Here is a 57,671-nt window from a genome sequence, read left to right on the forward strand (position 1 = left end):
ACAAGCTTTACTCAAAGAGTCTAGTAACGATGGCGAAGAGGTCACACCCGTTCCCATACCGAACACGGAAGTTAAGCTCTTCAGCGCCGATGGTAGTTGGGGGTTTCCCCCTGTGAGAGTAGGACGTTGCTAGGCCCGAAGCCATTCCTTATGGGGAGTGGCTTTTTTGTGTTTTATAATATACTAATGTGTAACGAAATGTAGGGGATTTATACATAAACTTTCAATCTCCGGACTGTAAAGTCAGCAAACTGCTCATGTGTATTCTTATTCGCTCTATTAATCTAGACAAGCGCTATTATGTATCCCGCGTTCCGCTCAATGAACCCTGTCGAGCGCTCTATGTATCCCGCTCACCGCTCAATGAACTCAGTTAAGTGCTCTATGTAATCCCTCTTTCGTTCTATAAACCCAGATAAGCGCTCTAAACTTCCAACCATCCGCTCTATAAACCCAATCAATAACTCTATCCATCTCGAAATCTTCACAATCTTTCGCCGCAATCTACTATTTAAAAGACTTTCCTTGAGTTTTTAACTAAGGCGCGATACGATTATCCTACTTGTTTAAAGGAGTGGTGCAATGGTAATGATATTAATTATTTTCGCAATCAATATTGTCTATGTAACGTTTATGACAATACGAATAATCCTCACACTGAAAGGTTATCGTTATATTGCTGCAGCAGTGAGTATGATAGAAACAGTAGTATACGTCATAGGGCTTGGTTTGGTACTTGATAATTTAGATCAAATCCAAAACTTAATAGCTTATGCGCTTGGGTATGGTATAGGTGTTATTATCGGTTCAAAAATTGAAGAGCGCTTAGCACTTGGTTATATAACGGTTAACGTGATCACGGCAGATGTCGATAAGGAAATGCCCGCCGTATTACGACGACTTGGATATGGTGTTACTGACTCATCAGCAAATGGGTTAAGTGGTAATCGTTCAACTATGCAGATTCTGACGCCTCGTAAGTATGAAATGCAACTGTATAAAACGATAACGGAACTCGATCCGAAAGCATTTATTATATCGTATGAGCCTAAGTCGATACACGGTGGCTTCTGGGTGAAAAGTGTGAAAAGAGGCAAGTTATTTAAATGAGTAAACAAAAGGTCTGGTTTGATAGAGAAGAAGATGAAACACTCGATGAATGTTTGGCGAGAATTCAAAGTTTAGGATATACCGTTGTTGCCAGAAGAGAGAAACCACTATTTAAACAGGTTGGGGAAGAGTATATTCCGATTAGACAACAAACACAATTTCAAGCTATCAAAAATAGCTAATAACTGTCGACATAAAGAGAACTGATGTTTAATCCTTCATATGTCAACTTAAAGGCGAATGATTGTAAAAGACTTATAATGTAATGTTCGTCTTTTAGTTGACGGATTATGTATTAATTGATAATATAATAAGAGTAAATGAGTTCCCCGTATATGCTACAGAATTGGCTGTGGCGTTTCTACCAAGACACCGTAAATGTCTACACTATGTGGGAAAGCAATTTTTCTTGGATAATCATGGGGAATGGCTAAGTTACGATAGCTATGTAACCATTTTGGTAAGGGTCCTTGAAAGTTCTGCTTTTTGTGCATGTGAAAAGTGGAGTTTTCAAGGACCTTTTTATTGTTTTATATTAAATCATGTTGTGCATGAAGGAGCGGATTAGATTTGGAACCGAAGATTGGTGTCATAATGGGCAGTAAGAGCGACTGGGAAACAATGAAGCATGCATGCGACATATTGGATGAACTAGGAGTTCCTTATGAAAAGAAAGTAGTATCAGCCCACCGTACGCCGGATTTCATGTTTGACTATGCAGAACAAGCAGAGAAAAAAGGATTGCACGCTATTATCGCAGGAGCAGGCGGAGCTGCCCATCTACCAGGGATGGTTGCAGCAAAAACGCTAGTTCCTGTTATTGGTGTGCCTGTGCAATCTAAAGCATTGAATGGTATGGACTCACTTTTATCCATCGTTCAAATGCCAGGAGGTGTACCTGTCGCGACTGTGTCAATCGGTAAAGCGGGTGCTACAAACGCAGGTCTCCTAGCGGCTCAAATGCTCTGTGTACAAGATGAAGAATTACGTAAAAAACTGCAGCAAAGACGCGATGAAATGAAGAAAATCTCGCTGGAAAGCAGTGGTGAACTGAATTGAAAATGATTAAACCAGGACAAACGATCGGTATCATCGGTGGTGGTCAATTGGGGCGGATGATGGGACTTGCAGCAAAAGAGGCTGGTTTCAAGATTGCGGTACTGGATCCAACAAAAAATTCCCCTTGCGGACAGTTAGCTGATATCGAAATTGTTGCACCGTATAATGATGAAGAAGCGCTGAATGAATTAAGCCAAGTAAGTGATGTCATTACATTCGAATTTGAAAACATCGATTATGAGGGATTGAAACGGCTGACAAAGAAAGCTTATGTACCTCAAGGTGCTGAACTAGTCCGTATCACGCAAAATCGTATTAATGAAAAAGCTGAGATTCAAGCAGCTGGAGTACCGGTTGCGCCTTACATAACTGCTGAGACATATGAAGAGTTAGTACAGAAAATTGATGATCTTGGGTTCCCTTGTATCGTGAAAACAGCTTTTGGTGGCTATGACGGTAAAGGTCAAGTAAAGCTTGAAGCCAAAGAGCAAATTGAAAGTGCCAAAGATCTGTTTACACACTCTTCTTGTATAGCAGAAGCTTTCGTTCCATTTGATAAAGAGATTTCCGTTATCATTCAAAGAAATCCAGCAGGACAAACCTATTGCCTGCCAATTGCAGAGAACATTCATAAGCACCATATCTTGCACGAATCGATTGTACCGGCAAGAGTGGATCAAGCGGTTTTGGAGCAAGCCGAAGATGCGGCAAAGAAAATTGCGGGCCATTTAGAGTTAGTAGGGACACTAGCAGTTGAAATGTTCGTACTGCACGACGGGACAATCATTATTAATGAATTAGCTCCACGCCCACATAACTCTGGTCACTACTCGATTGAGGCATGTAACATCTCACAATTTCATCAGCATGTCCGTGCGGTCTGTGGTTGGCCGTTACGCGAGCCGAAGTTATGGGCACCATCCATTATGGTGAATGTACTTGGAGAACATGTAGCACCGCTTCAAGAGCGCATCGCGGATTATCCAGATTGGTCAATCCATTTATACGGCAAAGCAGAAGTGAAAGAAAAACGTAAAATGGGTCATGTCACGATTATGACGGAAAATCTTGAAGAAACTCTGCAAGAAATTGAGCAGTCTGGTATTTGGCAAGATAATAACTAATAAAAAACTATTATTTCCACTTTGGGAGGAACCGACAATGACGAATGTAACTATTTATGTAACACTACGTGAAAGTGTTGTAGATCCACAAGGCATCGCGACGACTGAAGCACTTCAAAAGATGGGCTATGAAGAAGTGAAAAGTGTACGAGTTGGGAAATTAATCGAATTACAGCTTGATGGATCAGAAGAGACTATCGAAGCACGTGTGAATGAAATGTGTAACGATCTATTGATTAATAAAGTCATTGAAGATTATCGCTTTGAAATCGGGGAGGTTGCCAGCAAATGAAGTTCGCCGTTCTAGTATTCCCAGGTCTTACTTGTGATCTTGATATGTACCATGCAATTGAGGAAACAGTAAAGCAAGATGTTGAATACGTTTGGCATACTGAAGCTGATCAACTCGATCAATTCGATGCGGTTCTATTACCGACAGGCACTTCATACGGCAACTACTTACGGCCGGGTGCATTGGCGAAAAGTTCACCTGCATGCAAACAGTTACAAGCATTTGCTGAATCCGGTAAATTGGTTCTGGGTGTAGGTAATGGTTTTCATATCTTAGTAGAAACAGGTATCCTTCCAGGTGGATTCTTACGTAATCAGAGTTTGAAATTCCGTTCAGCTCGTGAAACGGTACGAGTGGAAAATAATAATACAGCTTTCACAAAAGACTATACACAAGGTCAAGTGCTCACATTGCCAGTAGCTAACGAATTTGGTAACTACTACGCTGACGAGCAGACAGTAGAAGAGCTGAAAAATAATAATCAAATCGTTTTCACATACGCGAATGAAAATACTGATGGCAGTACAGAAGCAATCGCGGGAATCATGAATAAAAGAGGTAATGTACTCGGTATGATGCCACTACCTGAACGTGCAGTAGAAGAAATCATCGGTGGAACAGATGGAACAGCTTTATTCCAATCAATCATGAACAATCGGGGTGAACAGCATGTCAATTAATCACGAACCTACAGCGGAGCAAATCAAAGAAAATCGACTATATCTCCAAATGGGCATGACAGATGCAGAGTATGAGCGTGCAGTAGAAAAACTTGGACGTACTCCGAATTACGTAGAAACAGGTCTGTTTTCTGCTATGTGGTCAGAGCATTGTTCGTATAAAAGCTCAAAGTCTGTATTACGCAGATTTCCTACTGAAGGTGCACGTGTACTACAAGGACCAGGTGAAGGTGCTGGGATTGTAGACATCGGTGATAATCAAGCTGCCGTGTTTAAAATGGAATCTCATAACTCACCATCAGCAATCGAACCTTTCATTGGTGCAGCAACAGGTGCAGGTGGAATCATTCGTGACGTATTTTCTATGGGTGCGCGTCCGGTAGCATTAGTCAATTCACTTCGTTTTGGAGATTTAACAGATCCTCGAGATAAATTCTTGTTTGAGGAAGCAGTTGCTGGAATCGCGAGTTACGGTAACGCAATGGGAATCCCGACAGTAGCTGGTGAAGTTCAGTTTGATCAGTGCTATTCGAAGCGTCCGTTGGTCAACGCGATGGCAGTCGGTTTGTTGAATCATGAAGATATTCAAAAAGGTGTCGCAGCTGGTATTGGCAACACAGTGATATACGCAGGGGCTACAACAGGTCGTGATGGAATTCACGGAGCTACAATGTCTTCTTCCGAACTATCTATTGAAGAAGAGCAAGAACTGCCGGTAATGCAAGCAGGAGATCCATTCATTGAAAAGCTATTGATGGAAGCTTGCTTAGAGCTAGTTCAATCAGATGCGTTGATTGGTATTCAAGATATGGGTGCAGCAGGTCTTACTTCTTCAGCAGCAGAGATGGCTTCAAAAGCTGGCTATGGTGTGGAATTGAACTTGGATCTTGTACCACAGCGTGAAGAGAATATGACAGCGTATGAAATGATGTTGTCCGAATCTCAGGAACGTATGTTGATCGTTGTGAAAAAGGGTCGCGAAGAAGAAGTTATTGCATTATTCACGAAGTACGGAATTACTGCAGCGACAATCGGTCATGTAACAGATGATAAAATGCTCCGTTTGCTTCATAAAGGCGAAGTCGCAGCAGAAGTTTCAGCAGATCTACTAGCTGAAGATGCACCTAGCTATCAGAAAGAATCAAAAGAACCTGCATCGTTTGCGGAAAACCAGGCGATTGAAAATACAGAACCACAAGTTGCGAACTTGAAAGAAACACTACTCGATTTATTGCAACGTCCAACGATTGCTTCAAAAGAGTGGGTCTACAATCAATTCGATACAGGTGCAAGAACGAATACAGTACTAGCGCCAGGAGCATCTGCAGGTGTAATCCGTGTTAGAGGAACAAACAAAGGTATTGCGATGACAGCAGATTGTAACTCTCGATTCATCTATTTGGATCCGGAAGTTGGCGGTAAGATTGCAGTTGCTGAAGCTGCACGTAACCTTGTATGTTCAGGCGCAGAGCCAATCGCACTGACTGACTGCTTGAACTTTGGTAGCCCAGACAAGCCAGAAGTATTCTGGCAGTTGGAAAAGTCAGCTGACGGAATTTCTGAAGCTTGTCGTAAACTGAATGCACCAGTCATTGGCGGTAACGTATCTCTTTCCAATGAAGTAAACGGTGTGCCAATCTATCCAACGCCAACAATCGGTTTGGTAGGAATCGTTCATGATTTAAGCCAAGTGACAACACCTGGCTTCAAACAAGCTGGAGATGCCATTTACTTGATTGGTCAAACAGAAACGGAATTCGGCGGCAGTGAATTGCAACAAATGATCGAAGGAAAGATCTTCGGTCAATCACCGGCAATCGATTTGGACATAGAAGCAACTCGTCAACAACAACTTCTCGAAGCAATCCAAGCTGGAATGATTCAATCGGCTGATGATTTGTCAGAAGGCGGATTTGCAGTAGCGCTTTGTGAAGGTACATTTGGCTCACAAGGTTTGGGTGCTGATGTAACAGTGGAAGGTTCAGCAATCACTGCATTGTTCAGTGAAACACAGTCACGTTTCTTGGTTACGGTACAAGCTGATCAAGTAGCTGCGTTTGAAGAGAAAGTTCAAGATGCAGTGAAAATCGGAACAGTGACAGATGGCGAAGAAATCGTCATCAAAGATGCAGAAGGAACTGTCCTAGTAGAAGGGACGGTAGAAGAATTCCAAACTGCTTGGAAAGGGGCAATTGCATGCTTGCTGAACTCAGAGGACTAAACGAAGAGTGCGGCGTATTTGGTATTTGGGGACATGACGATGCTGCACAGCTCAGCTATTACGCATTGCATGCTCTTCAGCATCGTGGACAGGAAGGAGCCGGTATCGTCGTAAAAGGCGAGAACGGTCTCCATGCAGTCAAAGGGGAAGGTCTAGTCAATGAAGTGTTCTCAGGCGAAAAACTGAATTCACTTGAAGGACGTGGCGCAATTGGTCAAGTTCGCTATACGACAAAAGACGGACGTGGTATAGAAAATGTTCAGCCACTTGTTTTCCGTTCAACAACGGGTAGCTTGGCAATCGCACATAACGGTAACCTAATCAACGCAACAGATTTGAAAGAACATTTGGAGCGTCAAGGTAGTATCTTCCAAAGTACATCTGATACTGAAGTACTCGCTCATTTGATTAAACGTAGCAGTGGTTCACGTAATCACCGAGACCGAGTAAAAAAGGCACTTAGTATTTTAAAAGGTGCATTTGCATTCGTGTTAATGACAGATGAAGGGTTGATGGTTGCACAAGATCCAAACGGTATGCGCCCATTATCTTTAGGGAAAATTGGTGATGCGTGGGTCGTTGCATCAGAAACTTGCGCATTTGAAATTATCGGTGCTGAACATGTTCGTTCAGTAGAACCGGGTGAATTGCTGATTATCAATGATGACGGATTAACGTCCGAGCGTTTTGCAGAACCGGCAGATAATGCGATGTGTTCTATGGAATATGTCTACTTCTCTCGTCCAGATTCAAATATCGATGGCATTAATATTCATGCTGCACGTAAACGTTGCGGTAAACAATTGGCTCGTGAAGTACAGATTAGTGCAGACGTAGTCACAGGGGTTCCAGATTCCAGCATTTCTGCTGCCATTGGATTCTCTGAACAAAGTGGCATTCCATATGAGTTGGGATTAATCAAAAACCGCTATGTCGGACGAACATTTATACAACCATCTCAAGCGTTGCGTGAACAAGGCGTGAAGATGAAACTATCACCAGTACACCAAGTCGTGGACGGTAAGCGGGTCGTAATGGTCGATGATTCAATTGTACGTGGTACAACATCTAAACGAATCGTCACTATGCTTCGCGATGCGGGCGCTAAAGAAATACATGTCGTCATTGCTTCACCACCTTTAATTGCTCCATGTTATTACGGTGTGGATATTAGTTCTGATTCAGAATTACTAGCCACAGGTCGTACAATAGATGAAATGCGTGATGAGATTGGCGCAGATTCACTATCATTCCTTTCAATTGATGGAATGTTGGAATCGAATGGCCGGTCATCAGAAATGAAAAACTGCGGACAATGTTTGGCTTGTTTCACAGGTGAGTATCCGACAGAGATATATTCGGATACGGCAATGCCGCACGAAAAAGAAATCGTACGATAGGAGGCCTTTCCATGTCGAAGGCATATGAAAAAGCGGGAGTTAATATTGAAGCTGGCTATGAGTCAGTTGAACGCATGAAGTCTCACGTAGCACGAACATCTCGTAAAGGGGTGGCAGGTGCATTTGGTGGGTTCGGCGGAATGTTCGATCTATCTGCGCTGGAATATAAAGAACCAGTCCTCATTTCTGGTACAGACGGTGTTGGTACGAAGTTGAAATTGGCTTTCATGGCGGATCGTCATGACACAATCGGGATTGACTGTGTCGCAATGTGTGTGAATGATATCGTAGCACAAGGTGCAGAGCCTTTGTATTTCCTTGACTATGTAGCACTAGGTAAAGCAGTACCTGAAAAAGTGGAAGCAATCGTCAAAGGAGTAGCGGATGGTTGTGTACAATCGGGTGCGGCATTGATAGGTGGAGAAACGGCTGAAATGCCAGGTCTTTACGAAGAAGATGAATATGATTTGGCTGGCTTTGCAGTAGGAGCTTGTGAAAAGAGCAAGCTGGTTACAGGCGAGCGTGTGCAAGAAGGTGACGTGCTAGTTGGAATCGCATCGAGCGGTATTCACTCGAACGGCTACTCTTTAGTACGCCATATCGTATTTGAACAATTGGGCGCGGATATTAACGGCACAATTGAAGGCTTTGAAGATCTTGGCACAGTAGCGGATGCGTTATTAAAGCCGACTAAGATCTATGCCAAGCCGGTACTTGAAATGCACCAACAGCTTGATGTGCACTCTATGGGTCATATTACAGGCGGCGGATTCTTCGAAAACCTTCCACGTATGTTCTCAGAAGGATTTGGAGTAGAAGTAGATTTAGGTGCTTGGCCTGTACTTCCCGTATTCCACATGTTAAAAGAAAAAGGCGAATTAACGGATCGCGATTTATATAGCGTATTCAACATGGGTGTTGGATTTGTCGTAGCCTTACCGGAAGCAGAAGCTGAAAAAGCAATCGAAATCGCTAAAGCACATGGTGAAGAAGCATATGTAATCGGACGTGTTACGAGGCAAGAAGGCGTAACATTTAACGGTGAACATGACGGGACATTGTCATAATGAATAAAGTAAAGATCGCAGTATTTGCTTCAGGCAGCGGCAGTAACTTTGCCGCTTTGGCAGAAGCATGTAAAGCGGAGCGCATTCCAGCTGAAATTGTTTTGATGGTGACAGATAAACCGGATGCTTTCGTCAATGAACGAGCGAACGAAATAGGGATTCCAATTGCAGCCATTCGTCCTCGTGACTTCGAAACGAAGGATGCATATGAACAAGCTATACTCAAAGCATTACAAGAAGCACAAGTAGAATGGTTAATATTAGCTGGCTACATGCGATTGATCGGTCCTGTATTATTGGCAGCGTATCCTGAACGGATCATCAATATCCATCCGTCTCTATTGCCTTCCTTCCCAGGTAAGGATGCGATCGGACAAGCAGTAGCTGCCGGCGTTAAAATAACGGGTGTCACAGTTCATCTTGTAGATGAAGGAATGGATACGGGTCCAATTTTAGCACAGCGCGCAGTAGACGTTGTCGATGGAGATGTTGAACAGACTTCGTTAGCTATCCATGCCGTAGAACATGAATTATATACAGCAACATTGCAAAACTTATTTAAAAAATGATGAGCCTGTTGAGATGACAGGCTTTTTTTATAAACTGGAGGGAATTCCTTTGAAAAAACGCGCATTGTTAAGCGTATCAGATAAAAGTGGAGTATTAGAATTTGCGAAAGAACTCGAACAGCTTGGGTATGAATTATTGTCTACTGGTGGTACGATGAAGCATTTGAAAGACAATGGTGTTGCCGTAACAGCTGTAGATGAAGTAACGGGATTCCCTGAAATCATGGAAGGCCGCGTGAAAACGTTGAACCCGATGATTCACGGTGGACTACTTGCAAAACAAGATGACCCTGGACATCAGGCACAAATGGAAGAGCACGGCATCCAGCCAATCGATGTAGTCTGTGTAAACTTGTATCCTTTCAAAGAAACGATTTCTAAACCAGATGTATCAGCAGAAGATGCAATCGAAAATATTGATATTGGTGGACCAGCAATGCTTCGCGCGTCTGCAAAGAACCACGCATACGTGACAGTCATTGTGGATGCAGCTGACTACAGTGCAGTACTCGACGAACTGAAAGCAGATGGCAAGACGACTCTTGAAACACGCCGACGTTTAGCAGCTAAGGTGTTCCGTCATACGGCAGCTTATGATTCATTAATTTCAGGCTACTTGACAGACCTTGCAGGCGAACAATTCCCAGAACAAGTTACGTATACATACGAGTTGAAGCAACCATTGCGTTATGGAGAAAATCCTCATCAGCAGGCAGCCTTCTATAGCCGACCGCTTGGATCTGATTTCTCGATTGCCTATGCGGAACAGCTTCATGGAAAAGAATTGTCTTATAATAATATTCAAGATGCCAATGCAGCGATTCAAATTGTAAAGGAATTCACTGAGCCTGCAGCTGTAGCGGTTAAGCACATGAATCCATGTGGTGTAGGTACAGGCGGGACTATCGCTGAAGCTTTCGAAAAAGCTTACAAAGCAGATTCTACATCTATTTTCGGTGGAATCATTGCATTGAATAAAGAAGTAGATCAGCAAACAGCTGTGCAACTTGCTGATATATTTCTTGAAATCGTCATTGCTCCTTCATTTACAGAAGAAGCACTTGAGACGTTGACGAAGAAGAAAAACATTCGTCTTCTGACGATTTCATTTAAACAGCAGAAAAAAGATCAGTGGAACACGGTATCTGTTGAAGGTGGATTATTAATGCAACAGCCTGATGCTCACGGTTTTGAAGAAGCAGATATCAAAGTGGCAACAGATCGAGAGCCGACTGAAGCTGAATGGAATGCGATGAAACTCGGTTGGGCAGTTGTGAAACACGTGAAGTCTAATGCAATCGTCGTAACAGACGAGCATATGACAATCGGTGTAGGCGCAGGTCAGATGAACCGTGTAGGTGCTGCTAAAATCGCTCTGACACAAGCAGGCGAACGTGCAAAAGGGGCAGCTCTTGCTTCTGACGCATTCTTCCCTATGGATGATACAGTTGAAGCAGCGGCAAAAGCAGGTATTACGGCAATCATTCAACCAGGTGGTTCTGTAAAAGATGCGGATTCCATTAAAAAAGCCAATGAATACGGCATTACGATGGTATTCACAGGCGTACGTCATTTCAAACATTAAGAGTGCAGGGAGTAGATGATCATGAAAGTTCTTGTAATTGGAAGTGGCGGTCGTGAACATGCGATAGCTAAACAGTTCAACCAATCGCCTTCTGTATCAGAAGTATTTGTGGCGCCTGGCAACGACGGTATGCAGCAAGATGCAACATGTGTGCACATTGCAGCTACAGACTTTGAGGCTTTGGCAGATTTTGCAATCGAACAGCGTGTTACCTTGACGTTCGTTGGACCGGAACAGCCGCTAGCGGAAGGAATTGTTGATTACTTCCTAGATAAAGGATTAACAGTATTTGGACCGACTCAGGCAGCTGCTCGCATTGAAGGCAGTAAGTCATTCGCCAAGGAAATCATGGACAAGTATGATATTCCAACAGCAGGTTATGGAACATTCACGGATGCTGAAGAAGCAAAGTCATTCATCCGCGAACAAGGTGCCCCAATCGTAGTGAAGGCTGACGGATTGGCAGCTGGAAAAGGCGTAATTGTTGCGATGGAATTACAGGAAGCATTAGATGCGGTTGATGACATGATCGGCAATCAAAAGTTCGGTGAATCATCATCACGTGTTGTGGTAGAAGAATTTCTCGACGGCGAAGAGTTCTCTTATATGTCGTTCGTCCATGACGGACAAATCTACCCAATGGTGATCGCACAAGATCATAAACGTGCGTATGACGGAGATCGCGGTCCGAATACAGGCGGAATGGGGGCTTATTCCCCAGTTCCACAAATTTCGGATGCAATTGTGCAGGAAGCATACGATCGCGTAGTCGTACCAACAGTCGATGCTATGACGGAAGAAGGAATTCCCTTCACAGGCATCCTCTATGCAGGATTAATACTTACGGAGCAAGGTCCAAAAGTTATTGAATTCAATGCTCGATTTGGCGATCCGGAAACACAAGTTGTCTTACCGCGTATGAAATCAGATTTTGGTAAGTTCATGGAAGCTCTACTGGCTGGAGAATCGTTCGATCTTGAGTGGCATGAAGAAGCGATGTTAGGCGTTGTCATTGCATCGGAAGGGTATCCTTCTGATGTAGTGAATGGTCACGCACTTCCAAACCTTGATGTACTAACTAATCAAGAACTTGACGTCTTCCATGCAGGAACGAAGCTAGAGGATGATCACTTTGTTGGAAACGGTGGACGTGTACTTCTTGTTGCGGCGAAAGCAGCTACATTAAAGGAAGCACAAGAGAAAGTTTACACTGGCCTTGCCGATCAAAAATGGGATGGATTCTTCCACCGTACGGATATTGGATGGCGTACATTTGAATAAAGGATGAAACAGGACTGTGCTAGAAGTGTGATATTACTTCTAGCACAGTCTTTTTTGATGCTAAAAAATGTCGACTACAAACCGAGACCTGTTCTATGATGTTACATACTATTTAGTTCGCTCGGAATCTAGGTTACCCACAGCATTTTTGATAATCTGTGGTTTATTAGTGGAGAAAATGTGAGTAAGTTGTTAGTAATGTGTATAAGCGTCTGTTATCTTGTGGATTAATGAAAAACCGCTTGTGCATAACCTTTGCATGACAGAGCTATTCCAGATTGGATTGCTATGTTACTATAAAGCAATAGTTAACAAACAGGAAAACTACTTTTAGGGGACGGTGATCGGCATGTGGAGTGCAAAAGAAATACAGTCACAACTTGCGATTATTAATGGACAGAAAGCGCCTGATATCGTAATTGAAAATGCTACCTACTTACATTCTATATTCAAGAAATGGATGCAAGGAAACATTTGGATTCAAGGTGACCGGATCGTTTATGTAGGGAAGCGCATGCCGACTATGCTTGAAGGAACAGAATGTGTTGACGCTTCCGCAAAGAAAATAGTTCCGGGATACATCGAGCCGCATGTCCATCCATTCCAATTATATAATCCAGAAACATTTGCAGACTATGCATCCCGTCGAGGAACAACAACTTTCATATCAGACAATCTCATCTTGTTCTCGATGTTGGATCAGCAAACAGCATTTACATTCATTGATCAACTGAATGAACTACCATTCTCATTTTATTGGTGGGCACGTGTAGATTCGCAAACCGTACTACAAAATGAAAAAGAACTTTTCAATCCTGCTGATATTGCCAAATGGATGGAGCGCCCTGATGTATTAATGACAGGTGAGCTAACAGGTTGGCCAAGATTAATACGAGGCGATCAAAAAATGATGGAGTCTTTACGGGAATCGAAACGACTCGGTAAAAAGATCGAAGGACATTTTCCAGGTGCATCGGAACGTACATTAGCCCGAATGAAATTGCTTGGAGCGGACGGTGATCATGAGGCGATGACTGTAGACGAAGTGGAAAGACGTTTGCAACAAGGGTATGCTGCTACATTACGGTATTCTTCAATTCGTCCCGACCTGCCAGTTATATTGAAAGGTATTGTAGAGAAGGGGTGGAATGTTTTTGATCATTTGATGATGACGACTGATGGTTCCACTCCTTCGTTCTACCGAGACGGTGTAATGGACCAATGCATCCAAATAGCCCTTGACGCGGGAGTACCACCGATCGATGCATATCAAATGGCGTCATATAACGTGGCGAGGTACTACGATATTACGGACTTGCATAGTGTAATTGCGACAGGCCGCTTTGCGACGTTGAACTTTTTAGAAGATGAACATAATCCTGTGCCGACTGATGTATTATCAAAGGGGAAGTGGGTACTTCGAGATAGTACATCGTCTACTGCATTCAAAGCGGTAGATTGGAAAGCGATGCCGGCATTCGACTTGCCTTATGAACTGACAGATGAAGACTTCACATTCCTATCTTCAACGGGGATTCAGATGGTAAATGATGTGATTACGAAAGTATACGAAAGTGAGCTGGATCTCAGTAGTCCAACTATTGCTTCTGGCGATGAATGCTATTTGATATTACTAGATAAGAACGGGAAATGGCGAGTCAATACTATGTTGAAAGGCTTCGGGAATGATCTGCAAGGTTTTGCATCTTCCTATTCAAATACTGGAGATGTATTATTGATAGGACAGAATTGGCAAGAGATGAAAAGAGCATTTGATGAAATCAAGAATATAGGCGGAGGCATGGCACTCGCTGAAAATGGTAAGATTATTGAAACATTACAACTAGCGGTCGCAGGCGGATTGTCTGTTCAACCGATGGAAGTAATCATCGAAGAAGAGCTAGCAATGAAAAAGGCGTTAGGAGAACGTGGCTATGCACATGGAGATGCTGTATATACATTATTATTCCTTCAATCTGTTCACTTGCCGTATGTCCGAATCACGCCGGTTGGTGTCTTACAAGTAATGAAAAATGAACTATTAATTCCTCATATAGAAAGGTAGGAACGTATATTGATATGGAATGGACGCAAGTTACTCTTGGTAGCCGCAGCTAGCTTATTATGTCTAGGAGGTTGTTCTTCGAAAGAGCAATCTGAACCAGAAGAACAAGAAAAACCGAATGATGTGTCATGGTTTACAGGTGAGATGATTACAGATTCCATGGACAACCGTCCTATTTTAGCGACAATTAGTAATATCCCTGCTGCTCGGCCACAGTCCGGACTTTCGGATGCGGATCAGATATACGAATTCTTAGCAGAAGGTCAAGTAACGCGATACGCTGCACTATTTCAAAGTAAAGTGCCTAATCAGATAGGTCCTGTTCGAAGTGCTCGCGATTATTTTGTACACTTAGCAGAAGGTATGGATGCATTTTATATCGCTCATGGTTATAGTCCAGATGCAAAGAAATTACTTGATGATCGGGTAGTCGATTATATCAACGGCATACATCATGACGGGACTTTATTCGAACGTTCAGCAGACCGCAGGGCACCACATAACTCGTATATTTCAAAGGAACATATTGCAGAAGCATTTAGTCTCGTGAACGCTTCCAAAAAGATCACTGCACAGCCGTCCTTTTCTTTCCTAAATCCCGATGAAAGTGATAAAATAGGGGATATCGCATCAACGGTACAAGTATCGTACAGTTCAGATCCGAATTTTATTAGTACGTATCAATATAATCAAGAAGCAAATCGTTATTATCGATCTGTTAACGGTATTGATACAGTGGATAAGTTAAACGAACAACGTATAGAACTGGCGAATATTATCGTGATGGAAATGGATCATCAAACAGTTGATCAACAAGGCAGGCTCGCAATTGACCTAGAATCTGGCGGCCAAGCTATGCTGTTTCATGAAGGGATCGCTAAACCGATTGAATGGCAAAATAAAGATGGATTTTTAACTCCAGTGGAACAAGGCGTGCCTGTTAAATTAACGGTTGGAAAAACCTGGATCCACATTGTTCCATCATTATCGGGTCCTTCTACTTCCGTCACTTATACTCCGTAAGATCGACTTAGAGAGAGGGCGAGAACATGCAAATAGATAAAATTCGCGGAGAACAAATAGATCAGTTGTTTCAAGCAATTCTAGAACTACAGGATATAGAAGAATGCTATAAGTTTTTTGATGACCTCTGCACTATGAGCGAAGTCCAATCACTAGCACAAAGACTGGACGTAGCCCACAAACTTAAACTGAAAAAAACCTATGACAGCATCCAACAAGAAACAGGCGCAAGCACAGCTACGATCTCCCGCATACGTCGTTGCGTAGACTACGGGTCTGGCGGGTACAACCTCATGTTGGATCGACTTTATCCTGAACTTCAAAACAACCAAACAAAAAACAACTAACACAACCGGCCAGGGATAAAACCCCACCGGTTTTTTAAAAGTTATACAAATCCACTATGACAAGTGAAGGGGGAAATAAGAAATGGACTATAAAACATGGCGGCATGCATTTAAAATCGATCCAGCGAAAAGTATCTCAGATGAACACGTAGAAATGATAGCCGAATCTGGAACAGATGGAGTCATCATTGGTGGATCTGATGGAGTCACATTGGAAAACGTACTTGATTTACTTGCACGTTTCCGTCGTTTTTCGGTGCCACTTGCGTTGGAAGTATCTACTGTTGAATCGGTTACACCCGGATTCGATTATTACTTTATTCCAACCGTCTTAAATACAACGGATTCAAAGTGGTTGAACGGCTTGCATCACGAAGCTCTTCGTGAATATGGTCATATGATGAATTTTGATGAACTAGTTACAGAAGGTTACTGCATTTTAAATCTAGATTGTACAGCTGCGAAGGTGACAGGGGTCGACCGTGTTCCGGATGAAGAAGACGTACAAGCATATGCACGTATGGCTGAACATTTATTTTCGTTGCCGATATTTTATTTAGAGTACAGTGGACAATACGGTGATCCACAAATTGTTAGGTCGGCGAAAGAATTACTTACTAATACCCGTCTCTTTTATGGCGGTGGAATACGCTCAACAGAACAAGCAAAAGAAATGGCAGCCATTGCAGATACTGTAGTGGTAGGAAATGTTGTATATGATGATTTACAAGTGGCTCTAAAAACAGTCGATGCTGTGAAATCTGTTCCTTTACCTGTGTGAGTAGTATATAATAAGAACAAATGTTCCTAAAAGGCGGTACTAATATGAATAAACTATCGGATGATTTACTAAAAGGCATGAATCCTGAGCAAGCGCGTGCAGTCAAAACGACTGAAGGACCGTTGCTTATTATGGCGGGTGCCGGTTCAGGAAAGACTCGTGTATTAACACACCGAATTGCGTATTTGGTTGTAGAAAAACAAGTGTATCCGTCCAATATTTTAGCCATTACATTTACAAATAAGGCGGCACGTGAAATGCGTGACCGAATTGATGGATTACTGGGTCCAGGCTCTGGAGAACGTATGTGGGTTTCAACTTTCCACTCGATGTGCGTTCGAATTCTTCGCAGGTTCGTAGATCGAATCGGCCTATCTAAAAACTTCACTATCCTTGACAGTGCTGATCAAATGACAGCAATGAAACGTGTATTGAAAGAACTGAACCTCGACCCGAAACAGAATGATCCCCGGGCAATGCTCGGAATTATTGGCAATGCGAAAAACGAATGTATTGATGCAATTGAATTCCGTAAAAATTCAAATCCTCAAAATCCTCATGAACGTACAGTAGCAGATATTTACGATCGTTATACTAAAAAACTGCGTCAGAATCAATCAATGGATTTTGATGACTTAATTATGATGACAACAGTCTTGTTTGAACGAGTTCCTGAAGTGCTCGAGTATTATCAAAATAAATTTCAGTATATTCATGTGGATGAGTACCAAGATACAAACAATGCGCAGTATCGTCTCGTCAAAATGCTGGCTTCAAAATTCCGTAATGTCTGCGTAGTAGGTGACTCCGATCAGTCAATCTATCGCTGGCGTGGTGCGGATATAGGCAACATACTATCTTTTGAAAAAGATTATAAAGAAGCGAATGTCATTCTTTTAGAGCAAAACTACCGTTCCACCAAGAGGATTTTGCAAGCAGCAAATGAAGTGATCGACAATAATAAAAGTCGCTATGATAAGAAATTACGTACAGATAACCCCGAAGGCGAATTAATCTCGATCTATAAAGCGCGCGATGAAAAAGACGAATCACAATTTGTTGTCCAACAAATTATCGAGTTGAAAGAAAAACTCGGTTTAACATTGGATCAATTTGCCATCCTATACCGAACTAACGCACAGTCCCGTCTAATTGAGGAATACTTATTGAAGTCAAATCTTGATTACACAATTGTAGGCGGTACGAAGTTCTATGATCGAAAAGAGATTAAAGATTTACTTGCCTATTTACGTCTGATTGCGAATAACGACGATGACCTAGCGTTAGCAAGAATCATTAATGAACCGAAACGAAGCATCGGTGCTACTTCATTCGAACGTATGGCTACGTTTGCATTACAAAATGACCGCTCCATGTTTGATTCATTGCAGGAAGTGGATTTCATGGGCTTACCGAAAAGAGCATTAACGGAAGCGGTGAAATTCCATGAACTAATCAATGGATTTACTCAAATGCAAGAGTTTTTATCAATCACCGAACTAGTGAAAGAAGTCATTGATAAATCGGGTTATCGTGAGATGTTGGAAAAAGAAAAATCAATCGAGGCAGAAAGCCGTCTTGAAAACATTGAAGAGTTTTTATCGGTCACAGAAGCGTTTGAGAAACGTGCAGCAGAAGAAGAGGAAGAACCTTCACTTGTTGCATTCTTGACTGACCTCGCTTTAGTAGCGGATATTGATACATTGGATAAAGAAGAGAACACTTCCACTGAAAAAATCGTCCTAATGACGATGCACGCTGCAAAAGGCTTGGAATTTCCTGTGGTCTTCGTGCTTGGCATGGAAGAAAACATATTCCCGCACATTCGTGCACTTGCAGATCCGGAAGAAATGGAAGAAGAACGAAGACTTGCGTATGTGGCAATCACACGGGCGGAACAACGCCTTTACCTGACGAGTGCAGGTCACAGGATGTTGTTCGGTAAGTCAAACTTTAATCAACCATCTCGTTTCCTCAATGAAATCTCGGAAGAACTGACAGAGCTGTTGGCAGATGGGAATGGCATGAGTGTACCTTTCGCTCAAGCACCCAAAGCAAAAGCCAAACGACCTGCAGTTAAACGTCCAGTTTATAATGAAAGTGGCGGAGAGAAAATGCAGTGGAAGCCAGGAGACAAGGCGTCCCATAAAATATGGGGAATTGGAACGGTAGTGAGTGTTAAAGGTAAAGCAGATGATATGGAGCTGGACATTGCATTCCCTAATCCAGTAGGAATCAAGCGATTATTAGCCAAATTTGCACCGATTGAAAAAGAATAAAGCGTCCCTAAGGAGCGTGGAAAATAGATGGATGATGTTCTAAAACTAGAGAAGCGGGTAGAGGAGCTAAATAACCTTCTACATAAGTATGGCCATGCTTATTACGATTTGGATGCGCCTATCGTTCCGGATTCAGAATACGATGAAAAAATGCAAGAATTGATTGCAATTGAAAAAGAGCATCCTGACTTGATTTTTCCAGACTCACCAACACAGCGAGTGGATGGAGAGGCACTTGAGGAATTCAAGAAAGTTACTCATAGGCATCCGATGCTAAGTTTGGCAAATGCATTTAATGAAGAAGAGATAAGGGATTTTGATAGACGAGTGAAAGAAGCAACTGGTAATACTGTTTATGTATGTGAGCTGAAAATTGATGGTCTTGCTGTTTCATTGCAATACGAAGAAGGTCGTCTTGTACAAGGTGCTACTCGTGGAGACGGTGCAGTTGGAGAAGACATTACAGCCAACTTAAAAACAATTGACTCAATTCCACATGAATTGAATGAGTCCTTAACGATTGAAGTGCGTGGCGAAGCGTATATGCCGAAGAATTCGTTTGTTAAATTAAATGAAGAACGTGATAATGCAGGGGAAATGCCTTTTGCTAATCCACGAAATGCAGCTGCGGGATCACTTCGTCAACTGGATTCAAAAGTAGCGGAGAGCAGAAATTTAGCTACATTCATTTATGCGGTAGGCGGTGATGCGGAAGTATATGGCTTGGATAGTCAATTGGATGCGCTCAATAAAGTGGATGAGCTAGGATTGACGACGAATAAGGAACGTAAGCGTTGTACGACGATTGAAGAAGTATTGGAATACGTTGCCTACTGGACGGAAAATAGACTAAACCTCGATTATGAAATTGATGGTATTGTAATAAAAGTTGATAACTTCGAATCGCAGGAACAACTAGGCTATACAGCAAAGAGTCCTAAATGGGCTATTGCCTATAAGTTCCCTGCCGAGGAAGTGCATACACAACTGTTAGATATTGAGTTAAGTGTAGGCCGGACAGGTGTAGTGACACCAACAGGAATTCTTGAACCGGTTCTTGTAGCAGGTACGACAGTAGGACGAGCATCTTTGCATAACGAAGACTTGATCCGTGAGAAAGATATTCGTATAGGTGATCACGTCGTGTTGCGAAAGGCTGGCGATATCATTCCTGAAATCGTCATGTCATTGAAAGAACAGCGGACGGGTGAAGAAGAACCTTTCCATATGCCTGATAACTGTCCTGTATGCGATTCAGAACTTGTGAGGATTGAAGGAGAAGTGGCGCTGCGTTGTGTGAATCCTAAATGCCCTGCGCAGATGAAAGAAGCGTTAATCCATTTCGTTTCAAGAAGAGCAATGAATATCGAGGGTGTTGGAGAAAAGCTGGTTGAACAATTGTATACAGCTGATTTGGTACAAGATGTATCCGATTTATATACGTTAACGAAAGAGTCGCTATTGAGCTTGGAACGGATTGGAGAGAAGTCCGCAACGAATATTTTGACGGCTATTGAACAGTCCAAAGAGAATTCATTAGAAAAATTGCTATTTGGGTTGGGCGTTCGCCATGTCGGTGAAAAAGTCGCAAGAATCTTAGCGGAAGAGTACCGTACCCTCGATGCATTAGAACAAGCAACAGAAGAAGAACTTGTAAATATTTTTGAAATCGGTGCGATTGTTGCTGATTCTGTGACAACGTACTTTAGTACAGAAGAAGTTCAGGAAGTAATGAACAAGTTACGTTCTTATGGCGTGAATACGGTTTATAAAGGTGCCACACGTGAAGAGTTGCCAACTACTGGACCTTTTGCTGGAAAAACGATCGTATTGACAGGAAAGCTCACAGAATTGACCCGTGGAGAAGCTAAAGAACAGATTGAATCGCTTGGCGGGACTGTTAGTGGCAGTGTCAGTAAGAAAACGGATCTGGTCATTGCCGGCGAAGATGCAGGCTCCAAATTGACGAAAGCACAAGAATTAGAGATTGAAATTTGGGATGAACAAGCTATGCTTGATGCCCTTGGAGTGGATACGAATGAAAAGAACGACTAAGTGGCTTATAACGGGAATTCTGTCGGCAGTCTTGCTGACAGGATGTGTACCGGCGCCGAGCGATGATCAGGAAAAAGCAGTACAGGAAACAGAGGAAAGTGAGCAGGAAATGGTGCTCATTCCTGATGCTCAAGTTAAAAAAGAGTACTACCGGACACCGGTTCCATTTAAAAAGAGCGCAAGCCGAGGGTTGGTAGTCAATAACCTCAATACGAAGTACGATATTCAGGAAACCGAGGAAGGCTTATTGCGCCTGTCTTCATTGTATTATGACCCTAAAGATTATTTCTTCCAGGAGGGTCAGTATATAGACCACGATACTGCGAAGCAATGGATTTCCAGAAAATCAAACTTTGAAGCAGGTCTCAATCCGGCAATCACTGATGATATGTCACCGGCCCAAATTGCGGATGAGGCACCGATTTATCTTGCGCATATCGTCGAGCAAAACTATTTACAGATGACCGACGATAAAAAAGTGAAATTGGCTGGCATTACTATTGGACTAGCAATGAATTCGATTTATTATCCACGTGAAGGCAATGAACGCCGGATTGATGATAAAACAATCGAAGAAAAAGGTAAGAAGATGGCTGATATTATTTTAAGTAGGTTGCGCAGTAACCCCGAGCTTGCGGATATACCAATAGCAGTTGGATTGTTCAAGCAAGAAAGTCGAAACGATATAGTACCAGGCACATATTTTGCCACTTCATTTGCTGCAAAAGGAAAAAATGAATTCACTGGTTGGAAAGAAGTAGATGAGCAGTATGTATTACTTCCCGCGTCTTCATCAACAGGGAATTATCGTGACTTAAATACGACATTCAAGAACTTCAAACAAGACATTGATGATTACTTCCCAAGTTTTGTGAATGTCATTGGAACAGCTTTCTATAAAGATCAGAAACTACATTCATTACGTGTAGAAATTCCTATACAATTTTTCGGCAAGACGGAGCTGATTGGATTTTCACAATACTTGACTTCGTTGGTTAAAACACATTTTAAAGATGTACCCATCGAAGTAAGTGTAACGTCAGTTAATGGACCGGAAGTGTTAATTGTCAATGATAATGATCGAGAAGAACCGTTTGTACACGTCTATGGATATTGACATATTTTAGGTGGTAACACGAACTTTCCAAGAAACTGATTAAATGGTATGATTAATTGTACGATTGCAAAATGAGGAGGAACGATGTATGACAACATTTTCGAAAGAAGACGTCAAGTATTTTGCGGATTTCGTCCGTATTGGCCTCTCCGAGGAAGACAAAGAAAATTTCTCTGTTAAAATAGCAGATTTGATTGAAAGTGTAAGTAATTTAAATGAAGTAGATGTAACAGGTGTAGAGCCTATGACACATCCTGTTGCTATGATCAACGTCTTACGTGAAGATCAGCCAAAAGATATCTTGGACCGTGAAGTAATGCTAGCCAGTGCAGAAGATCAGGAAGACGGACTTATTAAGGTTCCAGATATCCTATAATCGAATTCGCAGTATAGAATACCATTCATGGCACAATGATAGTAGGAGGAAAAGTGATGACGTTAACTAGTAAAACAGCAACAGAACTTCAAGCTCTTTTACAAAAAGGGGAAGTTACTGCTACAGAAGTAACAGAAGCAACATTACAAACGATTGAACAACGCGAAGAGAAAATTCACGCGTTCATTCATGTTGCAAAGGAAGAAGCAACGAAACGTGCGGAACAGCTTGATCAAGAGGCTGCAGATACACGCGGACGTCTCTTTGGAGTTCCAATCGGTATTAAGGACAATATTGTAACAAAAGATATGACGACAACATGTGCAAGTAAGATGTTGGAAGACTTCGTACCCGTTTATAATGCTACAGCTATAGAAAAATTAGAAGCCGCGGGTGCAGTTAATATGGGGAAACTCAATATGGATGAGTTTGCAATGGGATCCACGACAGAAACATCCTATTTCGGCAATACATTGAATCCTTGGAATACAGACTATGTACCAGGTGGTTCTTCAGGTGGTTCTGCAGCGGCAGTCGCAGCAGGAGAAGTTCCACTTTCTCTTGGGTCAGATACTGGCGGTTCGGTTCGTCAACCAGCTGCATTCTGTGGAATTGTTGGAATGAAACCTACATACGGTCGTATTTCACGTTTTGGTTTAACAGCATTCGCTTCTTCACTCGATCAAATCGGTACACTGTCACGCACGGTAGAAGATAATGCATTATTGCTTAGCGTAATCGCAGGAGAAGATTACAATGACAGTTCATCTTCCGCAAAAGCAGTTCCTGATTTCACAGCAGCACTTACAGGAGATATTAAAGGGTTGAAAGTTGCAGTTCCCAAACCTTATCTAGGTGAAGGTGTGGATGCAGAAATCGCGAAGACAGTAAAAGAAGCAATTGCTGTATTGGAATCACTTGGTGCGGTTTGTGAAGAAGTGGAATTACCGCATATTCAATACGCGCCCACTACGTATTATGTAATCTCTTCTTCGGAAGCACAATCCAATCTTTCACGTTTTGACGGATTGCGTTATGGATATCACACAGAAAATGCTGAGAACTTGGAGCAAGCATATTTCCGTACGCGTCAAGAAGGATTCGGCGACGAAGTAAAAAAACGTATTATTTTCGGTACGTATGCAATGAGTGCGGATCATCATGAAGATGTATATGTGCGTGCACAAAAAACACGTACGTTAATTGCGCAAGACTTTGATTCGGTATTTGAAAAGTATGATGTAGTCATCGGACCAACTGCTGCTACAACTGCATTTAAGCTTGGCGAAACTGGTGGAGATCAGCTCGTTCATTATGCTAATGATGTCTTGGCTGTGCCAGCTAACCTAACAGGTCGTCCGGCACTATCGGTACCATGTGGTTTCGTTAACGAACTACCGGTTGGAATGCAAATCATGGGTAAACACTTTGACGAGGAAACATTGTACAAAGTCGCTCATGCCTATGAGCAAGCTACAGATTTCCACAAGCGTACTCCATCGATTCAGGAGGGGAAATAATCATGAACTTTGAGACAATTGTTGGATTAGAAATCCACGTAGAGCTAAAAACAGATACTAAAATTATGTCTCCTGCACCCGCACATTTCGGTGCAGAGCCAAATAAAAACATTCACGTAACAGACATCGCATATCCAGGTGTTTTACCTACGTTAAATAAAAAAGCAATCGAATACGGAATGAAAGCTTCCATGGCATTAAACTGTGACATCGCGCCGATTATGAACTTCGATCGTAAGCATTACTTTTATCCAGATAACCCAAAAGCATATCAAATCACTCAGGACAAGCGCCCTGTTGGAGCGAATGGTTGGATTGAAATTGAAGTGGATGGCAAGAAAAAGAAAATTCGTATTGAGCGTGTACATCTAGAAGAAGACGCAGGGAAATTAACGCACACTGAAAACGGCCACTCATTGGTCGATTTAAACCGTCAGGGTACACCGCTAATCGAAATCGTAACAGAAGCAGATGTCCGCTCACCTGAGGAAGCTTATGCATTCTTGGAAAAACTAAAAGCGATCATTCAATACACAGGCGTTTCTGACGTCCGTATGGAAGAAGGCTCACTTCGTTGTGACGCGAATATTTCATTACGTCCATTTGGCCAAGAGAAATTCGGAACAAAAACAGAATTGAAAAACTTGAACTCATTCAACTTTATTCGCCGCGGTATTGCGAATGAAGTAGCACGTCAAGAAAAGATCCTATTGTCTGGCGGTACCATTCAACAAGAAACACGTCGTTACGATGAAGCAACTGGCGATACAGTATTGATGCGTATCAAAGGTAGTGCCAATGACTATCGTTTCATTAACGATCCAGACTTACCGGACGTTCATATTGAACAAGAATGGATGGATCGTGTTCGTAATGAAATTCCTGAGTTACCGGATGCGCGTAAAGAACGTTATGTATCCGAAATGGATCTTCCAGAATATGATGCACACGTATTAACGTTGACGAAAGAAATGTCTGATTTCTTTGATGCAACCGTAAAAGCTGGAGCGGAACCCAAATTGGCTTCTAACTGGTTGATGGGGGATGTATCAGCTTATCTAAATGCAGAATCGAAAGAACTGCATGATACTCCGCTGACACCTGAAAACTTAGCACAACTTGTAAAATTGATTACAGATGGTACGATTTCTTCTAAAATCGCGAAAAAAGTATTTACTGATCTCGTGAAAAAAGGTGGAAATCCTGCTGATATCGTCAAAGAAAAAGGACTTGTTCAAATTTCAGATGAAGGTACATTACGTACAATCATTACTGAGATCCTGGACAATAATGAACAATCTATTGAAGACTTTAAAAATGGTAAAGATCGTGCAGTTGGATTCTTAGTTGGACAAGTTATGAAAGCAACAAAAGGACAAGCCAATCCGCCGCTTGTAAATAAATTATTGATGGAAGAGATCAAGAAACGTTAATCTATCAATCCAATGAAAACGTTCCAGGAGAGGCCAAAATAGTCTGATCCTGGACGTTTTTCCACGTTAACTTACACAGTGAAACAGGGGGGATTATATTGAAAACAGAACAACAATATTTTGAAGATGCTGTATCACTTCAAACGTATATGGACAAAATGGAAACACATAAGGAAAACAGTTTTTTGATCTATAATGCATTTGAAGTACCACAGGATGATGAATTTATTGAATTGCTGAGAGAAAAGAAACCCCATATATTAGTCATTACAGAGGACTGGTGTGGCGATGCAATGCTGAATAATCCAATCCTTCGAAAAATTACGGAAGCTGCCAATATAGATGTTCGCGCTGTGTTGAGGGATGAAAATCCAGAACTGATTGACCGATATTTGACGAATGGTGGGCGTTCGATTCCGATGTACCTACTATTAAATGCAGCAGGTGAAGTAGTCGAAAAGTGGGGACCACGGGCACCGGTTCTTCAGAAGTATGTGATGGATGTTCGCGCGAAGTTACCGACTAAAGATGCATCTGATTTTGAAGAGAAGCAAAAAGTGTTTTATTCTCAGTTGATGTCTGAATATACATCTAAGCCCGAAAATTGGCTTGCTGTTTATAGTGACATTCGTTCGACGTGGCTTCCTGTTTTACAAATGTCTAAGTAACAATTTGCAAGAAACCATTTGAAAATGGTAGAGGTCTGACTTATTTCAGACGCGAAAGGATCGAGGGGAAAGTGTATGAAACGTGCACGCATTATTTATAATCCTACTGCAGGAAGAGAAGTCTTCCGTAAACATTTAGCAGAAGTCCTCGAAAAATTGGAGAAAGCGGGTTATGAAACATCCGCTCATGCTACAAGCTGCGAAGGTGATGCAACTGTAGCAGCGCGAGACGCGGTTCGCAGAGGATTCGATGTGATTATTGCTGCTGGTGGCGATGGGACGCTCAATGAAGTAGTTGCGGGTGTCGGACATTTTGATAAACGTCCAAAAATCGGTTTGATTCCTATGGGTACAACGAATGATTTTGCTAGAGCGTTACGTATTCCTAGAGAAATTGATGACGCTGTAGATATTATTTGCCAAGGAGATTCTATTCCAGTCGATGTAGGTTTAATGAATGATCGCTATTTTATTAATATCGCGGGTGGCGGCCGAATGACGGAATTGACATATGAAGTACCAAGCCGTTTGAAAACAGTAATTGGTCAGTTGGCTTATTATTTAAAAGGAATTGAAATGTTGCCTTCTATACACTCCAGTCATCTTCGTATTGAGTATGATGGAAATGTATTTGATGAAGAAGCCATGATGTTTTTGATTGGATTGACTAACTCAGTTGGTGGTTTTGAGAAATTAGCACCTAACTCCAGTATTAACGATGGATATTTCACTTTGCTTATTTTAAAGAAATGCAATATTGCAGAATTTATTCGTGTGGTTACATTAGCTTCTCGTGGAGAACATTTGGATGATCCTTTAGTTGTTTCGGCGAAAGCGGAAAAAATTGTTGTGACTTCGAAAGACGAGGTATTATTGAATTTGGATGGAGAATACGGTGGAGTGTTGCCTGCTACTTTCCAAAACTTATATCAACATGTCGAAATGTTCGTACCTTTACAGAAACTACGTCCGCAGGATCAAGCCAAACAAATCAAATAAAAGAAAAAGTAAAAAGACTATTCCAGTCGAAGTTCTAACGTTCGGATGGAATAGTCTTTTATTGTGAAAAATTAATTGGGTGAGCCCGATGCAATACGCATCGTATCAGGTCGATATTAAATGTATTCAATCGCTTCTCCTTGTTTAGCAGCTAACTTTGGCACTTCTTGCAACGGCATCCAACGATAACTGAATAATTGACCTGCGTCTTTACCTTCACCTTCTACGATATATTCCCATTCGTGCTTGTTTTCTCCTAGATAAGAAAAATGGAAAATCGTACGTTCATAAATTACGTTTTTGTCTTCTGGGAAGTATTTTGAAGCTTTAACTTTACCTTCTAGTATAAGTTCATCACGCACGATACCGGATTCTTCTTCGATTTCTCGATATAATGCATCCAATAATAGTTCGTTGCGTTCGATTGTACCACCAGGAACTTGTAAACCTGCTTCAGGCTGATCCTTTTGCTCATAAACAAGCAATTTACGGTGTCTGCCTTCCCCTTTTGTAATATACGCTAATACTTTTCTTTTTACTCTTTTCATTGACTTTCACCTCTCAATAGTTAATTAATTATACTTTAAATCCTTACTAATTACAAGTAAAATGGGTTAATCGATTAGTATACAACAAGTAGACGTACTATGAATATGAAAATACGTCTAAATTTCAACAAATTGTTTTAAATAGGTTATTTTAATGAGTTTTAAGGGAAACCCTAAAATAGAACTATGCAAGGAGTGATGGTGTGTATAAAAGACAAGAAAAGCGTCTGATGTGGTTGGCATTTATTGTCGCGGGTATAATGTTATTATCTATTGTTGGAAGATTATTCTCGTGAAAAGAGGAGGTGGCCTGTGTGGATCCAGTTTTTTATTCCAGAATATTGACTGAACTAACATTATCGTTTCATATTATCTATGCAACAATTGGGGTGGGTGTCCCACTTATGATTATGCTAGCCCAATGGGTTGGTATCAAGAAGAACGATGAGCATTATATTTTGTTGGCTAGACGTTGGGCACGCGGTTTCGTCATTACAGTTGCTGTTGGGGTTGTGACGGGAACAGCAATTGGGTTGCAGCTTTCTCTATTATGGCCTAATTTTATGGAGCTGGCTGGAAATGTGATTGCCTTACCATTATTTATGGAGACATTCGCCTTCTTCTTTGAAGCGATTTTCCTCGGCATTTACTTATATACATGGGATCGCTTTGAGAATCAAAAGAAACATTTTCTACTTCTTATTCCAGTCGCGCTCGGAGCGTCATTCTCCGCAGTATTCATTACCATTGTAAACGCCTTCATGAATGCACCACAAGGCTTTAATTTAGTTAATGGTGAATTGATTAACGTCAATCCACTTGTGGCAATGTTTAATCCTGCTATGCCGACAAAAGTGGCACACGTGGTTGGGACAGCTTATATGACGTCTGCCTTTTTGTTGGCAGCCATTGCCGCGTTTCGTTTGTTGCGTGGTTCGAATCATGTCTACCATAAAAAAGCTTTATACCTAACTTTGAAAGTGGGATTCATTTTTAGTGTGAGTGCAGCGCTGATTGGTGATTTTTCAGGTAAGTATTTAGCGGAGTATCAACCTGAAAAGCTAGCAGCGGCTGAATGGCATTTTGAGACGGAAGAAAATGCTCCTTTAATTTTGTATGGCGTGTTAGACGATGGAGAAGTTAAATATGCCATTAAAATACCGTATGCACTTTCTATTTTAGCGCATGGTGTACCTAGTGCTGAAGTCGTCGGATTGGATCAGTATCCTGAAGAAGATACACCCCCATTATATATCCATTACCTGTTTGATATTATGGTAACCATTGGAATGCTATTGATGATGTTGTCGGCTGTCTACTGGATTGGTATGTGGCGAAGATGGTCCTTTGTCCAGTCTCGCTTATTCCGATGGCTAATCGTTATAGGGGGGCCACTCGTATTTATTTCACTTGAAGCAGGTTGGTGGTTAGCAGAAGTAGGTCGTCAGCCGTGGATACTACGCAATATAATGCGCACCTCAGAAGGTGCGACAACTAGTGGGCAAGTACCGACTATGCTTGTACTTTTTGCACTTCTTTATCTAGTTCTCGGTATCGGTAGTGTGGTTGTATTAAGGAGAATGTTCATCCGGAATCCTGTAGAACAAGAAATCATAGATCGGCAGCAGGAGAAAGGCGGTGACATTCGATGAATATTGAAATACTAGGGATTACGGTATTGTGGATATTTTTGTTTGGTTACATTATGATTGGCGCGATTGATTTTGGAGCAGGATTTTTCAACGCTTACAGTTTATTTACGGGTCGACAACGAATATTGACTAATGTCATTCAGCGCTATTTGTCACCAGTTTGGGAAGTGACAAATGTATTTCTAGTATTCTTCTTCGTAGGGATTATTGGATTCTTCCCGAAAACCGCTTTTTATTATGGCACCACATTGTTAGTCCCGGTTAGTTTTGCCATTATTCTTCTGGCAGTCCGAGGTTCGTACTATGCATTTGAGACGTATGGAGCGCGTGGTCATAAAGGATACTCTTTTGCCTACGGTTCGACGGGTTTATTACTACCGGCTTCACTATCAATCGTATTGACAATTTCTGAAGGTGGATTTATTGAATTAGTGAATGGACAGCCAGTTTTAGATTACTGGAAGTTATTCACTAGCCCGCTCACTTGGTCAATTGTGGTACTTAGCATTGCAGCAACACTGTATATTTCATCAGCATTTTTGACATGGTATGCCAATAAAGCAGGAGATCACGAGGCGACACAACTTTTGAGGAAATACGCGCTTATTTGGGCAGTGCCAACGATCATCGCAGCTGGAGGGATTATATTTGAATTACGTAAGCATAATCCGCTACATTACGAAAGCATCCAAACATTCTGGCCAATGTTCCTGATATCGCTCCTATTGTTCCTAGGTACGGTTTTCCTCATATGGAAACAGCGTCAGTATGGTGTGGCATTTGGATTACTAATGGGACAATTCATATTCGCCTTCTTTGGTTATGGTGCATCGCATTATCCATATTTGCTCTACCCGTACTTGACTATTTACGATAGCTTTACGAACCAAGCAATGGCAATCGCTTTAATCATTGCGTTCATCTGTGGATTGTTTCTGCTAATTCCATCGCTTTATTTACTATTACGTATGTTCCTATTCAATAAAGAATATGTAAAAGGAAAAGAAAATCATCATGCATAAGGGGGCATTAAGATGAATGAATTTCTGATTTTCTATGCACCTTTTTTAGTTATCATCGCGGGTATCGTACTATCGTTCTTTGTGGTTTTAAAAGATGATGCAGTGACAAAAAACGAATTTGAAAATAGTGAAAAAACAGACGTGTAAATCCGTCTGTTTTTTCTTTGGCTTCCCATGGTACACTAGAAGTATCTGAAAGATGGAGGAAAAATCATGAGCTTTGCAGTAAATAAAAATGAAAAAATTCGAGTGACTATAGAAGATCTAACACATGATGGAGCGGGCGTAGCGAAAGTAGAAGGCTATCCTCTATTCATTCCAGGAACATTGCCTGGGGAAACAGTCGATGTCCATGTTTTGAAGACATTGAAGAAATACGGCTTCGCCAAGTTACTAAATATCGTGGAACCATCCGCATCCCGTGTGACACCCCCTTGTCATGTATTCCCGACATGTGGAGGCTGCCAATTGCAGCATATATCTTATGAAAGCCAGTTGATTCAGAAACGTAAATCTGTTCGCGATGTAATGGACCGGATTGCTAAGCTTCCTGACGTACCTGTGCATGTAGTAAAAGGGATGGATGATCCGTGGCGTTACCGCAATAAATCACAAATACCATTTGATACGGAAAATGACCGCGTAATTTCAGGTTTCTATAAAGCCCGTACACATCACATCGTGGATACTGATGTTTGTCTAATCCAAACGAAAGAAGCAGACGAACTGATGACGATGCTTAAGTATAAGCTTCAACAGCTTGGTATCGATACATATGATGAACATACACACAAAGGCATGCTTCGTCACTTGATCGTAAGAAAAGCACGTCAGACGGGTCAAGTGATGGTTGTACTCGTAACTCGACATAAAAAATTCCCGCAAAAAGACGCGGTAGTCGAATTAATTCAGCAACACTTACCGAATGTGACATCTATTATGCAAAATGTGAATACAGCGAATACGAACGTCATCATGGGCAATGAAATGATCCAGCTATATGGTACAGATGTCATTATTGATCGGATTGGAGAAACTGAATTTGAGATTTCAGCACGTTCTTTCTACCAAATAAATCCTGTACAAACGGAAGTGTTGTATCAACAGGCACTTGATTATGCGAACTTGACTGGAAATGAAACAGTAGTAGATGCGTATTGTGGGATCGGAACGATTACATTATTCTTGGCTAAACAAGCAAAGGAAGTATACGGAGTCGAAATAGTGCCACAGGCGATAGAAGATGCAAAGCGTAACGCTGAACTAAACCATATTACTAACGCTCATTTTGAAGCGGGGCCAGCAGAAGAGATTATTCCAAAATGGTACGCGCAAGGTAAAGAGTTTGATGTATTAGTCGTCGATCCACCACGTAAAGGATGCGATGAAAAATTATTAGAAACCATCTTAACGTATAAACCGAAGAAGATTGTGTATGTGTCTTGTAATCCAGGAACATTGGCGCGGGATTTACGCATTCTAGAAGATGGTGGCTATTGCACGAAGGAAGTCCAACCGGTTGATATGTTCCCGCATAGTAGTCATGTCGAGTGCGTGGCGTTGATAGAGTTGAAATAAGTTGGTAGCAATGATATTTGGAGATTTTAGATAAACAGAAAGTATATTTTATGTTCCCTCGGACGAATGTTCCGAGGGATTTTTTGACGTACTGGAACCGAGTTTATTTAACAAAAATATAGTTACTTTTTAACATGATGGAACCTATGTCAATAAAATTTATTACCTTTATAATTTCATCTTTTAATAAAAAGTAGACGTTAAAACATCTGATGAAAACACTATTAGATATATTGCTCAACATATATATTTTCTTCGTAAAAGGACGACTTAGAGCGGTGCTTGCGAAGTCTTTCTAATTGTACTATAGGGGAATCGGGTTATTTGTCAAATAAATTGCAATAGAAAGATATTTACGTGGCATGGTATTAATATTATACTAAAAGAATAGAATGATGAGTAATGAAAGAGAGGTGAAGTATATGCATTCCAATAAAATACCAGAAGAAATTTCACTTCCAGCTTTGCTGTTGGATCTGCCTGCTTTTGAGGAGAACTGTAGACAAATAGCAAGTTATGGTAATGGAAAAAAGATAAGGATCGCTACAAAATCTATTCGTTCTGTAGAGGTTATTAAGAGAATTTTAGATTCCAGTTCTGTGTTCCAAGGGGTAATGTGCTACAGCCCAGAGGAAGCCGTTTTTCTTGTTGAAAAAGGATTGGACGATATTTTAATAGCATATCCTTGCTGGGACAAAAAAGCCTTATCTGATATTTCAATTCTGAACTCTAAAGGGAAAAATATTATTTGTATGGTAGATGCAGCTGAGCATGTTGACCATCTCAATCATATTGCTAAGGAAACAAAGGGGAGTTTTTATCTTTGTATTGATGTTGACATGAGCACAACCTTTTTTAATCTTCATTTTGGTGTAAGAAGATCGCCACTGAAAGATTCTATAGCAGTATTAGAGCTTGCTAGAAAAATTAAACAATTACAGAACCTAGAGCTCATTGGAATAATGGGCTATGAAGCTCAAATTGCAGGGGTAGGAGATAAAGTCCCTTCTCAACGGTTGAAAAATAGTGTTATAGAATTCTTGAAAAAGAAATCAATTAAGGAAGTAGAAGAGCGAAGAAACAAAGTAGTTCATGCACTAAGACAAGAGGGATTTTCACTGCCATTAGTTAATGGAGGCGGTACTGGAAGTCTCGATTCAACGACTAAAGAAGATGTTGTTACAGAGGTTGCAGTAGGATCTGGTTTTTATTCACCAAAGCTATTTGATTATTATAATGGCTTTTTATACAAGCCGGCATTGTTTTACGCTTTACCTATTGTTCGAAAACCTGCGCCCAATATATACACCTGTCACGGTGGAGGGTATGTATCATCGGGGCCACCCGGTAAGGATAAGGAACCGCAGCCAGTATATCCGGTAGGCGGGAAGTTGCTTGATTTAGAAGGAGCAGGCGAGGTTCAAACACCGGTACATTATGAAAATGCAACTCTGGAAATTGGAGATGCCATTATTTTTCGTGCTGCAAAAGCGGGAGAAGTTTGTGAACGCTTTCAAGAGATTGTATGTCTATCTGACCAACAAATAGTTGGGCGGCATAAAACATATCGAGGAGAGGGAGTATGTTTTATATGATGAAAAAGGATGAGAGAAAAACATGGAAGAATTGGGCACATACAAGTGAAAGTACTCCCGAGAATATATTTTACCCAACCTCAATTGAAGACGTTTGCAAGCTCGTAAAAGAAGCCTCAAAACAAAATAAGAGAATAAGAGTAGTAGGTGCTGGACATTCATTTACAAGTTTAGTTCAGACCAGTGAGTGGCTAGTTTCTCTTGATCAGTTAAGTGGGATCGAGTCCATAAATGAAGAGGAATGTTACGCCACAGTACTTGGTGGGACCCGTTTGTTTCAAATAGGTGAAGAATTAGGTAAGCTAGGGTATGCGCAGGAAAATTTAGGGGATGTGAATGTACAAAGCATAGCAGGAGCTATTTCTACAGGCACCCATGGCACAGGGGTAGCATTTGGAAACATTTCAACCCAAGTAGTAGAGCTTGTATTAGTAACCGGGTCGGGTGAAATTCTAACCATCTCAGAAGAAAGCAACCCTACATATTTTAAGGCGTGTCTTGTATCACTGGGGCTTCTTGGCATTATCGTAAAAGTCACCATAAAAATTATTCCTTGTCCAATCTACGAATACAAGAGTCGGAAAATTGAATTTACTGAACTTGAACAGCAACTTGAACAACTCATAAAGTCAAACCGCCATTTTGAATTTTATTTGTTTCCATATTCAGATCTCGTTCAAGTGAAGACGATGAATATCATTGAACAAAAACCTCAGAGAATGGCACTTCATCATTTTAAAAATCTATTACTAGAAAACTATTTGTTCTTTATCTTCTCAGAAACATGTAGAATATATCCAAAGAGTAGTCGGTTTTTCAGCAGAATGTCTGCAAAAGGAGTGGGCACCTCGACTAAAAGAGCTAATAGTTATCAATTATTTGCAACGCCGAGATTAGTTCGATTTAGGGAGATGGAATACTGCATACCACTAGAAAATTTAAAGCCTGCCATGGAGAAAGTTCGAGAGTGTATCGTAACAAAAAAGCACGAAGTTCATTTTCCTATCGAATGTAGGACAGTGAAGGCAGATGATATATGGATAAGCCCCTCCTATCAGAGAGACTCTGCCTATATCGCTTTCCATATGTACAAAGGAATGCCCTACGAAGAATACTTTCATGATATGGAATCAATTATGCAAGAATTTGACGGCAGACCCCATTGGGCGAAAATGCATACTCGAACAAAGGAAGATTTGTTAACACTTTATCCTAAGCTATCAGATTTTCTTGCGGTTAGAGAGAAGCTCGATCCTGAGAGGATATTTATGAATCATTATTTGAATGAATTATTTAAGGTTGAGAGGGTCGGTCACCCGCCACGCTAAATTGTTAGCATGGCGGGGGTCTGACCCTTTGTTATATTTAAGTAAACATAAGCTACAAGATGTTTTTTGAAATATGAATGGAATCATTGAAAAAGATAAAGCGCCGTGAACCTATACAATTTTAATAATAATGTTATTAAACTAACAGAAGTCTAAATATTAAATGAGGTGCGTTTCTGTAAATATAGGAAATAGATTTGATATAGTTGTAGTTTAGAGATAGTGATGATAATCCAATCACAAGTGCTTGACAAAACGAAAGAAGGACCTTATCCCTCAGAGATTAATAAGAGGTAGGGTCCTAATTGTTTTTAACGAATAGATTAAAACAGATTTTTTGCTTTTCCTATAAGACCTTCTACTTTGTCGGAAGAAATTTTTGCTTTAACGACGTCAATGATTGGATTAATTTGTTTCTCGGGAAGTTGAACTCCAATGATTGATTCAACTGCTTTTACAGGATTTTTCGAAAACTGAGATGCAAAGTCCTTATCCGATTTTATTTTATTAATGAATTCTCCGACTTTCACTTGACCTTTTTTTCAAACATCAGGCGAGTCCTAAACCTTTTACAAGTTATAATAAATTCAATATATTCGACCTCATTCAGATGAATGCATACATAAAAACATGGACAAGTCAAAACCGGTGCTGAATATGAATAAATAAAGAAACAACTAATGCAGAATTATCGTAAATATCGACATCATGTTACAATTACTGAATTAGTTCATTATAATAGGAGGGAGGGTACTCAAATGGCATTAGGCATATTAGAAATTATGTATATAATTTTAATAGTCTTAGCAATAGGGATTCAAGTGTTACTGTATAAAAGTAAATCTAATAACAGTATAATCATAGTCAATATGGTGTTTGGCCTACTTTTATCTTACCTAGCGTTTACAACTTTCCCTACAAACTTTGCAGTTCAAAGAACATTAGCGATAGCAATGGGGATTGTAGCTATATTAGCAGTTGTTATAAAGTTCAGAAGTGAAGAACTTGTGCTGTTAAGTAAAATTGCGCTCTCAATTTCTATCGTTGTTAGCTTAGCCTTATTATTTTTATGATAAGTTATACACTATGAATAGAAGTAACAAAGACAAGATGCCCTGTAAATGGGTATCTTGTCTTTTATCTTTTACTATCACAGCAACAGTGCACTTTAGATGACTACATATCTGTCTTGTGAGTAGTATGTGTGGACTCCATTTCTTCCGCAATAGCTTTTGTTTCATGTACCGTACCGCGCGGATGATTTGGTGGCGCATAAATAGAATATAATTTGATGGGCACAGCACCAGTGTTCGTAAGATTATGCCAAGTACCAGCTGGAATAATAATAATATCATTATCCTGAACGTGCCGCTCGAAATCTACTTGATCTTTTCTACTCCCCATCTGAACAATACCTTGCCCTTCCTCAAGCCGAATAAATTGATCAACATGCGGATGTATTTCTAAACCAATATCCTCTCCAGGTGAAATACTCATAAGTGTGAGTTGCAAATGGTCACCGGTCCATAATGCAGTGCGGAACGTTTGGTTTCGTTTGGTTGCCTCTTCTATATTGATCGTGAAGGGCGTAGGACCAAAATCTGTTTGACGACGTTGTGTTAGTACAGATGGATACTCAGCTTGATTCATTTGATGTGTAGGATAAAAATTGAAACAAGGCCATACATACATTGGTTGATACCAAAACACTAACATGAAATTAGAAACAGGTTGATTGATTGAACTCATCCCTTTCTTTATGTTTTCATCATAGTATATGTCTATCAACACTTTTTGTGTTCAACAGAAATGTGAGCAAACGGCTAAACCAATTGTGACTAGAATTCACAAAGCGACCATTACTTTATTTGAATAAGAAAACGTACGAATATTTGAGTATGCGGAGAAGATAGAAGCTATGAATGCCGTGAAGAATTTCAGTGAATATACCATTCTAACTTATACGAAATAAGCAGTTAGTACTTTAATCCATAGCATACATCGCTACGTTTTTTTACATGTATATTGAATTGGAATATTTATAATTGAAGATACCAGTTCACAGAGTATGTCGAAGGATGTAATTTTGTGTTGATGAAAAAATCAAATTATATTTTTAAAACATGCATAAATTGCATTTCACTTATAAGAAAACGTTTGCAGACACAGTTATGACATATGTAAGCGTTTTGACTTTGAATAAATTGTGAAATGTTTCACATGGCGGTTTCTTTTGTTGTAGAACAGAGTATGATAAGAGTAACAAAAGAAATTGGTTAGCAGATTCCATTCAAGGAAGTATGCTGCCAAACAAAAGGGAGACTACACAATATGTGGGTTATCACATTGTTTGACCGAGCAAACGTAAGAATCTTTGAATATGCTGAAAAGGCCGAAGCAATAAAAGCAATGAAAAATTTTAACAATTACGCAGTCCTAACATACACATACTAAGCATTGGCTTTTATATTGATAAATAAATACAAATTAAAAGGAGACTGACAACATGTGGGTTATTACATTATTTGATCAAGAAAACGTGAGGATCTTTGAATATGCTGAGAAGGCAGAAGCAACTAGCGCAATGAAGAACTTTAACAATTACGCAGTTTTAACATACACATACTAAGCACTGACTTACCTATTGATAAATGAATACAAATTAAAAGGAGACTGGAAAACATGTGGGTAATTACTTTATTCGATCAAGCAAACGTACGTATTTTTGAATATGCTGAAAAAGCAGAAGCGACAGATGCAATGAAGAACTTCAGCAAATATGCAGTTCTTTCATACACAAAATAATTTCGTCATCAAACACCCGTAGCGATTTATTGCTGCGGTTTTTTTATATCTCTTTTTATTTTTAAGATAGAGTATTGTTTTTCACACAATCTACTATGCTAGAATACGACTATATCAACTATGACGTCAGGCTAGTAAAGAAGGGAATTATATGTTTAGTAAATTGAATACCTTTTTACAACGATGGATTGCCATCTTGACACCTCTTAGCTTAGTTATAGGTGTATTGTTTCATCAAGTAGGGGAGCAGTTATTATTTATCGTCTCCTGGCTGTTTGCGTTTATGACGTTCGTAGGTAGTCTTGGTATGAATGTTAAAGAAATTCGTATGGTAAGGAAGTATCCTGCCGTAGTGCTTGCAAGCATCGCCTTTTTGCATATAGTAATGCCTGCATGGGCTTATTTTTTATCCACAATCTTTTTTGATGATCATTTACTGACGGTAGGTTTTGTGTTGTCGGTAGCTATTCCGACGGGTGTTACGAGTGTAATTTGGGTAACTATCTCGAAAGGTAATCTGCCTTTGTGCTTATCTATCATATTGATTGATACATTACTGGCACCTATTATTTTACCGGCTATTCTATATTTCGTCGTAGGAGAAAATGTAACAATTGATACGATGTCACTAATACTTAATTTACTTTGGATGATTGTACTACCTACCATACTAGGTATTACGTTAAATGAACTATCAAAGGGAAGCATCCAAAATAAATGGGGCCCCTATTTAGCTCCATTTTCTAAATTAAGTCTATTTGCGATTGTTGCAATCAATGGTAGTGCCGTAGCGCCTTATGTACAGAAGGTTTCTTTAGAACTTGTCGGTATTATTGCTCTAGTATTGTTCATAGCGTTAACGGGCTATGCAACTGCCTTATGGATCGCGCATGTACTATGGAAGGATCCAATAATTGCTACGACGTTCATGTTTGTTGGGGGTATGCGAAATATCGCTACAGGTGTTGTAATAGCGACGACTTTCTTCCCGGCGAAAGTCGCAATGCCTGTCGTTTTGGGTATGCTATTCCAGCAAGTACTTGCCTCTGTATACAATAAGGTAGGGAATTGGTATGGAAGACGTCATTACAAGATTATTGAAGAGGTATAAAATAAAACAACTGCCGCCATTCTAAAGATTAGAAAGCGGCAGTTGTTTTATTTTTTCTTCTTCTTATTTTTGGGCCTAGATCCAAACTCTGCAGAAAACTCTTCTAATGAATGCCCCTCCGGATGTTGATTATTACTGTTACTCGCTTCTTTGTTTTTATTTTCATACGTATTCAACGGGTTGTGTGTCCGTTCATTCATGGTTTTTTTATTATTTTTATTCGTCATGTTCGTCCACCTCCTACTGACTAGAATGGACAAAATTCGAAGTTTTATGCGACAGCTAACGATATCAATAGAAGTCTGAAAAATGTTATCATGACTAAAAGATGAGGTGGAGCTATGCAAAAAGTATCTAGAATATTGCTGTTACTCGTCGTCAGTGCAATTTTTATGATAGCAATAGGGTGTTCAAATCAAAAGAGCGATCAGAATGAACAATCTAAACAAATAGAAATACGAAATAAACAGAACGAACAAGCGTTGATTGGGATCCGCGATGCGGCTGAAAAAGGAAAATTGCCCAACCAACAGTGGCAGGCAGGAAAATCTACTTTACAACAAATCCAAGATCAAATAGGAGAAGCAGATAAAGTAGAACGTGATAGTAAAGGAACGCATGTGGTTTATGAAAGAGAGCAGCTGAAGCTTCGTTTAACAGAGAATAATCTGGTCTACAAATTACGTACAGTGGAATCAACACTCGATGATGTTACGCAGTCTCAAACCAAGGAAATACTAGGAGCTCCGGATAAACTGAGACAAGTAGATGAGCAAACGGCATTTATTTATGAGTTGAATGATGAATATCGATTAACCTTGTTGTTTACTTCTTCAGAAAACCATGCATTCATCGTAGAAATTGCTGTACTTCATAAGCCGAGTGCTGAAATTCAGGCTGTGATAGAGGGAATGCAACTAGATGAGAAGCTAGGTCAGATGATTATGATGGGTGTGCAAGGTCCACAGCTGGATTCAGTAGCGAAAACATTTATTCAAGACAGACATGTCGGTGGCATCATTTTATTTAAACGTAATTTCGTTTCTGTTTCGCAGTCACTTAACTTGATTAATGAGTTAAAACAGGCCAATGCAAATTCAAAAACCCCGTTATTCATTGGTGCAGATGAAGAAGGAGGGCGCGTTACGCGATTGCCAAAAGGGCTCATGAAAACTCCTTCCAATCGTAAAGTTGGAAATGCTGCAAATGGGAAATATGCATACGATGTTGGAGAGTTAATTGGTCGGAAGATGAGTGCACTCGGGTTGAATATGGATTTTGCACCTGTACTTGACGTAGATAGCAATCCGAATAATCCAGTGATTGGTGACCGTTCATATGGTAATGATGCACGGCTAGTCAGTAAAGCAGGAATCCAGCAAGCGAACGGAATGGCGTCACAATATGTTATACCTGTCGTCAAACACTTTCCGGGACATGGTGATACAAGTATAGACTCGCATATTGATTTGCCCGTAATCACGCATACTAAGGAGCGCTTGCAGAATGTAGAACTGCTTCCCTTTAAACAGGCGATTAAGGGTGGCGTAAATGGGGTAATGGTCGGCCATTTACTTGTAGAGGCATATGATCCGAAAACACCTGCATCATTTTCAAAAATAATTATTCAAGACTTATTGCGTGATGAATTACAGTTTGACGGTGTTGTTATTACAGATGACTTGGTCATGGGAGCTATCGTTGAAAACTATTCGATTGGTGAGGTGGGAGTCCAATCTATTGTAGCAGGTGGAGATATTTTGCTCGTTGGGCATAAATATACGCCAGTAAACGAGCTACTCACCGCATTACAAGAGGCTATAAATGAGGGAGTCATTACAGAACAACGAATCAATCAAAGTGTCGAGCGTATTTTACTGATGAAGCAACAGTATGAAGTGAAGGATATTCAACGAGAGCAAGTGAATGTAGAAGAGCTGAATCAACAAACGAAGGAACTTATTAAGAAAATCGAATCAGGTAATTAACGATAAAGGAGTGATCGTATGGAAAAACGAGTCCTCTTACTTCATGGTTTTAATAAAAACTCACGCGATATGCAGACATTGTCTACCTATTTAGAACATCTCGGTTTTCAATGCAGATCGCTCGACTTACCGTTAACATATCATGAATTTGATCAATCTCTTTATGATGTGGAAAAACATTTATCCGATATGGTTTCAAAAAAAGATGGACCTATTCATTTGGTTGGTCACAGTACAGGCGGTCTTCTTATTCGAAAAGTATTGCAGGAATCACAATGGATGGATTCAATTGGTCATTGTGTGCAAATTGCCACGCCCAACAAAGGAAGTCAGCTTGCATACGTGGCGAGTAAAATTTCAGGATACACTGAGTACTATAGAACATTGCGGTCATTGAACGCAACGTATATTGAGCAACTAAATTTGCCGGACGTGACTCCCTTTTCAATTGGCGCAATCGCAGGAAACCGTAACCATTTATGGCTTGGAATGTTACTCCGAGGAGAAAATGATGGAAGAATAGAGTTGAGTTCAGTTTACTATCCGGGACTAGCTGATTTTATAACGTTGCCATATGGACATAAAGAAATCCATCACCAAAAAGAAGTAGCTGAATTAACTGCACGTTTTTTGCGAACTGGACATTTTTAATACATTTTTTTCTACTTGAAAAAATTCACAGCTCTAATTACCTTGTAATATTCATTTCAGCGGGCATGCTACAGCTGAGGGAATAAGGAGGATGATTGGATGAGTATTAGCGAAGAATTGAAAAAGTTGAAAGCATTTCACTGTGATGACCGATGTGTGCTGTCAGTATACTTAAACACGAATCCTGCAGATCCTGAACAACAGCAAGCAGCGTGGAGAATTCATTTGAAATCAGGTTTGAAAAGGCTTGATGAATATCTCGTCGCATCCGGAGATGAAAAGGAATTGAAAGCATTTCGTTCGGTGAAAGACCGCGTGATGAAGGAAGTTGAAGATAAGCAAAATGATTTGGCGAAAGGCGTTATCATTTTTGCGGCAGCAGATCCTGAAATTTGGTCTGTTCATTATGTTCAAGTGGCTGTCAAGACGAGCTTTCATTGGGAGAACCAGGCGATGACGAATGAATTCCAGTATATGTTACAAGCATATCCAGAAGCGGGAATAATACTCCCGAGTTACAGCAATGTCCGGATTTTGGATACAGCAATGGGGAGAGTCCATGACGAAACAGTGTATGAATTTGATTCGGGTCTCGATGTCTGGAAAGAACAAAAGGACATCAAGTCTTCCATACAGCGGGGAGTAGGAGGGCATACAGACGGCTTTGATCAGCGCTTAAAAGTGAATCTAGATCGTTTTTATAAAGACATGGGCTCTGTAGTTGGTAACATGAAGAAGAAGCGTGGATGGAAAGAAGTGCATGTGGCAGGGGAAGCGGAATTGGCCAAAAGCTTTGCGTCTATCTTGCGTGAAAAACCCGAAAGCTGTATTCATAAAAACTTTGGAAAATCGAACAATAATCACGTCATCCAAAAGATTTTCGAATCCCGTTAAGTAGACTCAAAAGAGGATGTCCCAGAAGTCAGTGACTTTAAGGGACATTCTTTTTTATGTGGTTTTAAGAATTAGATCAACCTCAAGTTTTAGATACAGTGAAAGAAAGTAGTGAGTACGAGGGGATTGAAGCTCCAGCTGGGGACGCTTTCCGGGGGAGTAATCTTGAGACTCCTCGTCCGCTACGCTCCCTGTGGGGTCTCAAGATCACTCTGATTCCCCAGGAGTCGCCCCAGCTTCCTCTTCAATCCTACGTTAAAAGTAGATGTACTTAGATCACTCACTGAAGGTAGTGTGTAATTTGTTGATGTATTCGAACTTATTTAAGTTCAAGTTCTGATCAAACTCAAACTCAAGTTTCAAACAACTACTAGCCCACTGACAGTGAACTACAATTAGTATCACCTACTCGCATTGCAAATCCCCGACCCAACACCTATTCCTCCTTATCAATTTCATGCACTGTGTTTCATGCTTTCTATCAAAGAATAATAACTAAAGTAATTTCAGAATATTAATAGTATACTAAGTTCTAAAGAGGGGGGAGTAATATGGGGAGAGGCAGAAAAATTACGTTGTGGGTGCTTAGTATACTATCCATTATAGCAGTGCTTGTCGCTATATTTGCAAACGCTTACATCTTGAAATCAAAACCACTTGAAGCAGGTGAGCACCAAGTATCATTCATTGATCAAGAAGTAGTTGTTACACGGGATCACAACGGAGTCCCGCATATCAACGCTGCTTCGGATGAAGATTTGTACCGAGCGCAAGGTTATGTGCAAGCGCAAGACCGTTTATTCCAAATGGATTTAGCACGCAGGCAGGCGAGTGGTCGCTTGGCAGAAGTTATTGGCGAAAAGGCCGTCGATACAGATAAGTTATTCCGTACATTTAGTTTGCGAAAAGCTGCGGAAGCTTCATATGAAGGATATGGAGAACATGCAAAAGCGGTGCTTGGTTGGTATGCAGAAGGGGTTAATGCATTCATTAAGGAAGCTACATCTGAAAAGAAGTTGTCCTATGAATTTGCGCTTCTTGGATATGAGCCTGAAGAGTGGACGCCTGTTGATTCATTAACCATCGGGAAGTACATGGCGTATGACTTGGGTGGCAGATGGCAACCACAAGCATTCCGCCACTGGGCAATTAATGCATTTCCAGAAGAGAAAGTGAAAGATTTATTCCTCACGTATCCCCAAAACGCAGAATCTATTATGACGGCTAATAAAGAACATAGTGTAGAAGTGGCGGGACGTTTCCTACCAGAACTTTCACCACCAGAATTTAATGGTAGTAACAACTGGGTAGTATCAGGAGAAAAGACAGCTTCCGGTAAACCTCTACTAGCTGATGATCCGCATTTAGGATTAAGTACTCCATCTATTTGGTATCAAATGCATTTACAATCCCCTGAACAAAATGTGGAAGGTGTAATTTTTGCGGGAATTCCAGGAATTATTTTAGGGAATAATGAAGACATTGCTTGGGGTGTCACGAACGTTGGACCAGATGTGCAAGATCTGTATATTGAAGTTCCGCATCCAAGTGAAAAAGCTCAATTCCGTTATGATGGAAAGTGGGAACAGGCAGAAGTGCGGGATGAGACGATTAAAGTTAAAGGTGCAGAAGACATTCCATATGAAGTAATCGTTACGAAACACGGGCCCATTATTTCAGACATAATGTATAAAGAAGAAGATCCTGAAGCATTATTCTCCATGCAGTGGACGGCACTAGAGCCCACACTTGAACTCGAAGCGATTATGGAGATGAATAAATCATCGGATTGGGAAAGTTTTGAGAAAGCATTAGAGAAATTTCACGCACCAGCACAGAATTTCGTCTTCGCTTCTACAGATGGCACAATCGCGTATAAAGCGAACGGACGCATTCCTATCCGTAAACAAGGTGACGCGCAATTGGCAGTGCCAGGAGATACTTCCGACTACGGTTGGGAAAGCTATATTCCATATGATGAATTACCACGTATAGTGAATCCGAAAGAAGGTTTCATCGCCACAGCAAACAATGAAGTGGTGGATGAACAGTATCCGTATCACATCACGAAGTTCTGGGCACAACCATACCGCTTCGAACGGATTGCGGAAGTGCTACGAGAAGGGGATAATTTTACAGTGGATGACATGATGAAACTGCAAATGGACCAAAAAAATCTCTATGCAGCAGAGTTCCTTGATTCCATGATTGCCTCAGTAGAGAAAAAAGATCAATCGGGTGACTATAAAGAAGTATTGAATACGTTAAAACAATGGGATCAAGTCGATTCAAAAGACAGCAGTGCTCCGCTAATTTTCCATAAGTGGATGAAACAACTGCAAATTGACATGTTCCGCGACGAGATGCCGGCCGATGTATATGAACTCATGCCAGGCAAAAACCAAATTACAGACGAGCTTTTGCGTAAAGGCTATAGTGGAGAAGAAAGCGTCTGGTTAGAAGAAAAGCAAGGTGTCGATCAGTGGGTGTATAATTCATTTAGCAATGCAATGAAAAATATCGCCAATGACTTTGGCGACAAACAACAAAAGTGGGCATGGGGCGACTATCACCAACTGACATTCCCTCACCCACTAGCAAGCGCATCACCTATATTTGCAAAATTATTAAACCCTGAAAAACAACCAATCGGCGGATCCAATATCACAGTACAAGCCGCTGCCTTCAAGGATGACGGCTCTGTCAACCACGGCGCATCATGGCGTTTCGTTGCAGACCTAGACGACTTAAACAAAACCTATCACGTCGTCGGACCTGGCCAAAGTGGACACCTGAAATCTAAATGGTTCCATGACCAAGCAGAAGACTGGGCAAAAGGCCAATACCATGAAACATTCATGACACAAGAAATTCCTGACGGACGTGTACTTACGCTACAACCGAAAGGGAAGTAATCGGGATTTTTACGACCATTTCGTTGAAGTAGTGATTTTACTACTTCTCGCAATGGTCCTTTTTTTAGTTACGCTGTGAGTGCTTGGGTTAGGTCCGTCGCACGACTGGTTGCTGGCTACTGCAGTTAGGTAAAGGGTCTGAACCAGCATGAACAGCCTCCCCAGCAGTTGTATGCACTACTGCAGGGTCATTTATGTAGGTTGTGATTCTAATAGGAAGAATAGTAGCACCGTTGCCAAAGAGTATTAAACTTCTATAGGCAGTCAAACGGGTAGCTCTGTACAAAAAATACAAAGAAATGATCTAGCTGATCCGCTAACTATGTAGCATCCTTCGGGTCCAAAACCCCGCCCCTTTAGCTCTAGTAACTCCAAAAAACACAGATTAATTACAAAAAGCAAAAAAAGCATTTCACATGGTATACTAAATGAATTCTAATTTGCACTGCACTATCGGAGGAATCGTCAAATGAAACATCTAGCAGGCGGCATACAATGGACCGTCTTTCTCATTGCATCATCTATTGCAGCTCCTATCGCGATCGCACATGTCTTCGGTATGGACCCAGTAGCCACGTCACTATTCATGCAACGAACCATATTCGTTCTCGGTATTGCTTGTCTGATCCAAGCATTTTTCGGACATCGAATGCCAATAAATGAAGGACCCGCAGGTTTATGGTGGGGAATCTATGTTGTCTATGCAGGCATGGTCGGTATTTTTTATACAACGTCAACAGACGCACTGCAAGCATTGCAAAGTGGTATGTTGTACAGCGGTGTGCTATTCATTATCCTAGCAGCTACGGGAATTATTACAAAGATGAAAGTGCTCTTCACACCAGCGATCACGTTCACTTATTTAATGCTACTAATCTTACAATTAAGCGGTACCTTTATTAAAGGAATGATGGGTGTAGAAGAAGCAGGAGATCATCTGGATCCAGTCATTTTACTAGGAAGCTTCATTGTTTTATTGATAACGTTTATTGCGATGGCTAATAAACGGCCATCCATATCTAAATACGCCATATTAATTTCGATTGCACTTGGCTGGGGGATTTTCTTATTGCTAGGAAAAACACCAGCTATTGCGAAAGTGTCCGATCAGTTAATTCAACTACCGAAATTGTTCGTATACGGAAAACCGGTATGGGATAGTGGTGTACTCGTTACAGCGATCTTTATTACATTATTATTAGTAGCGAATATGCTTGCATCGATCCGTGTCATGGAGCATTTATTGAAAGAATCATTTAAAATTAATACCCCTGATCGATTACGCCAAGGGGCATTTGCTTCAGGATTTATCCATCTGATTGCGGGAGCTTTTTCTGCCATTGGTTCCGTACCGATTTCAGGATCTGCAGGATTTGTCGGCACGACACGCATGCCGTCGATAAAACCATTTATTATTGGTAGCACACTATTAGTATTCATTACACTATTTCCAAGTGTCATGGCCATTTTTGCGGCTTTACCAGCGCCCGTTGCATACGCTGTAACTTTTGCCATCTTTACGAAAATGGTGTCGATGGCATTCAATGAACTCGATGCGGATCCAGAAAAAGAACGTGCGCGTCAAGCTGTAGCATTTGGATTAATGGTAGGAGTAGGTACAATGTTCGTACCAGCAGAAAGTTTGTCACAACTCCCAGCCATTGTAGCTTCCACATTATCTAATGGATTGATTACAGGAACGATCCTTGCGATCATTATTGAGCAATATATGATACGCAGAAGACAAAGGAAGACGTATAGTAAGATGTAAAAAAGCCCAACAGTGTGGACTGTTGGGACTTTTTTGAATTATTTTCTTTTATCCTCTGTTGCGCGATAGACTTCTTTCAAAGCATCTCGATACTCTTTACCGCTTGCATTTTCTCGAGCGCGTGAAGCTTCCTCGGCAGTTGCTTCAAACTCCATTCCCATTTCCTCGTTGATCGTTCCTTTATGAAACAAATGACGTATATCTTTATCCATAGAAATCCCTCCTCGTCGTACTATGGTTTAATTTGAGATATCCATACATAAAGAAGAGAATTTCATTGAAAGAAAGAGGGTTCATTATTAAACTGTCGAAAGAAGTAAGGTAGTAACACAATTCAGAATGGGGAGTGGATCTGCATATGAGTAAAAAAGTATTGATTCTTGGCGGAGATGCCGTAGAAGCTTTGGAAATTTTCTATCCGTACTATCGTTGTTTGGAAGAAGGATTTGACACGACTATTGCTTCACCGTCTGTAAAGAAATTATATACCGTAACCCATGACTTCATCGATGGAATGGAAACTTATGTTGAAAAACCGGCATATGGTTTGGATTCACACATTGCCTTCAAAGATGTCAATCCTGCAGACTATGACGCGCTCATTATTCCAGGTGGACGTGCACCGGAATATATTCGCCTAGACGAATCCTTACCAGCTATTGTCCGTCATTTCTTTGAAGAGAATAAACCAGTGGCGGCAGTTTGTCATGCTGCACAGGTGTTATCCGTCATTCCGGATCTTATGAAAGGTAGAGAATACACAGCCTATATCGCATGTAAGCCCGACGTCACAGCAGCGGGTGCTACGTATATTGAAAAAGACCTTCATACAGAAGGAAATTTAGTATCAGGACATGCTTGGCCAGATCTTCCAGGATTAATGAGAGAATTCATGAAAATGGTTAATAAATAAAAAAGTGCAAAGCTTGTTAAGCTTTGCAACAGACTGAAGACAAATCCAGAAATGGAGTCGTCTTCAGTTTTTTTATTGTTGAATTTAGTAAGCAAGAAGTACAAATACTAAAAAGATAATAAATGGAATCATTAAAGCTAAAAATAAGCCGATCACAATCAGAATCGTACTGAATCCGCGCCATGAGGAAAATTGATGAACAATTCCAATACCCTTAGATAAAATCACGGTATTAAAAATGCTTAACCCCAGTATAAGTAAGTTGGTTAACAATAGAACAACAGATAATGTTCCAAATAGATCAGCATCTGCGGTGTTCATCATATCAATAAATAAATTCTTGCCGAAAATAAAAACTAGTAGCAAATTGATTGGTATCATCCATATCAATGGGATTGAAGCAATTGGCGACATTTGCACCATGTCTTTGAAATTTCCTTTACCTCCAAGCCATTTACCTACCCAAGTGTAGAGAGCGGAACTAATAAAGAGACTGATAACAGCTCCGATGAATGATGAAAGGATACCAAGCAGTATCATTATAGGCAATGAAAGGTCAGGTAAAATATCCGTTTCGGCAAAGGATGTTATCCCGACGCTGACCGAAACGAGGAATAAGATGAAAAAACTATAACTCCATGTTTTGTATTCGAGAACATAACGAATTGTTTGCTTAGGTTGTGTCCATATCGAAATGAGTGGATTCAAGAAAAAACCTCCTTTTATATAGTCTACTATACGTTCAAGTACTACCATATGTTTCATAAAGTTGGTTTAAAATCCTCAAACATTAAAAAAACATATAGATTTGCTATACTTTCCCTAGGAACTAGCAGAGGAGGAATTGTTCATGACAAAATTATTTAGCCCTTATACTATACGTGGTGTAGAATTTAAAAATCGTATTGCAATGGCACCGATGTGTATGTATTCTTCACATAATCAGGATGGAAAAGTAGAGGATTGGCATAAAACCCATTATGCTACCCGTGCGGTAGGACAAGTCGGCCTGATCATCGTTGAAGCAACAGCCGTTCAACCGCAAGGAAGAATCTCAAGTGAAGATTTAGGAATCTGGTCAGATGAGCATATTGAAGGTCTAACTGAAATCGTTCGTTTGATGAAACAACATGATGCTCGTACCGGTATCCAATTAGCACATGCAGGAAGAAAGGCGACAGTGGATGGAACCATTCATGCGCCAAGTCCCATCGCGTTCAATGAGAAATATAAAACACCAGCAGAAATGACTATCATTGATATTGAGGAAACGATTGAAGCATTCAAACAAGGAGCAATCCGTTCCAAACAAGCTGGTTTTGACGTGATTGAAATCCATGGTGCACATGGTTATTTACTTAATGAGTTCTTGACTCCACTATGTAATCATCGTGAGGATGAATACGGTGGATCAGCAGAAAATCGTTACCGTATACTAGGCCAAGTGATCGATGCCATCCGTTCTGTTTGGGAAGGTCCGTTATTTGTCAGAATTTCAGCAGAAGATTATCAAGAGGGCGGCATGGATCCTTCGCAGTATGCAGAAATGGCGGCTTGGATGAAAGAACAGGGCGTCGATCTAGTCGATGTGAGCTCTGGCGGTGTAGTTCCAGCTGCTATCCATCCATTCCCGGGCTATCAAGTGCCGTTTGCGGATGTGATTCGTCAGCAAGCAAATATTTCTACAGGTGCAGTAGGATTGATTACTTCAGCCCTACAAGCAGAAGAAATTCTACAAAATGACCGTGCGGATATGGTATTGCTTGCTCGTGAATTATTACGTGATCCTTACTGGCCATATACAGCAGCTAAAGAACTCGGTGTTGAAATTGAATCCCCTGTTCAATATAATCGCGGCTGGACCTATTAATCCATTCGTTCAGTAATTCACGTTTTATCATCAAAAAATACTAACTCTGCACGAATCTCCTCCTCAATATGTAAGATAGCGAACGAGTAATGAGGTAGTTTACGCTTGTCGGTTGGAGATCCGGGATTTAACAATAGGGTTTTATTCATATAACGAAGCATAGGAATGTGGGAGTGTCCAAAGATAATGATGTCTAATGGCACTCCTTCAAATGCTGCAATAGCACGTTTTTCGGTCGTCTGTTTCTCTCCGTGACCATGTACTAAGCCAATTTTCACGTGTCCTACTTGCATCACTTGTTGCGATGGAAATTGTCCTTTTATCACCTCGCCATCTACATTACCTGAAACACCACGCACCTCTGCGAGTTCAGAAAGCATCTGCACGACTTCGATGGATTTCCAATCACCTGTATGTAGAATCAAATCAGCTGTTTTACATTCTTTTATTAATCTAACAGGCAAAGTTTTGCCTCTTCCAGGAATATGGGTATCACCCGTGACGACAATTTTCATGATGAGCCTCCTTGATTTGTAATTGCTTATATCATTTCCGTTATCGCTGAATAGCAAACGAAGAATCGGACATACTGTTGCTATGACGGGAGGCAATTTTATGGAAGATTATACGTTTACAGATGCAGTACTGCAAGATTACAAAACCGGTATGGGCGCAATGAGTGAAAAACTACCTAAGTTAATGAAATCATTCCATGAATTCACAGAGGTCAGTTTTGAAGAGGGAGAAATCAGCCAGAAATATAAGCAGCTAATTGCATTGGCTGTAAGTGTCTATGCACATAGCGAGTATTGCATCATTTACCATACAAAAGCTTCTATGGATGCTGGATCTACTGTTCCGGAAGTCTTGGAGGCTGTTGGTGTCGCTGCAGCCCTTGGCGGCGGTAGTGCCTTAAGTCAGGCAGTTACATTAGTTATGCAGACAATAGATGAAATACAGGAAAATCCAAAACCTCTACAATGAAAGAACACCTTGTCGAATGAAAATCGATAAGGTGTTTTTGGATGGGTCTAGATATCTCTTCAATTAGATTGAATCAAATAGTACGGAAATGAAGTAGAAAGAATAGAGCTGAAATGAAAGTGAATATAACACTCATAATGCCTCATTATCTTCTGTATAGTATATAGGTTACTAACCTGAATTCGAGAAACGCATGTGTTATATTGCAAACGACAGGGTAAAGGATATACAGCATAGTAAGTAAGAGGGGGATAAAACGTTGATTCAAACGTCAAATGCTTTATTAACAAAGGAAGACTTCGCACAACGCAATGATTTACCAGAATGGTTACTGAAAGAATATCAGACGTTTCATACTATCGTGACTGATAAGACATTCCCATGCTATTTTGGAATGGCTGGCGAAAATAAAGGCGAACTACGATACGCTTACGTGTCTAAAAATGACTGGTCGAACTTGCCCCAAGCATTGGAAGCATTTTTGACGCTATTTGAAAATCCAAAGCATAAACGCCATGGTCTGTTTGTATTTGTTGAACCTTTTGAAATAGAAGGAACAATAGAGGAGTATCGCCAACAGTTTTGGGATATTTTGCAGTACTTGCATACAGAAGACCAAGAACAATGGCCTGCTGAAGCGCCACGAGATCCTGACCATTATCTATGGGACTTTCATTTCCAAGGAGAGCCGATTTTTGCTTTCGGTAATGCGCCAGCCTATAAGCAACGAAAGACTCGTGACTTAGGAAATGCACTGGTCATCGGGTTTCAGCCGCGCAAGATTTTCAAAGGTCTTACGGGTACGGAAAAAGGCGGAATCAACTCGCGCGAGAAAGTTCGTGAACGTGTAGAGCTGTGGGATGACCTACCAAAGCATCCTGACATTAGTCATTTTGGAGACCCAACACATAACGAATGGAAACAATTTTTCATCGGTGACGATAGCGTGCCGCTAACTGGAAAGTGTCCATTTACTCATAAAGATATGTAGACACAGGATGTCTTAGTAGTCGTAAACTTACGGTTGCTGAGATGTCTTTTTATCTTGCATACTGACTATTCCGCTTTTATGATGAACGTAAGGAGTGGGTAAAATGAAAAAACACAGTCACGAAGTTCAAGGGCTACTAGTGGATGATGAAACGCGCTGCATTCATTACGCAACAGAAACAGACCGAATTGCCATCAAGTTCTATTGCTGCAATACCTACTTCCCATGTCACTCATGCCATGAAGAAACTGGTTGCGGTCAACATGCCGTTTGGCCAGCTAGTCGGTTTGACATGAAAGCCATACTTTGTGGTGCGTGTGGTCATGAACTCACGATCAACGAATACTTTCATAGCTCCTATCAATGTCCTTCCTGTAAAGCGAACTTTAATCCAGGCTGCAGTCTTCATAAAGACCTATACTTCGAAAATTGAAGTGTTTTAAGAATCATCAACAGGGAACACTAAAGCAAACAGGTAAAGTGAGGGATTTCATTGAAAAAACAAACGGTCGACACAGAAGAACTCCTTTCGTTTGCTAGAGGAGAAGATCAATCAGGAACATCTTGGATTCATCAGGCCAATTATGTCGGTGAAGAAGTGATCATGTCAGATGAAGATTTAGCTGGTAAAGAACCTTTGCAACGGCTAAGAATAGTAGTGGAGTCAAATGGAAATGCTAAATACTTCGAATCACTTTTCTATACTGGAGCTGAATTAGAAGAGTTAATGAGTGAACTTGAACCGGTTTTCGTGAAATTTCCTAAAGAAGTGTTGAGTTCAGATGAAATGGATGAAAAGGTACAAAATATAACAAAATAAAATAGAGAGGATCTTCTACCGAAACCGGCAAGAAGATCCTCTTTTTTATTCCAAGTACTGCAATATTTCTTCAATAGCGAGTTCCCCAGCAATTTCCCAACGACTCTTATCACGAATTTCTGCATCCCGATCCAATGGTTCTTGGAATTGATTGAATGAACCACTTATTAAAGAGCTTGAGTCAGGATCTAGTCCTGTATTGACCACATGTTTGATTACGTATGGCTTTTTGAATTTGATGGATGTGTTGAAATCATCAAGTTCTCCGTCATGGACTTCAAAGGGAACACGTAAATAAATGGTTTCTCCAGCTTCTCTATGAAGGATTGAATCGAAACTACCTTTATCATAATCCCAGCCTCCGCCAAAATGATACCCGTGCTGATCTACTTTATCCCGTAAAGTCCCAAAGCAAGCCATTTTGCCTTCAATCGACGTATCTAATTCCAGCATGAAATCACTCCTTTATATTAGCATTCCTTCCAGGTCATTATTTATACCTCTCATAAACAAATTACTGAAAATGTTTCTATTTTAAATTACTGGGGTAAATGTATCAACACGACGATAAAAGAATTTAACATAATACATTATAATATGAGGAGGAGATTTAGATGGGGAAGAATAGATATATTGGAATGTACTATAATGAAACAGAATTGGTGAATCGTTTGGATGATCTGAAAAAAGAAGGATGGCCCGAAGACAATATTTATGTAGTTGTTAAAGACGATGATCAATTAACTATGGTTAGAAGTAATACAGATGCAGAAATTAAATCCGCTGATGATTCATGGTGGGATCGTTTCATGGGCTTCGTAACAGGAGAAGATCATGTACGTCGTATGGTAGATAGCTTAGAGTTCGGTAAAGAGGACACATTGAAATATTACCAGGAAATTGAACAGGGCGGCATGCTGCTTTATGTTGACTCCGGTGAAGCAAATCGACACTATATGGACAATACGGATTTCTACGGTAGAGATGGAAAAAGTACAGACGTCAATCTTGGAGCAAATGGTATGAGCGTAACAGACCAGGAACTCAATGGCGGAGATCCAGCATTCAGATTGAGCCAAACATTACCTGATCAAACTCTCAACCATCAGAATCGTGACGTAGATCATGGCTTGCACACAAATGAACATGCTTTCTCTAATACTAATACAGAAGAAGAGAGTTTACGTTTACATGAGGAACGTCTTCAAGTGGAAAAGCATGAATCACAGCGTGGAGAAATCCGAGTAGAAAAAGAAGTAGTGGAAGAGCCTAGGTCAGTAGACGTTAGCGTTTCACACGATGAAGTAACAATTGAACGTAGGCCTGTAGTAGAAGGTGAAGCGAGTCTTGACAGTCGCTACGATCAAGATGCGACAGCGTTTAGAGAAGATGATGAGACGATACGTATTCCGATTACTGAAGAACGGGTGGAAGTAACTAAGAAGCCAGTCGTAACGGAAGAGATCATTCTCAAGAAACGTGAGGTTGTAGAAAATGAAACGATTCACGAAACAGTGAAACGTGAAGAAGTGCATTTCGAAAAAGATGGTGACGTAGACGTCAAGGGCGCACCATTGGATAAAGACCGTTTCTGATATACCATATAGCAAACACCTTGTCATTCCCTTTCTGCATAATGTAAGATAGAAGTAACAGCCAGGAAGGGGAGATGACATGTTTAAGCATCCAGGTATTGCCGCCGTGCTAAGTTTTTTCTGGACTGGCGTCGGTCAAATTTATAATGGACAAATCCTTAAAGGGATTTTACTTATTATCTTGCAAGGAATTAACGGTCTACTCATGTTTGTAGGTATCGGTTTCATTACGTATCCGATTGTATGGGTTTGGGGAATGTATGATGCTTATAAGACTGCAGAGCGTATGAACTATAATCAAAATCACTATAAGTAACAATGAAAAATGTCCCAGCCGGAAGTGGCAGGGACATTTTTCTGTTTCACTTATTTAATTTCCACGTAGAGTAATTTAGTACTAGAGCGAACATGACCCATCCGATATACGGGACCATTAATGCGCCAGCGGTCCGATCCGTTTTATTGAATTCATAAGCAGTCATAGCAATTGCTCCTAACATGATCATCATCTCGATCAATGCAGTACCTCGTAAATTCCATTTGAAGAATAGGAAGGACCAAAGGAAATTGAGACCTAATTGAACGTCATATAGAGGGATAGCCGCATCGTACCCTTTTGCACTCTGCTTCATTTCTACGCGGTAATTCGCTACACCCATCATCGTGTATAGGGCCGTCCAAGCAATAGGGAATGTTGCCCCAGGAGGAGAAAATGAAGGCTTCTCCAACTCAGCATACTGTTGTTGTGTATTGCGGTTGGCAAGATATCCGATAATAGATCCACCGATGACCGGAATCAACACGTTACGCGTTAGCTTCTTCCAATCCAGTTCTCCTTGTACTTTTAGCAATTCCAAAGTAAAACCTCCTTTTCGGAAAGTTTTCCCCATTTGCTACTTACTAAACAGTTATCATGTATTCACTGTATACATCACTTCACCAGCGACTATAGTTTTCTCTACTTGTACTTCGGCTATTCGATCCACTTCTACGGTGAAAAGGTTTTCTTTCAAGACAGTGAAATCTGCATCAAATCCAACTGAAAGCTTTCCTCGTGAATTAGCTTTACCTATAGTAGCCGCTGCACCCGAAGTAAATAATTGTACTGCCTCATAGCGACTAAGTTTTTCATCTGGCAAATACCCTTCATGCTTTTCAATACTTAATCTTCTTGTGATCGCTGCGTGTATTCCAAGCAATGGATTCGGGTCTTCAATAGGTGCATCTGATCCGCCGCCACAAATAAATCCTTTAGTTAGAAGCTTCTTCCATGAATATGCCCAGTCAAGCCGATCCTTACCGAGTCGGTCTCCAACCCAAGGGAAATCAGAAGGAACGAAAGCGGGCTGTATATCTAAAACAATCGGAAGCTTTTGCATTCGCTCCACTAAATCTTCTCGTAATAAAATGACATGTATAAACCGATCTTTCTTACCGGCTGGAACGGGGTACTTTTCAATGACATCTAATGCTTTTTCAACTGCCAAATCTCCAATCATATGTATGGCAACAGCTTCTCCATAGTGTCTTGCCATTTTTACATGGTTCTCGAGCTCTTTATCAGTCAATACGGCGGTTCCTACATTATTGGGTTCATCGGAGTAAGGCTCACTTAATAGCGCGGTACTACCGCCTAAAGCACCATCAATAAAGAACTTCATCTCGCCGGGTTCTACCCACGGTGTATTATAGTGGGCCTGATCCTCTATCAAGTCAGGAAATACGCTAAAATGACGCAGTAAATGGGCACGGAATTTACGATCGCCGCCAAGCACGTTATTGAAGGCTTTCAATGGTGTCTGATAGTTACCGTAGTAACCTAAGTCATCCGTCACAACACCTGTCAAGCCAACAGACAGTAGGTGATCAACAGAGGTTTCCAATGCTTTCGTGACATAGGCCACTGTTGGATTTGGTAAAAGTTGAAGCACTCGTTGCATAGCGCCTTCTTTCAATAACCCCGTTGGTTCTCCATTATGATCGCGCTCAATGACACCATCATCAGGATCAGGTGTATCTTTTGTAATACTAGCGAGTTCGAGCGCCTTTGAATTCACGACCGCTGCATGCCAGCAAGTGCGTTTTAATAACATAGGTGAATCTGTTACAGCATCCAACTCATAGCGTGTGAAGATTTTCTTGTCAGGAAAACTATTTTCATCCCAACCTTCTCCAATAAACCACTCATCCTTTGGCAACTCTTTATACGCATTCAGAAGTAACTCCATCATGTCCTCTGAAGAAGTAGTGTTTGATAAATCAAGGCGTAATAACTTTTCACCTTGTCCTATTATGTGCATATGGTTATCGATAAATCCTGGATAAACAAAAGCACCTTGCAAGTCCATGTGTTCATCGGCTCGATCTTTTAATTCATCATATGACCCGGTTGCTACTATTTTTCCGTCTTTTGTCAGTAAAGCATCTATTGTATGTCCTTCATTTTGCATTGTGTAGAAGAGTGCATTAAACCAAATCGTAATCATAGCGAAACCCCCTTATCTTCTTATAGTAAATGCAGTAAGACCATTCGACAATAGAATGGATTCTATATAATTTTCTCTATTAAAAAAACGGCTGTACTTACAGCCGTTTACTTTATCGTATATCCTACTATTGTGAAGACCTATTAATACATCTTCATATATCGTTCAAGCTCCCATGGATGCACCGTAATTCGGTAGCTTTCCCATTCTTGATGTTTTGCTTCACTGAAGTTCGCATAAATATGTGAACCCAGTGCGTCTTGTATAATCAAGTCTTCCGATAGGGCGATGAGTGCATGGTCAAGGTCAGTCGGTAATAACCCAATGTTGTTTTCTGCAAGCTCATCTGCCTTCATCTCATAAATATTGCGATCAACAGGAGCTGGTGGAGTCAGCTTGCGCTTGATACCGTCAAGACCAGCTTTTAATATAACGGCCATTGCCAAATAAGGATTAGCCGAAGAATCGACAGAACGCACTTCAACACGTGTACTCATTCCACGTGATGCGGGTATGCGGATCAATGGACTACGGTTCTGTGAAGACCAAGCGACGTAGCAAGGCGCTTCGTAGCCAGGCACCAAACGTTTATAAGAATTGACGGTTGGATTTGTGATGGCGGTGAAGCCCCGTACATGTTCCAATACGCCGGCCATGAAATGATAAGCAGTTTCACTCAATTGACGTTCGCCGTTTTCATCAAAAAAGACATTCTCACCATCTTTAAATAGAGAAACATTGCAATGCATGCCCGAGCCACTCACACCGTATAAGGGCTTAGGCATGAATGTGGCATGTAATCCGTGTTTACGTGCTATCGTCTTAACGACTAGTTTAAAGGTTTGAATATGATCGCAAGCAGTTAATACATCAGCATATTTAAAATCAATTTCATGTTGTCCAGGCGCCGCTTCATGATGGGAAGCTTCCACTTCAAATCCTAATTCTTCAAGTTCCAACACAATATCTCTACGACAATTTTCGCCTAGATCGATGGGTGCCAAATCAAAATAGTCACCATGGTCATTCAGCTCCATTGTCGGTTGCTTATTTGCATCTAGTTTAAATAGAAAGAATTCCGGTTCAGGTCCTAAGTTGAAATC

Annotated in this window: 58 protein-coding genes, 1 rRNA gene and 1 riboswitch (1 of these 60 running past the window's edge); of the genes, 48 read left to right on the forward strand and 11 right to left on the reverse strand. The window is 40.8% G+C overall.

The genetic code is table 11. The annotated features are described in order from the left end of the window. Nucleotides 1-19: 19 nt before the first annotated feature. From rrf to CSV68_RS11570, 25 genes are all read left to right on the forward strand, one after another. A 5S ribosomal RNA gene (rrf, locus tag CSV68_RS11450) occupies nt 20-135 on the forward strand. A 447-nt stretch (nt 136-582) separates the two neighbouring features. Next, nucleotides 583-1,110, forward strand: a complete 528-nt coding sequence (locus CSV68_RS11455; protein WP_099635305.1) for a DUF2179 domain-containing protein — start codon at nt 583-585, stop codon at nt 1,108-1,110. Beyond that, nucleotides 1,107-1,292, forward strand: coding sequence for an NETI motif-containing protein (locus CSV68_RS11460; RefSeq protein WP_099635304.1), 186 nt, complete (start codon nt 1,107-1,109; stop codon nt 1,290-1,292). The genes CSV68_RS11455 and CSV68_RS11460 overlap by 4 nt, the downstream gene beginning before the upstream one ends. Before the next feature lie 127 nt (nt 1,293-1,419). Further along, nucleotides 1,420-1,520: riboswitch (purine riboswitch) on the forward strand. A 160-nt stretch (nt 1,521-1,680) separates the two neighbouring features. Continuing rightward, nucleotides 1,681-2,169, forward strand: a complete 489-nt coding sequence (gene purE, locus CSV68_RS11465; protein WP_099635303.1) for a 5-(carboxyamino)imidazole ribonucleotide mutase — start codon at nt 1,681-1,683, stop codon at nt 2,167-2,169. A 2-nt stretch (nt 2,170-2,171) separates the two neighbouring features. Next, nucleotides 2,172-3,293 (forward strand): 5-(carboxyamino)imidazole ribonucleotide synthase, encoded by a 1,122-nt coding sequence (gene purK, locus CSV68_RS11470; protein ID WP_099662246.1) that lies wholly within the window; start codon nt 2,172-2,174, stop codon nt 3,291-3,293. A gap of 37 nt (nt 3,294-3,330) precedes the next feature. Beyond that, the gene (gene purS / locus CSV68_RS11475; RefSeq protein ID WP_099662200.1) at nt 3,331-3,585 is read left to right on the forward strand and encodes a phosphoribosylformylglycinamidine synthase subunit PurS; all 255 of its coding nucleotides are present in this window, start codon (nt 3,331-3,333) and stop codon (nt 3,583-3,585) included. Beyond that, the gene (purQ, locus tag CSV68_RS11480; protein WP_099662201.1) at nt 3,582-4,265 is read left to right on the forward strand and encodes a phosphoribosylformylglycinamidine synthase subunit PurQ; all 684 of its coding nucleotides are present in this window, start codon (nt 3,582-3,584) and stop codon (nt 4,263-4,265) included. Before purS ends, purQ begins: the two co-directional genes overlap by 4 nt. After that, nucleotides 4,255-6,486 (forward strand): phosphoribosylformylglycinamidine synthase subunit PurL, encoded by a 2,232-nt coding sequence (gene purL / locus CSV68_RS11485; RefSeq protein WP_099662202.1) that lies wholly within the window; start codon nt 4,255-4,257, stop codon nt 6,484-6,486. Before purQ ends, purL begins: the two co-directional genes overlap by 11 nt. Continuing rightward, the gene (purF, locus tag CSV68_RS11490) at nt 6,462-7,886 is read left to right on the forward strand and encodes an amidophosphoribosyltransferase (RefSeq protein ID WP_099662203.1); all 1,425 of its coding nucleotides are present in this window, start codon (nt 6,462-6,464) and stop codon (nt 7,884-7,886) included. Before purL ends, purF begins: the two co-directional genes overlap by 25 nt. A gap of 11 nt (nt 7,887-7,897) precedes the next feature. Beyond that, nucleotides 7,898-8,953, forward strand: coding sequence for a phosphoribosylformylglycinamidine cyclo-ligase (purM, locus tag CSV68_RS11495; protein WP_099662204.1), 1,056 nt, complete (start codon nt 7,898-7,900; stop codon nt 8,951-8,953). Next, on the forward strand, nt 8,950-9,522 hold the full coding sequence (gene purN / locus CSV68_RS11500) for a phosphoribosylglycinamide formyltransferase (RefSeq protein ID WP_483315680.1): 573 nt from the start codon (nt 8,950-8,952) through the stop codon (nt 9,520-9,522). Before purM ends, purN begins: the two co-directional genes overlap by 4 nt. Before the next feature lie 49 nt (nt 9,523-9,571). Next, on the forward strand, nt 9,572-11,107 hold the full coding sequence (gene purH, locus CSV68_RS11505) for a bifunctional phosphoribosylaminoimidazolecarboxamide formyltransferase/IMP cyclohydrolase (RefSeq protein WP_099662206.1): 1,536 nt from the start codon (nt 9,572-9,574) through the stop codon (nt 11,105-11,107). 21 nt (nt 11,108-11,128) lie between these two features. Continuing rightward, complete coding sequence (gene purD, locus CSV68_RS11510; RefSeq protein WP_099662207.1) at nt 11,129-12,388, forward strand: phosphoribosylamine--glycine ligase; 1,260 nt, start codon at nt 11,129-11,131, stop codon at nt 12,386-12,388. Nucleotides 12,389-12,737: 349 nt separating this feature from the next. Then, nucleotides 12,738-14,453: an adenine deaminase C-terminal domain-containing protein gene (locus CSV68_RS11515; RefSeq protein ID WP_099662208.1), complete on the forward strand. Its 1,716-nt coding sequence runs from the start codon at nt 12,738-12,740 to the stop codon at nt 14,451-14,453. A gap of 9 nt (nt 14,454-14,462) precedes the next feature. After that, nucleotides 14,463-15,476: a DUF3048 domain-containing protein gene (locus CSV68_RS11520; protein ID WP_099662209.1), complete on the forward strand. Its 1,014-nt coding sequence runs from the start codon at nt 14,463-14,465 to the stop codon at nt 15,474-15,476. Between the two features lie 26 nt (nt 15,477-15,502). Next, on the forward strand, nt 15,503-15,823 hold the full coding sequence (locus CSV68_RS11525; protein ID WP_099662210.1) for a YerC/YecD family TrpR-related protein: 321 nt from the start codon (nt 15,503-15,505) through the stop codon (nt 15,821-15,823). 82 nt (nt 15,824-15,905) lie between these two features. Continuing rightward, nucleotides 15,906-16,604, forward strand: a complete 699-nt coding sequence (gene pcrB, locus CSV68_RS11530) for a heptaprenylglyceryl phosphate synthase (protein WP_099662211.1) — start codon at nt 15,906-15,908, stop codon at nt 16,602-16,604. 44 nt (nt 16,605-16,648) lie between these two features. Continuing rightward, nucleotides 16,649-18,883 carry a DNA helicase PcrA gene (gene pcrA, locus CSV68_RS11535; protein ID WP_099662212.1) on the forward strand — a complete coding sequence of 745 codons (2,235 nt, stop codon included), beginning with the start codon at nt 16,649-16,651 and terminating at the stop codon, nt 18,881-18,883. A 27-nt stretch (nt 18,884-18,910) separates the two neighbouring features. Next, nucleotides 18,911-20,938 (forward strand): NAD-dependent DNA ligase LigA, encoded by a 2,028-nt coding sequence (ligA, locus tag CSV68_RS11540; protein ID WP_099662213.1) that lies wholly within the window; start codon nt 18,911-18,913, stop codon nt 20,936-20,938. Further along, nucleotides 20,922-22,055 carry a CamS family sex pheromone protein gene (locus CSV68_RS11545; protein ID WP_099662214.1) on the forward strand — a complete coding sequence of 378 codons (1,134 nt, stop codon included), beginning with the start codon at nt 20,922-20,924 and terminating at the stop codon, nt 22,053-22,055. The genes ligA and CSV68_RS11545 overlap by 17 nt, the downstream gene beginning before the upstream one ends. A gap of 88 nt (nt 22,056-22,143) precedes the next feature. Continuing rightward, a complete protein-coding gene (gene gatC, locus CSV68_RS11550) occupies nt 22,144-22,431 on the forward strand; it encodes an Asp-tRNA(Asn)/Glu-tRNA(Gln) amidotransferase subunit GatC (protein WP_099635287.1) in 288 nt (95 codons plus the stop codon). A 56-nt stretch (nt 22,432-22,487) separates the two neighbouring features. Next, nucleotides 22,488-23,951 carry an Asp-tRNA(Asn)/Glu-tRNA(Gln) amidotransferase subunit GatA gene (gene gatA, locus CSV68_RS11555; protein WP_099662215.1) on the forward strand — a complete coding sequence of 488 codons (1,464 nt, stop codon included), beginning with the start codon at nt 22,488-22,490 and terminating at the stop codon, nt 23,949-23,951. 2 nt (nt 23,952-23,953) lie between these two features. Further along, nucleotides 23,954-25,384, forward strand: a complete 1,431-nt coding sequence (gene gatB / locus CSV68_RS11560) for an Asp-tRNA(Asn)/Glu-tRNA(Gln) amidotransferase subunit GatB (protein ID WP_099635285.1) — start codon at nt 23,954-23,956, stop codon at nt 25,382-25,384. A gap of 98 nt (nt 25,385-25,482) precedes the next feature. After that, complete coding sequence (locus CSV68_RS11565; RefSeq protein ID WP_099662216.1) at nt 25,483-26,052, forward strand: thioredoxin family protein; 570 nt, start codon at nt 25,483-25,485, stop codon at nt 26,050-26,052. Nucleotides 26,053-26,127: 75 nt separating this feature from the next. Then, nucleotides 26,128-27,051, forward strand: coding sequence for a diacylglycerol kinase (locus CSV68_RS11570; protein WP_099662217.1), 924 nt, complete (start codon nt 26,128-26,130; stop codon nt 27,049-27,051). A 116-nt stretch (nt 27,052-27,167) separates the two neighbouring features. On the opposite strand, the gene CSV68_RS11575 is transcribed toward CSV68_RS11570, so the two are convergent. Next, entirely contained in the window at nt 27,168-27,599 is a 432-nt protein-coding gene (locus CSV68_RS11575) for an NUDIX hydrolase (RefSeq protein WP_099635282.1), read from the reverse strand. A 314-nt stretch (nt 27,600-27,913) separates the two neighbouring features. Between CSV68_RS11575 and CSV68_RS11580 the strand changes: the two genes are divergently transcribed. The 6 genes from CSV68_RS11580 to CSV68_RS11600 all read left to right on the forward strand — a co-directional run bounded on the left by CSV68_RS11580 (nt 27,914) and on the right by CSV68_RS11600 (nt 34,774). Next, the gene (locus CSV68_RS11580) at nt 27,914-29,251 is read left to right on the forward strand and encodes a cytochrome ubiquinol oxidase subunit I (RefSeq protein ID WP_199175028.1); all 1,338 of its coding nucleotides are present in this window, start codon (nt 27,914-27,916) and stop codon (nt 29,249-29,251) included. Then, nucleotides 29,248-30,273, forward strand: coding sequence for a cytochrome d ubiquinol oxidase subunit II (locus CSV68_RS11585; protein WP_099662219.1), 1,026 nt, complete (start codon nt 29,248-29,250; stop codon nt 30,271-30,273). Before CSV68_RS11580 ends, CSV68_RS11585 begins: the two co-directional genes overlap by 4 nt. A gap of 12 nt (nt 30,274-30,285) precedes the next feature. After that, complete coding sequence (gene cydS, locus CSV68_RS17535) at nt 30,286-30,420, forward strand: cytochrome bd oxidase small subunit CydS family protein (protein ID WP_255397660.1); 135 nt, start codon at nt 30,286-30,288, stop codon at nt 30,418-30,420. A 66-nt stretch (nt 30,421-30,486) separates the two neighbouring features. Beyond that, a complete protein-coding gene (gene rlmD / locus CSV68_RS11590; protein ID WP_099662220.1) occupies nt 30,487-31,851 on the forward strand; it encodes a 23S rRNA (uracil(1939)-C(5))-methyltransferase RlmD in 1,365 nt (454 codons plus the stop codon). A 422-nt stretch (nt 31,852-32,273) separates the two neighbouring features. Continuing rightward, nucleotides 32,274-33,446, forward strand: a complete 1,173-nt coding sequence (locus tag CSV68_RS11595; RefSeq protein ID WP_099662221.1) for an amino acid deaminase/aldolase — start codon at nt 32,274-32,276, stop codon at nt 33,444-33,446. After that, entirely contained in the window at nt 33,446-34,774 is a 1,329-nt protein-coding gene (locus CSV68_RS11600; protein WP_099662247.1) for a D-arabinono-1,4-lactone oxidase, read from the forward strand. The genes CSV68_RS11595 and CSV68_RS11600 overlap by 1 nt, the downstream gene beginning before the upstream one ends. A gap of 323 nt (nt 34,775-35,097) precedes the next feature. Here CSV68_RS11600 and CSV68_RS11605 read toward each other — a convergent pair whose 3' ends face one another. Continuing rightward, complete coding sequence (locus CSV68_RS11605) at nt 35,098-35,304, reverse strand: hypothetical protein (protein WP_099662222.1); 207 nt, start codon at nt 35,302-35,304, stop codon at nt 35,098-35,100. Nucleotides 35,305-35,532: 228 nt separating this feature from the next. Between CSV68_RS11605 and CSV68_RS11610 the strand changes: the two genes are divergently transcribed. Beyond that, nucleotides 35,533-35,847 (forward strand): hypothetical protein, encoded by a 315-nt coding sequence (locus tag CSV68_RS11610; RefSeq protein WP_099634789.1) that lies wholly within the window; start codon nt 35,533-35,535, stop codon nt 35,845-35,847. 103 nt (nt 35,848-35,950) lie between these two features. Here CSV68_RS11610 and CSV68_RS11615 read toward each other — a convergent pair whose 3' ends face one another. Further along, on the reverse strand, nt 35,951-36,424 hold the full coding sequence (locus tag CSV68_RS11615) for a cupin domain-containing protein (protein WP_233192912.1): 474 nt from the start codon (nt 36,422-36,424) through the stop codon (nt 35,951-35,953). Between the two features lie 856 nt (nt 36,425-37,280). Here CSV68_RS11615 and CSV68_RS17540 point away from each other — a divergent pair. The 3 genes from CSV68_RS17540 (at nt 37,281) to CSV68_RS11620 (ending at nt 38,690) form a co-directional block, all read left to right on the forward strand. Continuing rightward, nucleotides 37,281-37,403 carry a hypothetical protein gene (locus CSV68_RS17540; protein ID WP_255397648.1) on the forward strand — a complete coding sequence of 41 codons (123 nt, stop codon included), beginning with the start codon at nt 37,281-37,283 and terminating at the stop codon, nt 37,401-37,403. A 53-nt stretch (nt 37,404-37,456) separates the two neighbouring features. Further along, nucleotides 37,457-37,579, forward strand: coding sequence for a hypothetical protein (locus CSV68_RS17545; RefSeq protein ID WP_255397466.1), 123 nt, complete (start codon nt 37,457-37,459; stop codon nt 37,577-37,579). Nucleotides 37,580-37,730: 151 nt separating this feature from the next. Then, nucleotides 37,731-38,690: a bile acid:sodium symporter family protein gene (locus tag CSV68_RS11620; RefSeq protein WP_099662224.1), complete on the forward strand. Its 960-nt coding sequence runs from the start codon at nt 37,731-37,733 to the stop codon at nt 38,688-38,690. Nucleotides 38,691-38,737: 47 nt separating this feature from the next. On the opposite strand, the gene CSV68_RS11625 is transcribed toward CSV68_RS11620, so the two are convergent. Continuing rightward, nucleotides 38,738-38,917, reverse strand: a complete 180-nt coding sequence (locus tag CSV68_RS11625; RefSeq protein WP_099634786.1) for a hypothetical protein — start codon at nt 38,915-38,917, stop codon at nt 38,738-38,740. 114 nt (nt 38,918-39,031) lie between these two features. Here CSV68_RS11625 and nagZ point away from each other — a divergent pair, with 114 nt between their 5' ends. The 5 genes from nagZ to CSV68_RS11650 all read left to right on the forward strand — a co-directional run bounded on the left by nagZ (nt 39,032) and on the right by CSV68_RS11650 (nt 46,909). Next, a complete protein-coding gene (gene nagZ / locus CSV68_RS11630; protein WP_099662225.1) occupies nt 39,032-40,678 on the forward strand; it encodes a beta-N-acetylhexosaminidase in 1,647 nt (548 codons plus the stop codon). Nucleotides 40,679-40,696: 18 nt separating this feature from the next. Continuing rightward, nucleotides 40,697-41,329 carry an esterase/lipase family protein gene (locus tag CSV68_RS11635; RefSeq protein WP_099662226.1) on the forward strand — a complete coding sequence of 211 codons (633 nt, stop codon included), beginning with the start codon at nt 40,697-40,699 and terminating at the stop codon, nt 41,327-41,329. Between the two features lie 99 nt (nt 41,330-41,428). Further along, nucleotides 41,429-42,223 (forward strand): VLRF1 family aeRF1-type release factor, encoded by a 795-nt coding sequence (locus CSV68_RS11640; protein ID WP_099662227.1) that lies wholly within the window; start codon nt 41,429-41,431, stop codon nt 42,221-42,223. A gap of 551 nt (nt 42,224-42,774) precedes the next feature. Further along, a complete protein-coding gene (locus tag CSV68_RS11645) occupies nt 42,775-45,138 on the forward strand; it encodes a penicillin acylase family protein (RefSeq protein WP_099662228.1) in 2,364 nt (787 codons plus the stop codon). A 469-nt stretch (nt 45,139-45,607) separates the two neighbouring features. Beyond that, on the forward strand, nt 45,608-46,909 hold the full coding sequence (locus tag CSV68_RS11650) for a purine/pyrimidine permease (protein WP_099634781.1): 1,302 nt from the start codon (nt 45,608-45,610) through the stop codon (nt 46,907-46,909). A gap of 38 nt (nt 46,910-46,947) precedes the next feature. Here CSV68_RS11650 and CSV68_RS17200 read toward each other — a convergent pair whose 3' ends face one another. Further along, a complete protein-coding gene (locus tag CSV68_RS17200; RefSeq protein WP_158232208.1) occupies nt 46,948-47,121 on the reverse strand; it encodes a hypothetical protein in 174 nt (57 codons plus the stop codon). Between the two features lie 146 nt (nt 47,122-47,267). Here CSV68_RS17200 and CSV68_RS11655 point away from each other — a divergent pair, with 146 nt between their 5' ends. After that, on the forward strand, nt 47,268-47,822 hold the full coding sequence (locus CSV68_RS11655) for a DJ-1/PfpI family protein (protein ID WP_099634780.1): 555 nt from the start codon (nt 47,268-47,270) through the stop codon (nt 47,820-47,822). 84 nt (nt 47,823-47,906) lie between these two features. Here the strand turns inward: CSV68_RS11655 and CSV68_RS11660 are convergent, their stop codons facing one another. After that, entirely contained in the window at nt 47,907-48,530 is a 624-nt protein-coding gene (locus CSV68_RS11660; protein ID WP_158233519.1) for a YIP1 family protein, read from the reverse strand. Between the two features lie 142 nt (nt 48,531-48,672). Between CSV68_RS11660 and namA the strand changes: the two genes are divergently transcribed. After that, nucleotides 48,673-49,692, forward strand: coding sequence for an NADPH dehydrogenase NamA (gene namA / locus CSV68_RS11665; protein WP_099662230.1), 1,020 nt, complete (start codon nt 48,673-48,675; stop codon nt 49,690-49,692). 17 nt (nt 49,693-49,709) lie between these two features. Here namA and CSV68_RS11670 read toward each other — a convergent pair whose 3' ends face one another. Continuing rightward, a complete protein-coding gene (locus tag CSV68_RS11670) occupies nt 49,710-50,207 on the reverse strand; it encodes a metallophosphoesterase family protein (protein ID WP_099662231.1) in 498 nt (165 codons plus the stop codon). Nucleotides 50,208-50,307: 100 nt separating this feature from the next. On the opposite strand from CSV68_RS11670, the gene CSV68_RS11675 reads away from it, so the two are divergent. The 4 genes from CSV68_RS11675 to CSV68_RS11690 all read left to right on the forward strand — a co-directional run bounded on the left by CSV68_RS11675 (nt 50,308) and on the right by CSV68_RS11690 (nt 52,487). Next, nucleotides 50,308-50,676, forward strand: a complete 369-nt coding sequence (locus CSV68_RS11675; protein WP_099634776.1) for a carboxymuconolactone decarboxylase family protein — start codon at nt 50,308-50,310, stop codon at nt 50,674-50,676. A gap of 259 nt (nt 50,677-50,935) precedes the next feature. Next, nucleotides 50,936-51,667 (forward strand): YqcI/YcgG family protein, encoded by a 732-nt coding sequence (locus CSV68_RS11680; RefSeq protein ID WP_099662232.1) that lies wholly within the window; start codon nt 50,936-50,938, stop codon nt 51,665-51,667. Nucleotides 51,668-51,770: 103 nt separating this feature from the next. Beyond that, nucleotides 51,771-52,100 (forward strand): CHY zinc finger protein, encoded by a 330-nt coding sequence (locus CSV68_RS11685; protein ID WP_099662233.1) that lies wholly within the window; start codon nt 51,771-51,773, stop codon nt 52,098-52,100. A gap of 60 nt (nt 52,101-52,160) precedes the next feature. Continuing rightward, nucleotides 52,161-52,487 carry a hypothetical protein gene (locus CSV68_RS11690; RefSeq protein ID WP_099634773.1) on the forward strand — a complete coding sequence of 109 codons (327 nt, stop codon included), beginning with the start codon at nt 52,161-52,163 and terminating at the stop codon, nt 52,485-52,487. Between the two features lie 45 nt (nt 52,488-52,532). Here the strand turns inward: CSV68_RS11690 and CSV68_RS11695 are convergent, their stop codons facing one another. Further along, nucleotides 52,533-52,940, reverse strand: a complete 408-nt coding sequence (locus tag CSV68_RS11695) for a YugN family protein (protein WP_099634772.1) — start codon at nt 52,938-52,940, stop codon at nt 52,533-52,535. A gap of 161 nt (nt 52,941-53,101) precedes the next feature. Between CSV68_RS11695 and CSV68_RS11700 the strand changes: the two genes are divergently transcribed. Together CSV68_RS11700 and CSV68_RS11705 are read left to right on the forward strand one after the other, a co-directional pair. Beyond that, nucleotides 53,102-54,082: a YsnF/AvaK domain-containing protein gene (locus CSV68_RS11700; RefSeq protein ID WP_099662234.1), complete on the forward strand. Its 981-nt coding sequence runs from the start codon at nt 53,102-53,104 to the stop codon at nt 54,080-54,082. Between the two features lie 79 nt (nt 54,083-54,161). Then, on the forward strand, nt 54,162-54,398 hold the full coding sequence (locus tag CSV68_RS11705; protein WP_099662235.1) for a hypothetical protein: 237 nt from the start codon (nt 54,162-54,164) through the stop codon (nt 54,396-54,398). Between the two features lie 46 nt (nt 54,399-54,444). On the opposite strand, the gene CSV68_RS11710 is transcribed toward CSV68_RS11705, so the two are convergent. The 3 genes from CSV68_RS11710 to glnA form a co-directional block, all read right to left on the reverse strand. Continuing rightward, nucleotides 54,445-54,939, reverse strand: coding sequence for a TspO/MBR family protein (locus CSV68_RS11710; RefSeq protein ID WP_099634769.1), 495 nt, complete (start codon nt 54,937-54,939; stop codon nt 54,445-54,447). 54 nt (nt 54,940-54,993) lie between these two features. Beyond that, the gene (locus CSV68_RS11715; protein ID WP_099662236.1) at nt 54,994-56,568 is read right to left on the reverse strand and encodes an amidohydrolase; all 1,575 of its coding nucleotides are present in this window, start codon (nt 56,566-56,568) and stop codon (nt 54,994-54,996) included. Between the two features lie 143 nt (nt 56,569-56,711). Further along, a protein-coding gene (gene glnA, locus CSV68_RS11720) for a type I glutamate--ammonia ligase (protein WP_099634767.1) crosses the window boundary here: on the reverse strand, nt 56,712-57,671 show its 3' portion. The gene runs 375 nt beyond the window's last position; only the last 960 of its 1,335 coding nucleotides appear in the window; its start codon lies beyond the right edge, outside the window; its stop codon occupies nt 56,712-56,714.

Source organism: Sporosarcina sp. P29 (genome assembly GCF_002743265.1).
Classification (GTDB): domain Bacteria; phylum Bacillota; class Bacilli; order Bacillales_A; family Planococcaceae; genus Sporosarcina.

Bases quoted from the DNA above. Each gene is read 5' to 3' on its own strand.
- CSV68_RS11455 (WP_099635305.1), top strand. From the start codon at position 583: ATGGTAATGATATTAATTATTTTCGCAATCAATATTGTCTATGTAACG.
- CSV68_RS11460 (WP_099635304.1), top strand. From the start codon at position 1,107: ATGAGTAAACAAAAGGTCTGGTTTGATAGAGAAGAAGATGAAACACTC.
- purK (WP_099662246.1), top strand. From the start codon at position 2,172: ATGATTAAACCAGGACAAACGATCGGTATCATCGGTGGTGGTCAATTG.
- purS (WP_099662200.1), top strand. From the start codon at position 3,331: ATGACGAATGTAACTATTTATGTAACACTACGTGAAAGTGTTGTAGAT.
- purQ (WP_099662201.1), top strand. From the start codon at position 3,582: ATGAAGTTCGCCGTTCTAGTATTCCCAGGTCTTACTTGTGATCTTGAT.
- purL (WP_099662202.1), top strand. From the start codon at position 4,255: ATGTCAATTAATCACGAACCTACAGCGGAGCAAATCAAAGAAAATCGA.
- purF (WP_099662203.1), top strand. From the start codon at position 6,462: ATGCTTGCTGAACTCAGAGGACTAAACGAAGAGTGCGGCGTATTTGGT.
- purM (WP_099662204.1), top strand. From the start codon at position 7,898: ATGTCGAAGGCATATGAAAAAGCGGGAGTTAATATTGAAGCTGGCTAT.
- purD (WP_099662207.1), top strand. From the start codon at position 11,129: ATGAAAGTTCTTGTAATTGGAAGTGGCGGTCGTGAACATGCGATAGCT.
- CSV68_RS11515 (WP_099662208.1), top strand. From the start codon at position 12,738: ATGTGGAGTGCAAAAGAAATACAGTCACAACTTGCGATTATTAATGGA.
- CSV68_RS11525 (WP_099662210.1), top strand. From the start codon at position 15,503: ATGCAAATAGATAAAATTCGCGGAGAACAAATAGATCAGTTGTTTCAA.
- pcrB (WP_099662211.1), top strand. From the start codon at position 15,906: ATGGACTATAAAACATGGCGGCATGCATTTAAAATCGATCCAGCGAAA.
- pcrA (WP_099662212.1), top strand. From the start codon at position 16,649: ATGAATAAACTATCGGATGATTTACTAAAAGGCATGAATCCTGAGCAA.
- ligA (WP_099662213.1), top strand. From the start codon at position 18,911: ATGGATGATGTTCTAAAACTAGAGAAGCGGGTAGAGGAGCTAAATAAC.
- CSV68_RS11545 (WP_099662214.1), top strand. From the start codon at position 20,922: ATGAAAAGAACGACTAAGTGGCTTATAACGGGAATTCTGTCGGCAGTC.
- gatC (WP_099635287.1), top strand. From the start codon at position 22,144: ATGACAACATTTTCGAAAGAAGACGTCAAGTATTTTGCGGATTTCGTC.
- gatA (WP_099662215.1), top strand. From the start codon at position 22,488: ATGACGTTAACTAGTAAAACAGCAACAGAACTTCAAGCTCTTTTACAA.
- gatB (WP_099635285.1), top strand. From the start codon at position 23,954: ATGAACTTTGAGACAATTGTTGGATTAGAAATCCACGTAGAGCTAAAA.
- CSV68_RS11570 (WP_099662217.1), top strand. From the start codon at position 26,128: ATGAAACGTGCACGCATTATTTATAATCCTACTGCAGGAAGAGAAGTC.
- CSV68_RS11575 (WP_099635282.1), bottom strand. From the start codon at position 27,599: ATGAAAAGAGTAAAAAGAAAAGTATTAGCGTATATTACAAAAGGGGAA.
- CSV68_RS11585 (WP_099662219.1), top strand. From the start codon at position 29,248: ATGAATATTGAAATACTAGGGATTACGGTATTGTGGATATTTTTGTTT.
- cydS (WP_255397660.1), top strand. From the start codon at position 30,286: ATGAATGAATTTCTGATTTTCTATGCACCTTTTTTAGTTATCATCGCG.
- rlmD (WP_099662220.1), top strand. From the start codon at position 30,487: ATGAGCTTTGCAGTAAATAAAAATGAAAAAATTCGAGTGACTATAGAA.
- CSV68_RS11595 (WP_099662221.1), top strand. From the start codon at position 32,274: ATGCATTCCAATAAAATACCAGAAGAAATTTCACTTCCAGCTTTGCTG.
- CSV68_RS11600 (WP_099662247.1), top strand. From the start codon at position 33,446: ATGAAAAAGGATGAGAGAAAAACATGGAAGAATTGGGCACATACAAGT.
- CSV68_RS11610 (WP_099634789.1), top strand. From the start codon at position 35,533: ATGGCATTAGGCATATTAGAAATTATGTATATAATTTTAATAGTCTTA.
- CSV68_RS11615 (WP_233192912.1), bottom strand. From the start codon at position 36,424: ATGAATCAAGCTGAGTATCCATCTGTACTAACACAACGTCGTCAAACA.
- CSV68_RS17540 (WP_255397648.1), top strand. From the start codon at position 37,281: ATGTGGGTTATTACATTATTTGATCAAGAAAACGTGAGGATCTTTGAA.
- CSV68_RS17545 (WP_255397466.1), top strand. From the start codon at position 37,457: ATGTGGGTAATTACTTTATTCGATCAAGCAAACGTACGTATTTTTGAA.
- CSV68_RS11620 (WP_099662224.1), top strand. From the start codon at position 37,731: ATGTTTAGTAAATTGAATACCTTTTTACAACGATGGATTGCCATCTTG.
- CSV68_RS11625 (WP_099634786.1), bottom strand. From the start codon at position 38,917: ATGACGAATAAAAATAATAAAAAAACCATGAATGAACGGACACACAAC.
- nagZ (WP_099662225.1), top strand. From the start codon at position 39,032: ATGCAAAAAGTATCTAGAATATTGCTGTTACTCGTCGTCAGTGCAATT.
- CSV68_RS11635 (WP_099662226.1), top strand. From the start codon at position 40,697: ATGGAAAAACGAGTCCTCTTACTTCATGGTTTTAATAAAAACTCACGC.
- CSV68_RS11640 (WP_099662227.1), top strand. From the start codon at position 41,429: ATGAGTATTAGCGAAGAATTGAAAAAGTTGAAAGCATTTCACTGTGAT.
- CSV68_RS11645 (WP_099662228.1), top strand. From the start codon at position 42,775: ATGGGGAGAGGCAGAAAAATTACGTTGTGGGTGCTTAGTATACTATCC.
- CSV68_RS11650 (WP_099634781.1), top strand. From the start codon at position 45,608: ATGAAACATCTAGCAGGCGGCATACAATGGACCGTCTTTCTCATTGCA.
- CSV68_RS17200 (WP_158232208.1), bottom strand. From the start codon at position 47,121: ATGGATAAAGATATACGTCATTTGTTTCATAAAGGAACGATCAACGAG.
- CSV68_RS11655 (WP_099634780.1), top strand. From the start codon at position 47,268: ATGAGTAAAAAAGTATTGATTCTTGGCGGAGATGCCGTAGAAGCTTTG.
- namA (WP_099662230.1), top strand. From the start codon at position 48,673: ATGACAAAATTATTTAGCCCTTATACTATACGTGGTGTAGAATTTAAA.
- CSV68_RS11670 (WP_099662231.1), bottom strand. From the start codon at position 50,207: ATGAAAATTGTCGTCACGGGTGATACCCATATTCCTGGAAGAGGCAAA.
- CSV68_RS11675 (WP_099634776.1), top strand. From the start codon at position 50,308: ATGGAAGATTATACGTTTACAGATGCAGTACTGCAAGATTACAAAACC.
- CSV68_RS11685 (WP_099662233.1), top strand. From the start codon at position 51,771: ATGAAAAAACACAGTCACGAAGTTCAAGGGCTACTAGTGGATGATGAA.
- CSV68_RS11695 (WP_099634772.1), bottom strand. From the start codon at position 52,940: ATGCTGGAATTAGATACGTCGATTGAAGGCAAAATGGCTTGCTTTGGG.
- CSV68_RS11700 (WP_099662234.1), top strand. From the start codon at position 53,102: ATGGGGAAGAATAGATATATTGGAATGTACTATAATGAAACAGAATTG.
- CSV68_RS11705 (WP_099662235.1), top strand. From the start codon at position 54,162: ATGTTTAAGCATCCAGGTATTGCCGCCGTGCTAAGTTTTTTCTGGACT.
- CSV68_RS11715 (WP_099662236.1), bottom strand. From the start codon at position 56,568: ATGATTACGATTTGGTTTAATGCACTCTTCTACACAATGCAAAATGAA.